We start from the raw sequence: 57,671 nt of genomic DNA on the forward strand, positions 1-57,671 counted from the left end.
CCAACTCCAGGTAAAATACAAGTGGTTCCAACCAAAAAATATGCTACACAAAGAGATTTGTCATTGGCTTATTCGCCGGGTGTTGCCGAGCCTTGTTTGGAAATTGCTAAAGATGTAAACAATGTTTATAAATATACTTCCAAAGGGAATTTGGTGGCTGTAATCAGTAACGGAACTGCAGTTTTAGGACTTGGTGATATTGGTCCCGAAGCTTCAAAACCCGTGATGGAAGGCAAAGCATTGCTCTTTAAAATCTTTGCAGATATTGATGTTTTTGATATTGAAGTGGATACTAAAGATGTGGAAGCTTTTATACAAACAGTAAAAAATATTGCGCCAACTTTTGGCGGAATCAATCTGGAAGATATCAAAGCTCCTGAATCTTTTGAAATCGAAAGACGTTTGGTTGAAGAATTGAATATTCCGGTGATGCATGATGACCAACACGGAACCGCTATCATTTCTGCTGCAGCTTTACTGAATGCAGTTGAATTGGCTGAAAAGAAAATGGGTGAAGTAAAAATGGTTATTTCTGGTGCAGGTTCAGCAGCTATAGCTTGTGCAAATTTGTATGTTTCCTTTGGTGTAAAGCAAGAAAACATAGTTATGTTTAATAGCAAAGGCGCACTTAGAATAGATGATCCAAAAATTTCTGAAGACCAAAGAAAATATGCCACAGATAAAAATTTCCCTTCGCTTCTTGAAGCTATGGCTGGCGTTGACGTTTTTGTCGGATTATCAACTGGAGATATAGTTGTGCCTGAAATGCTGCTGGCGATGGCAAAAAATCCAATTGTTTTTGCCATGGCAAATCCTAATCCGGAAATAAATTATGATTTGGCGATTAAAACCAGAAGAGATATTATCATGGCAACCGGTCGTTCTGACCATCCTAATCAGGTGAATAATGTTCTTGGGTTTCCTTATATTTTCCGTGGCGCACTTGATGTTAGAGCGACTAAGATTAATGAAGAAATGAAAAAAGCAGCCGTTGTTGCTTTAGCAGAATTAGCCAAAGAATCGGTTCCTGAGCAAGTAAATATTGCTTATGGTGAAACCAAACTGAATTTTGGTAAAGAGTATATTATTCCGAAACCTTTCGATCCCCGTTTGATTGCCAGAGTTCCTTTAGCGGTAGCAAGAGCAGCAATGGAATCAGGAGTAGCTTTAAATCCTATAACGGATTGGGAAAAATATGAAGAGGAATTATTAGAACGTTTAGGTTCTGATAATAAGATGGTTCGTTTACTTACCAACAGAGCGAAAACAGATCCAAAAAGAGTCGTTTTTGCCGAAGCAGATCATTTAGATGTTTTAAAAGCAGCGCAAATTGTTTACGAAGAAGGTATTGCTCATCCTATTCTTTTAGGAAATAAAGAATTGATTTTAGAACTTAAAGAAGAAATTGGTTTTGACGCTGATGTGCCAATTTTTGATCCTAAAACTAAAGAAGAAGACAAACGAAGATTGAATTATGCCAACCATTATTGGAAGTCAAGACAACGAAGAGGAATTTCGTTACTCGATGCTCAAAAGTGGATGCGCGAACGTAATTATTTTGCCGCAATGATGGTCAATGAAGGTGACGCTGATGCTATGGTTTCAGGCTATTCCAGAAGTTATCCCTCAACTGTAAAACCATTGATGCAGTTGATTGGAAAAGCTCCCGGAATTACTTTAATTGCAACGGCCAATATGATGATGACCAATCGCGGACCGATGTTTTTATCAGACACCGCAATTAATCCAAATCCAACAGCAGATGATTTGGCAAAAATTGCTTTGATGACAGCCAAAATGACCCGAATGTTCGGAATGGAACCAGTTATTGCCATGGTCTCTTTTTCAAATTTTGGTTCTTCATCACATGAAAGCGCCAATAAAGTGAGAGAAGCGGTAGCTTATTTGCATAAGTACTATCCAGATTTAGTGGTCGATGGCGAAATACAATCTGATTTTGCTTTAAACCCTGAGCTATTGAAAGCTAAATTTCCTTTTTCAAAATTGGCAGGAAAAAAGGTCAATACTTTGATTTTTCCAAATTTAGAAGCTGCAAATATCACCTATAAACTTTTAAAAGAATTGTACAAAGTAGATTCGGTTGGACCAATAATGTTGGGAATGGAAAAAGCAGTTCATATTTTCCAACTTGGCGCAAGCGTAGAAGAAATGGTAAATATGGTTTCCGTTGCGGTGGTTGATGCACAAGAAAAAGAGAAGAGAAAAAAGATGTCTGCCAAATAGTTTTTGTATTATTGTAGAGATATTGCAATGACATTCTTTCAATTAAAGAATTTTGCTATATTTGAAATTAGATTTAGTAAATAATGATTGCACATATCCAAGGAAAATTAATTGAAAAATCGCCTACAGAAGTCGTAATTGACTGCAATGGTGTGGGTTATCATATTAATATTTCGTTGCATACTTTCTCTTTACTTCCCAATGCCGATTTTATTAAATTGTTTACGTTTCTTCAAATTAAGGAAGATGCGCATTCTTTGTTTGGTTTTGTAGAAAAATCAGAAAGAGAATTGTTCAAATTATTATTGTCAGTATCCGGAATTGGAGCCAGCATTGCAAGAACAATGTTGTCATCATTAGACCCAAAACAAATAATTCATGCTATCGCCAGTGCTGATGTAGTCACCATTCAATCCATAAAAGGAATTGGAAGTAAAACAGCGCAACGTGTAATCTTGGATTTGAAAGAAAAAGTGTTAAAAATCTATGATTTAAGCGAAATTTCTATCTCGCAACACAATATTAGCAGAGAAGAATCGTTATCTGCTTTGGAGGTTTTGGGTTACATCAGAAAAAATGCCGAAAAGGTGGTGGATAAAATCATCAAAGAAAATCCTGAAGCCGGAGTGGAAACAATAATCAAACAAGCGTTAAAAAATTTATAATTCTTGGAAACAATATACCATACAAAAACATTTTTAAACTTGAAAATACTATACATCGGATTAGTTTTGTTACTAAGCACTTCGGTTTTTGCCCAAGTAACCCCAACTGAACCAAAACCAACCGAACCGGAGCCAACAGGGTATTCAACCGGGAAAGTTGAAATAAAAAACCCTAATAGTATTGTCAATGCTTATACCTATGACCCAGCTTCAAATAGGTATATATATACTAGTACAATGGATGGGTTTAATATCAATTACCCCATTATATTAACGCCAAAAGAATACGAAGAATTAGTACTTCGTGAATCAATGCGTGAGTATTTTAAAGAGAAATCGGATGCTATTGATGGTAAAAAAGAGGGTAGCGAAGCAAAGAAAAAAGATTTATTACCAAGATATTATGTAAACTCCAGTTTCTTTGAAACCATTTTTGGTTCCAATACAATTGATGTTAAACCAACTGGTTCTGTCGAAATGGATCTTGGAGTTCGTTATACAAAGCAAGACAATCCAGCTTTTTCACCAAGAAACAGATCGCAAACTTCATTCGAATTTGACCAAAGGATAAGTATGAGTTTGAATGGGAAAGTCGGAACCCGATTAAGTGTGAACGCCAATTACGATACACAATCAACTTTTTCATTCCAAAATCTTATCAAGTTAGAATATGCACCAACCGAAGATGATATCATTCAAAAAATAGAAGTTGGAAATGTAAGCATGCCGCTTTCCAATTCTTTGATTCGTGGCGCTCAAAGTTTGTTTGGAGTAAAGGCGCAACTACAATTTGGAAAAACTACTGTAACCGGAATCTTCTCGGAACAAAAATCACAAACCAAATCAGTTACGGCTCAAGGCGGCGGAACCATTCAGGATTTCGAATTGTTCGCCCTTGATTATGATGCCGACAGACACTTTTTCTTATCCCAATATTTTAGGAATAAATACGATGATGCCCTAAAGAATTATCCGGTAATTAGAAGCAGAGTTCAAATTACAAGGGTTGAAGTTTGGGTAACCAACAGACAAAACCGAGTAAGTACGACGAGCAATAACTTAAGAAATATTATTGCGCTTCAGGATTTGGGAGAATCAAGATTAACAGGTCTTACAGACCCACAAGTTGTCGCTATTCCAACAGGACCATATCCAAATTTCTTCCTAACAACTCCAACAGATTCGCCAACGGATAATAATAACAATCAATATGATCCAGAATTAATCACCACAGGTGGTGGATTATTAAACTCAAATATTAGAGATATTGTTACTTCAAGTGTTGGTTTTAATAATCCGGTTGATGAAGGAACAGATTATTCCAAATTAGAAAATGCCAGAAAGTTAGCGCCGAACGAATATACGCTTAATCCTCAATTAGGTTATATTTCGTTGCAACAACGTTTAGCCAATGACGAAGTGTTAGCAGTTGCTTATCAATATACTATTGGTGACGATGTTTATCAGGTTGGAGAGTTTGGTACTGATGGTGTTGATGCTACAGTAGTTTCAGATACTGGTACTCCAGCTGCCACAGTATCATCTCAAAGTTTGATTCTGAAAATGTTAAAGAGTAATTTAACTAATGTTCAGAAACCTATTTGGAATTTGATGATGAAAAATATTTATCAAATTCAAGGAGCGTATCAATTGCAACAAGAAGATTTCAGATTTAATATTTTATACTCTGATCCATCACCAATTAATTATATTAGTCCTGTTGCAGGAACACCTTTTCCAACAAGTCCGACAACGCCACCAGGGAATGAAGTTTCGGAAACGCCATTGTTAAAAGTTTTCAATGTTGATAAATTAAATTACAACAATGATCCACAAGTTGGTGGCGATGGTTTTTTCGACTTTTTACCAGGATTAACAGTTGACCAACAAAATGGTCGTTTAATATTTACTACAGTTGAGCCATTTGGTAAGTTGATTTTTGATAAACTAAAATTAGGCGTTGAAGATTACTATAATGAAAGTACTTATAATGGCAATCAGGCTAAATACGTTTTCAGAAGTATGTATACCAGCACTCAAGCCGCAGCTTTGCAAGATGCTGAAAAGAATAAATTTCAATTAAAAGGAAGATACAAATCATCTGGCGGTGACGGAATTCCGATTGGTGCTTACAATGTTCCAAGAGGTTCTGTAGTAGTTACTGCAGGAGGAAGAGTTTTGCAGGAAGGAATAGACTATAGTGTGAATTATCAGGCGGGGAGAGTACAAATTCTTGACCCTTCGCTGCAAGCATCCAATACGCCAATTCAGGTTTCTGTGGAAAACAACTCTACTTTTGGACAACAGACCAGAAGGTTTATGGGAATTAATGTAGAACACAAATTCTCAGATAAATTATTAGTTGGTGCTACATTCATAAAAATGACAGAAAGACCACTTACGAGTAAATCAAATTATGGTCAGGAATCTGTTAATAATACTATTTTTGGTTTCAACGCAAACTACTCTACAGAAGTACCTTTTTTAACTCGAATGGTTAATAAATTACCAAATATAGATACAGATGTGCCTTCTAATTTCTCTTTGCGAGGTGAAATGGCTTTCTTGAAGCCAGATGCTTCAAAAGCGGATTCTTTTCAAGGAGAATCTACCGTTTATGTAGATGATTTTGAAGGCTCACAAACTACAATCGATATGCGTTCGGCTCAGTCATGGAGTTTGTCTTCTACTCCAAAACGACCTGCTATAGCTGATTATAATGATTTCGGTTCGAGTGCAGTTGACTTGAGTTATGGCTATAAAAGAGCTAAATTAAACTGGTACAGTATTGATCCAACGTTGTATGTTCAAACGCCAAGTGATATTGGTCAAGACGGAATTTCTGCCAACAACACCAGAAGAATTTTCAGCCGGGAATTATATCCTAATACTGACATTCAGATTGGTCAATCCACAGTAATTAATACTTTAGATTTAACTTATTACCCACAAGAAAGAGGTCCATATAACTACAACCCTCAAGCCCTCAGTCCCGCTGGATTTTCACAACCAAAGGACAATTTTGGTGGGATAATGCGAGCTATAAATTCTACAAACTTTGAACAAAGCAATGTAGAATATATTCAGTTTTGGGTTTTAGACCCTTATGTTGACACTGCAAATCCTACGGCAGTAGCCAACCCTCTAAACACAGGGCAAATTTATTTTAACCTTGGAGAAATTTCAGAAGATGTTTTAAAAGATGAGCGGAAGCAATACGAAAACGGATTACCTTCTAACAGTGCTTCGCAAGCATTAACGAATCCTACCGTTTGGGGTAAAGTACCTTCTTCACAGTCCCTTATTTATGCTTTTGATGTTGATGGCGCCAATAGAGCCGCACAAGATGTTGGTTTTGACGGTGTAGGTAATACTGATGAACAAAGCCTTTCGGGAATTGGTGGTTATGCTGGTCTTGCTGACCCAGCCGCGGATGATTACCAATATTTTTTAAGTGCATCAGGGTCGACTATTTTTGATCGTTATAAAAAATATAATGGAGTTGACGGCAATTCACCAGTTGGAGTTTCAGATAATAATAGAGGTTCAACATCATTGCCTGATGTAGAAGATATTAATCGTGACAACACGATGAATACAGCAAATGCCTATTATGAGTATAAAATTGATATAAAACCGGACATGGTTGTTGGATCCAATTTTATTACAGATATAGTTCCAACTACGCTTCAAAATTCAGATATTCCAAACGGACGTGGAACTGAAGCAAGATGGATTCAGTTTAAAATTCCAGTTTCACAACCGACTAATGTTGTAGGTAGTATTTCTGATTTCCGTTCTATTCGTTTTATGAGAATGTTCATGACCGGATTTACAACACCAATTACAGTTCGTTTTGGAGCATTGGATTTAGTTCGTGGCGAATGGAGACGTTATGATAACTCATTCCAAACAACAGATACTGATCCAACGGATGACAATACCAATTTTGATGTATTAGCAGTTAACATTCAAGAAAACTCACAAAGAGTTCCGATTCCTTATGTAACACCTCCAGGAGTTGTTAGAGAGAAACTTTCCACAGGAAATCAGGTAATCAACCAAAATGAGCAATCTCTTTCGTTAAGAGTAAATGGTACACCAGCAGGAACAGGAGGATTAGAAGTTGGTGATTCAAGAGCGGTGTTTAAAAACATAGATGTAGATATGCGTCAGTACAGCAAATTAAAAATGTTTTTACATGCTGAAGCATTGCCATCAGATGCATCACCATTGCTAGATAATCAAATGAAAGCATTTCTTCGTTTTGGAAATGATTTTACCAATAACTATTATCAAATAGAAATCCCACTTAAGGTAACTCCTCCAGGTGTTCCAACTGGAGATACCGAATCAGTAGCAGAAACTGTTTGGCCGTCAGTTAATGAGATTAGTCTTAATTTATCATTGTTAACCAAGATGAAAGTTAGATCTCTTGGTGTTGACTTTACAACGTTGCCTGATGGCGTTTATTATCCTGATGACGATGTAACACTTCCTGATGGCGATGGGGATCCTAACCTTCGTATAGGAATAAAAGGAACACCAAATTTTGGTTTGGTAAGAACACTAATGGTTGGTATCAAAAATAATCATACCGATAGAGTTCGAGGTGAGGTTTGGTTCAACGAATTGCGTCTTGCCGGTTTGGATAACAAAGGCGGAATGGCAGCCGTTTTAAACATGGATACGAATTTAGCCGATTTTGCTACCCTTTCTGCCACCGGAAGAATGAGTACGATTGGCTTTGGAGCCTTAGAACAAGGGCCACAAGAAAGAAGCAGAGAAGCAACACAACAGTATAACATTGTTACTAACCTTAGTTTGGGGAAATTATTGCCAAAAAAATGGGGAATTAATTTACCATTCAATTATGCCGTGGGTGAAGAAACTATTACTCCAGAGTATGATCCATTCAATCAAGATATCCGTTTGCAACAATTGATTGATAATACAAGCAGTGCTGCTGAAAGAGAAAATATTAGAAACAGAGCCATCGATTTCACCAAAAGAAAGAGCATCAACTTTATTGGGGTAAAGAAAGATAGAGCAGCAGAACAAAAGCAACATATTTACGACCCTGAAAATTTAACGCTTTCATATTCTTACAATCAAGTTGAAAAACACAATTACGAAATAGAAAATTATATAGACCAACAAGTTAATACAACGGTTGATTATACCTATTCTTTCAAAAACAAAGAAATAGAACCGTTTAAGAAAAATAAATTCTTCAAGAAAAGTTCGTATTGGAAACTGTTGAGTGATTTTAACTTTAATTACCTTCCAGCCAGTATTTCATTCAGTAGTAATATTATCAGACAATATAATAAACAACAGTTCAGACAAGTTGATGTTGCCGGAATCGCTTTAGATCCATTGTATAGAAGAAATTATATGTTTAATTATCAATATGGATTTAATTATAACATAACTAAAGCTTTAAAAGTAAATTTTACAGCTTCATCTAACAATATCGTTCGTACCTATTTGGATGAAAACAATGTGCCGGATAATAGTAACACCATTTGGACAGATTTCTGGAATATTGGAACGCCTAACCAACACAACCAGCAGCTTGTTGTTAATTATGAATTACCAATAAGCAAAATTCCATTCTTGGCTTTTGTAAAATCTACCTATTCATACACCGGAGATTATAGTTGGCAAAGAGCTTCATTAGCTATGAATTCAGTTGATGGATATGATTTAGGAAACACGATTCAAAATGCAGGTTCACATCGTTTAAATACGGCTTTAAACATGGAAACTTTTTATAAATATATTGGATTAGGTAAAAAACCAACTGCACCTGCTCAGAAACCGGCAGCATTGCCAAAACCTGGTGAGAAAATAACCGCTGTCAAAGCGCAGCCTGCTAAAACATCTAATGTGTTTTTAGATGGATTGAAAGGCGTTTTGACAAGTGTAAAAAATATTCAAGTTAACTATACTCAAAATGAAGGAACAGTGCTTCCGGGATTTTTACCCGGACTAGGTTTCTTTGGTTCAACAAAACCATCTTTAGGTTTCGTCTTTGGAGCACAGGATGATGTTCGTTTTGAAGCGGCCAAAAGAGGTTGGTTGACAACTTATCAAGATTTCAATCAGAATTATACTCAGGTAGTTACCAAAACGCTTGACATGACCGCAAATGTTGACTTGTTCCCCGATTTCAAAATTGATTTAACAGCTAACAGAACTTTTGCCGACAACTATTCTGAACAATATGATGTGAATGAAACTACAGGTTTGTATAACCCTCGTTCTCCTTATAATTTTGGGAACTTCTCTATTTCAACAGTATTGATTAAAACATCATTTAGTAAAAGTGATGAAAACGGATCAGCTGCTTTTGATGATTTCAGAAACAACAGATTAATTGTTGCCGATAGATTGGCGGCTAATTATTATGGTGCAAGTATTCCACGATACAATGAAGGATCAAATATTGTTACTGATCCACTTGACCCGAGATATTCTTTTTATTCTTCTAATGCCGGTTATCCAATTGGTTTCGGGAAAAACAATCAGGCAGTTTTAATTCCAGCGTTCCTTTCTGCTTATACAGGAAGTGATGCAGGTGGGGTTTCCTTGAGCGCTTTCCGTAATATTCCAATTCCGAACTGGACCATCAAGTATAGTGGATTGATGCGTTATAAATTCTTTAAAGAAAGATTCAAACGTTTCTCTATTCAACACGCTTACAGAGCTTCATATACTATAAACTCTTTCCGTTCCAATCTAGATTATAATCCTAACGTTGACAATCAAGACAATAGTGGTTATGGTAATTTCTATAACAAAACAATTATTGCCAATATCAACTTAGTAGAGCAATTTAATCCGCTTATACGTATTGATTTTGAAATGAAAAATGCTTTCAAAATTTTGGCAGAAATTAAAAAAGACAGAAGTTTATCGATGAGTTTTGACAATAATTTATTGACAGAAGTACAAGGAAAAGAATATATTATTGGTTTTGGATATCGTTTTAAAGATGTTATCTTCTCTTCACAATTGGCAGATAATCCAACCGGAATTATCAAAAGCGATATCAATTTGAAAATAGATTTCTCCTATAGAAATAACAAAACTATTGTACGTTATTTAGATTATGATAACAACCAATTAGGTGGAGGACAAAATATTTGGTCAGCAAAATTAACAGCCGATTATTCGCTAAGTAAGAACCTGACCGCTATTTTCTTCTATGACCATTCCTTCTCAAAACCAGTGATTTCTACCTCATTCCCTTTAACCAATATCCGAGCTGGTTTTACTATGAGATATAATTTCGGAAACTAACATTTTATACAATATCTAATCTTATCTTTGCGCTTTAAAATATAATATCAAATGAATATACCAAGCAATTTAAAATATACTAAAGACCACGAATGGGTTTTAATTGATGGCGATACCGCCACTGTTGGCATCACCGATTTTGCACAAAAAGAATTGGGCGACATTGTTTATGTTGAAGTAGAAACTTTAGATCAAACTTTAGACAAAGATGAAGTTTTTGGAACCGTTGAAGCGGTGAAAACAGTATCTGATTTATTCCTTCCATTATCAGGAGAAATAATTGAATTTAATGATGAATTAGAATCAAATCCGGAAGCTGTCAATTCAGATCCTTATGGAAAAGGCTGGATGGTCAAAGTCAAAATTGCTAACGCTGACGAGATAGAAGAATTACTTTCGAGTGATGCTTACAAACAACTCATCGGTGCTTAAAAAAGCAATACTAAGTTTAGCCATAGGCTGGACTATTTTAATTGCTATTTTGTGTCTTGTAAAGTTTAATGACTTGCCTTCTTTTGGCGTTTCTGATGCAGATAAATACGTTCACTTTACCTTTCATTTTGTTTTCACAACGCTCTGGGGATTTTATTTATGGGGCAATGAAAGAGCGTTATCAAAAATAGTGCGGCTTGTCATTATATCACTTTGTTACGGAATACTGATTGAGTTTTTGCAGGAAACAGTAACCACAACCCGACATGCCGATATATTTGATGTGTTGGCAAATTTAACAGGAGCACTGTTTGCATTAGGGCTATTTGTTTTATTTAAAAAACTACAAACAACCAGATAATAAAGATTGTCCCGTCTCGTTATCCTACGAGACGGGATTTTTTTTACTTTTATCCCATGAATAAAAAATAATATCTTTAATCGATATATTAAAAAAATGAAAAAATCACTACCGTTTTTAGTGCTGCTTTTTTTAACGAGCACAATTAATGCTCAAGTTACTAAAAAAGCAACCGAGAGATTTCCTGTTTTTCCATCGTGCGAAAATTTACAGTTTCAAGCCTTGGAAACTTGTTTTTATAATCAGGTACAGGATTTTGTGTACAATAATTTCAAAGTGCCCGAAAAGCTGAAACAAAGTAATTACAAAGGAACCGTCATTGTTCTTTTTGAAGTGGATGATTCCGGAAATTTCAAAGTACAGTATGTTGATGCCATAGATGAATCGCTGGTAGCAGAAAGCAAAAGAGTCTTTGCTCAAATGCCAAAGATTGATCCGGCAACCTATAACGGAAATCCAACGTATGCTAAATACACTATTAAAATTGCCATCCCTTTACAAAGTGCCGCCGAGTTGCAAGCGCAAAAAGATGCCGATGCTTTAGCCGAAAAAAATTCAAAATTATTTAAACCCAACGACAAACAACTTTCAGAATTAGACAGCATCAAGTATAAAAAATTTGATAATCCACAGTTTGAAAGCCATATCAATATTCCGTTTTCACACAGTTATTACTCGCAATTTGATGATGAATTGAATCAAGTTGGCGCTAATAATCATACCGGTTCAAAACCTTTTTCTTATGCGGAAGTTTCCAAATATTATAACCTGAAAGAAGAGAATCAGAAGTTATTGAAAGGCAAAAAAGAATGGTTCGGAAGAAAACTTTGGGATGAAAGTCTAGTCCAGGTTCAAGGCGAAGATTATTGGTTTACCCTAAATCCTATTTTTGATATTCAAATGGGAAAAAGTGACCCAAGTGTAGCTTCATATACTTATGTAAATACCAGAGGAATTCAGTTTAATGGCGGTTTAGGTAAGGAATTAAATTTTACGACAACTATCTATGAAAGTCAAGGTCGATTTGCGGATTATTTCAATCGCTATGCCGAATCGATAAAACCTTCAGGAGGTGACCCAGCCATTATTCCCGGTATCGGAATTGCAAAACCGTTCAAATCGGATGCTTATGATTTTCCTTTGGCAGAAGCCAATTTGTCTTATACGCCAAGTAAATTTATCAATTTGAATTTGGGTTACGGCAAGAATTTTATTGGCGATGGGTATCGTTCTTTATTGTTAGGCGATGGCGCAAGTCCGTATCCTTATTTTAAACTAAACACTACGTTCTGGAAAATAAAATACACCAATATCTACACTTGGCTAAAAGATGTTCGTCCGGATGTGACGGTTGATAGAACCTATGCAACCAAGTTCGCCGCCAGTCATTATTTGAGTTTGAATGTTACAAACAAATGGAATATTGGACTTTTCGAATCGGTGGTGTGGACCAATACAAACAACCGTGGTTTTGATATGAGTTTTGTAAACCCAATTATATTTTACCGTACGGTTGAGTTTACTTCATCGGCACGAAGCGGAAATGCGTTGTTAGGTTTGACAACGAAAGTAAAATGGAACAATCAAATCAATTTTTACGGACAGTTTTTGTTAGATGAATTTTCGTTGAAGGAAATAAAAGCTGGAAATAAAAGCTGGAAAAACAAATATGGTTACCAACTCGGAGCCAAGTATTACAATGCGTTCAACATCAAAAATTTATTATTGCAAGTCGAATACAACCATGTGCGTCCTTATGTATACTCACATAGTGAAGCCATTACCAACTATGGACACAACAACCAAAGTTTAGGGCACCAATGGGGTGGAAACTTCAAGGAATTTATTGCCATTGCCCGTTACCATAAAGGAAGATACTTTGCTGATGCTAAAGTTACTTTTGGTGAAAGGGGATTGGATTTTAACAATGCTACTGACAATTATAATTACGGAAGCAATATCTACTTGAGTTATAATGATAACCGACCAAACGATACAGGCGTAAACATTGGACAAGGAAACAAAACCAGTATTTTCATAACCGATTTGCAAGCGGGTTATTTGATAAATCCAGCGACGAATATGAAACTGTTTGGTAGTTTTATCTACAGAAACTTTAACCCGGCGACCGAAACAGCAACAGCTATTAAAGAAAGCACTACTTGGTTTTCTGTTGGTTTAAGATGTGATATTTTCAATTGGTATTTTGATTATTAGGATAACTTAAATAATTCATACGCATCAATCATTTAATTCATACGTATGAATCAATCAGTTCATGCTTATGAATTAATCAGTTCATGCGTATGAATTAATCAGTTTGTGCGCATCAATTTAAAAACTATTGATAAGCGGTAAAAATCCCGATAGTGCGGATTTGTAATCCGTGCCAGCAAAGAATATCAAAACTACGTGAGCATTTTGTGGTTTTTTATGGCTGATAAATAAAACATTAGTGATTTATAGCCCCGATAGGAGCTAGCTACCATGTAGCGCGGATAGCGGGAGCAGAAGTGTAAATAAAGACAAAAGTGCCGCTCCTGAAACCAATAAATAGCTCCAAAAATATATGCTTAATTTTTTTGTCAAATCGTTTGCTATAAAGTACCTTTGCGGCAGTTTAAAACTTTGATGAACGCTACCGTTAACACATTTTCCTTCAAACAAATTGCGATTGATTTTAAAGAAATCACGAAAGCAGGTTTAGCTGTTAGTGTGGTGTTTTCTTCTATTGCGGGTTATTTGCTTGGTGTGCTTGACTTTCATGATTTAAAAGTCACGACTTTATTAATGTTGGCCGTTGGTGGTTACTGTATGGTTGGTGCCTCGAACGCCTTTAACCAAGTTATAGAAAAAGACCTTGATGCTTTGATGGACCGAACTAAAAATCGTCCGGTAGCATCGGGAAGAATGTCGCCTAATCATGCTTTGTTTGTTGCGAGTTTACTTACTATTGTTGGTTTGATACTGCTATACCTTATCAATCCGAAGTCGGCTATGTTTGGCGCGATATCTATATTTTTATATACCAGCGTTTACACACCGTTAAAACAATACACACCGCTTTCGGTTTTTGTGGGCGCCTTTCCGGGTGCTATTCCGTTTATGTTGGGTTGGGTTGCAGCAACGAATAATTTTGGTATTGAAGCGGGAACGCTTTTTCTGATACAGTTTTTTTGGCAGTTTCCTCATTTTTGGGCTATTGGCTGGCTTTTATTTGATGACTATCAAAAGGCAGGGTTTTTTATGCTGCCAACGGGAAAAAGGGATACTTCTACCGCTTTGCAAACGATATTGTATTGCGTGTGGTTGTTAATCGCATCAATGTTGCCGTGTTTGGGTTATACCGGAAGATTATTTCTTTCGCCTATTGCAGCGGGAATCGTATTTTTGCTTGGCGTTTGGATGATTATTTATGCGGTAAAATTATACCAAGAAAGAACTACAAAAGCAGCCCGAACATTAATGCTGGTAAGCGTTTCTTACATATCTTTGCTGCAATTGGTTTATATTATAGATAAATTTTTAAGATAATGGATATGACAATGACTGCCCAGGAAGAAAAAGAAAGAAAAGCAAGATCAGCAAAACTATTGTTGTTGTTTGCTATGGGAAGCATGACGATGATGTTTGCCGGAATAGTGAGTGCTGTTGTAGTAAGTAAATCAAGGGAAGATTGGATGAAGGATTTCCAGTTGCCAACCGCTTTTTACTTTAGCACACTGATAATTCTTTTATGTAGCCTAACGTTTCATATGGCCAAAAAAGCCATTCAAAAAGACAATAGACTATTGACAACTAATTATCTTTTGCTGACTTTAGCCTTGGGAATTTCCTTTGTGTTTTGTCAATTTAAAGGCTTTGGACAATTGATGGATAGTGGGTATTTTTTTGCCGGTCCGGAGAGTAATATTGCTACAACTTTTCTATACGTAATTGCTACGGTTCACCTTGTGCATCTTGCAGGAGGATTAATTTCGCTTTTATACATAATTTATAATCATTTTAAACAAAAATACAATTCAAGTCAAACACTTGGAATTGAGCTAGGTGCGATGTATTGGCACTTTCTTGATTTCTTATGGATTTGTTTGTTTTTCTTTTTATATTTCTTTAAATAAGAAAAAAAATCTAAATTTGGGAACTTTTTAACTTATAACTTTTATGGGAGCTACAGTTACTACTGGAAATAATACTGAAAATACTTGGGGTGGCGGAAATGAGCCAATGGGAGCAAGTTATGGCAAATTGATGATGTGGTTTTTCATCATCTCAGATGCTTTAACCTTCTCTGGTTTTCTTGCTGCGTATGGTTTTTCAAGATTTAAATTTATCGATAATTGGCCTATTGCCGACGAAGTGTTTACGCACTTTCCGTTTATGCATGGTGTAGAAGCACCGATGTATTATGTGGCATTGATGACTTTTATCTTGATTTTCTCTTCTGTAACGATGGTGTTGGCGGTTGATGCCGGACATCATATGAAACAGAAAAAGGTAGCGTTCTACATGCTATTAACGATTCTTGGAGGTTTAATTTTCGTGGGATCACAAGCATGGGAATGGAAAAACTTCATTAAGGGAGAATATGGTGCTGTAGAAACCAAAGGTGGAAGTATTATTCAATTTGTAAACAAAGAAGGCGAAAGAGTTAAGCTCGAAGAATTTGCTATTCATTTACCGGGACAAAGAGAACCATTGACAAGAGATAAAGGGAAATGGTTTATGAAAGATGAAGATGCGATAGCAACGTATTCTGTTGCAGAAGTACAAGCCGGTTTCAAAGCACATCCGGAATTGCTAATCAGAACTGAAAAAATTTACAGAGATACGGCTGAAGATAAAGCCAATAAAAAATTGCAACCGGGTTTAAATCATAACAAGCACCGAGAAATATTAACCAGAGCTGAATCAGAAATAATGGTAGGTAATGGGGCATCAGTTGTTGAAGGTGCTAACTTAAAACACAACGAATACGGAAGTAAATTGTTCGCTGATTTCTTTTTCTTTATTACAGGTTTCCACGGTTTCCACGTATTCTCGGGAGTTATTATCAACTTCATTATTTTCTTAAACGTTGTTTTAGGAACCTATGAGAAAAGAAGAACCTATGAAATGGTAGAAAAAGTCGGACTTTATTGGCACTTTGTCGATTTAGTTTGGGTATTCGTATTTACATTCTTCTACTTAGTTTAATTTTTTTATAAAATTTATATTATGTCACACGAACAAGCACACGACGGATCAAATATTAAAAGAATTTGGATGGTTTTCGCACTTTTATCTGTAGTAACTACAGTTGAGGTGTATTTGGGAATTACCAGACCAGGTTTTTTATTCATGAACAATTTCCTTAGCATGAACCTGTTAAACTGGGTATTCATCTTATTAACGTTATACAAAGCATATTATATTGTTTGGGCTTTCATGCACATGGAAGGCGAAAAAAGCAGTTTACGTTGGGCAGTTGTTGGAACTGTTATTTTCCTTGTATTATATTTACTATTTATACTTCTTGTTGAAGCAGATTACATTTTCGAGGTTTTTAAAAATGCTACTATCAAGTGGAATTTTTAACACTATATTAATTCAAAAAATGTCCCGTCGAGTTATTAAACCAGACGGGATTTTTTTATTTTTGTACATTCATTTTTCACAATCCAAATGAAAAAAAACATTGTCCTTTTTATCTTGTTTGTTTTACCGATTGTTGCCTATCTTTTCTTTGCTTCCGGTATAAATAGTTTTATTTCTTTGCCCATCATTACTAAAGAAGTTCCCGAAGTCAATACCTGGAAAACGCTGGACAATAAACAAGTCGCTTTAACTAATAAGATAACCATCCTGGGCTTTATTGGAACTGATGTGATGAAACACAAAGGCAATTTCTTTAACCTTTACGAAATCATCTATAATAAGTATAAAGATTTCAAAGATTTTCAAGTAGTGATGGTGCTTCCCGATGGAACCCAAGGTCAAGTTGAGGAGTTACTAAATATAGATATAAAAAAATTAGGCACACGCAAAGGATGGAATTTTGTTTTTGCTTCGCCAAATGAAATAACGGGTTTCTATAATCAACTTCATTTAGTTGGTAAACTAGATACTACATTAGCAACGCCAAATGTTTTTATTATCGACAAGAAAAGAAACCTAAGAGGCAGAAAAGGCGAAGATCAAAAAGGAACGCCTGAATATAAAGAAGGATACAGTACTGTTTTGGTTTCTGAGCTTTATAATAAGATGATGGACGATATGAAAATCATCATTTATGAATACCGCGCTGCCCTTAAAAAAAATCATAATGCCACAAAAGAACTTTAGCTTATTATTAAATGAAAAATAAATCATACATCGGATTATCATTTATTGTTTTAGTTTTCGGAATCATCTTTATTCCGAGAATTATAAGCAGAATAAAAAGTGATACAGTAGTGCAAGGCGACAGATTAGATGCTATTTCCAATCATAAAGATGGCGAAACAGGTTTGGTTAAAATTGGTCCGGCGCCAAAGTTTGAATTAACAGATCAAAACGAAACGAAGGTTAACAATAACACCTATTTGGGTAAAGTGTATCTCGTTGAATTTTTCTTCACCACTTGTCCTTCTATTTGTCCGGTCATGAACAAAAATATGGTTGGTATTCAAAATGAATTTTTCGGAAATCCGAATTTTGGAATCGCTTCCATATCTATTGATCCTGAACATGATTCATCAAAAGTATTGAAAGAACATGCCAAAACACTTGGCGTGAAGTCTTCGAATTGGCATTTGTTAACGGGCGACAAAGACTATATTTTTAACATTGCCAACAAAGGATTTAATCTGTATGCCGGCGAAAATAAAAACGTCAAAGGCGGATTTGAGCATTCCGGATTATTTGCATTGATAGACAAAAAGGGAAACATACGTTGCAGAAGAGATGATTTTGGAAACCCAATTTTATATTACGACGGATTAGATAAAAAAGGAGTAAAAGCCATTACACAAGACATAAAAAAACTTTTAAATGAATAAGTTAGATAATAAAACCTTAGAACAAAGATTTAAATTTCCAATAATTTTGGTTTCGATACTAATACCAGTAGTTGTAGCCGTTTTGTTTACGGTGAAGCTAAAAGATTTTGGAATTGAAGTGGAACCACTTACGTTCTTACCGCCCATTTATGCTGCCATAAACGGACTTACTGCCTTATTTTTAGTAATGGGAGTAATGGCAATTAAAAACGGAAATCAAAAAGTGCATGAAAGATTTATGACTACGGCTATTGCTTGTTCTGTAATTTTTTTGGTGATGTATGTCGCGTATCACATGACGGCAGATTCAACAGTTTATGGCGATATTGATGGCAATAAAATTTTAGATGCAAAAGAAAAAGAATATGCAGGCACAATGAGATCTGTGTATTTGTTCATTTTGCTTACCCATATCGCGTTGTCAGTAGCAATCATTCCATTGGTTTTGATTACTTATGTTAGAGCCTTAGCAGCACGATTTGACAAACATAAGAAAATTGCAAAAATCACTTTCCCGCTTTGGTTATATGTTGCTGTTACTGGTGTTGTGGTGTACTTAATGATTTCACCATACTATGCAAACTAAAGAACAAAGAAGAAAGAGACAAGAGCCAAGACGATTTAGTTTGAAAAGTATTTTTTTCTTGCTTCTTGCTTCTTGCTTCTTTTCTCTTTCTGCGACAGCTCAATGCGCCATGTGTCGCGCTTCTTTAGAAAGCGAAGGCAATAAAACCAAAGTAGAAGCCGTAAACGATGGTATTGTTTTCCTGATGGCTGTTCCCTATATAATTGTAGCGGTAATTGGCTTTGCGATTTACAGGATGTATTTCAAAAAAGGTAAAAACATAAATCCTAATTCCTAAATCCTAATTCCTTAATCAGACTCAATCCATTCCGTCAATTTTCACATTCATTTTTCCGGTAGCGGTTATAAATGCGATGATGGCTTTGTCGGTTACTTCTACTTTTTCAAAATCAAAATCATTCATTGTTCCGTTGACGAAAACACCTTTCATGGGTGAATAGTTATTCAAATATGGTAGTAAACTTTTCTTGCCTTCATCTAAATTTTCTTTAATTGAATAGCGACAATTTTCTTGAATTTTTTTCAAAATAACACCTTGAAGTAACCAATTGGCAGTTCTGGTTAATAATCCTTTGGTATTTAATACATAATCCATTTGATCAAAATATATCTCTTTGGTAACCGTATTGTAATTTGGAATTCCTGATAAATATATCGTTCCATTGATACTTCCTGTCATATCAAGAGCAATAATAATTTTTCCGTCTTTTTGCCAAAGTGCCACATTTTGAACTACGATTTTTCTACTACCAGCAGTAAATTCTTTGCCTTGAAAATTACTAGAAATAATCCTGGATGCACTTTCATATGTAGAAATCGCAGCAATATTTGCAGTTAGTTTTTCAGGAATTTTTGTGACTGCTTTAAACTGAACAGCATCTCTGTCAAAGCTATTTTTTGGTTTTAAACCAACCATGGTTTGCATATTGCATTTCAATCCCAAATCCATTTTGATTTCTTTTTTTCCTAAAACGGCATCGGTGGTATAAACCTCTATCGGAATAAGTTTAAACCAAGATTGATATTGTTCGCTAGTTATGAATGGTGTGCTCATTTTTTCTAAAACATCAAGTACGTAAGGTTTAAAATCACAAGATTTTTCAATAGCTTCGTCAATCTTTTTAGCAATTTTTGATTTGAAAATAGAAAGCGTTGGAGTAATGATGTAGGTAATCGGGACATTTTTTCCTGCTACTAGAATAGACGGACTTTCGGACCATTCAAAATCATCAATTTTAGAGGTTGTCGACATTTTCCAATTCGATAATTTCACATCGCTAATCAGCGTAATGGTTCCATTCAAATTAATTTCCCTAGTGTCGTTTAAACCCATGAAGTCGGTTCCATATTTGAAGCGTGACCAAATTTTTAAGGGCAATATTGTTTGTATTTTACCATTTTTCTCAATCAAACGAATGGGTGCCGTTTTTGTAATTTTCATCTCTGTTTTATCATCTTCTAAATTAGAATCGTTAAAAATTTCACCATTCAACGTTTTGTTTAATTGGTTTTCTATTTCTTTTAAAGAGATTTCCAGCGGCATGTTGACAAACGATGTCTTGTTGTTGTAAACCATCGGAGTATCATCCGAAGGAAGTGGTTTTAACGCTTCAATTTTTTGAGTGGTAGAACAACTGTTTAAGACTAATGAAAGAAATAGGATAGAAAGAGTTATTTTTATTGTTGACATGACTGCAATTGATTTTTGGCAAAAATAAAAGTAAAAAACGTAAAACATTGTAACATTATTAAAAAAGGTATGTCTAAAGTTGTATGTCTTAAAATAGTTAATCAAAAGACAAAAATTATATCTTTGTTTACCAGAAAAACTAAGGGTTTTAAACCCGTTTTTACTATGAAAAACAGTACACAAGCATTTTTATTACTTTTTATTTTCCTTTTAGGATTTACTTCATTCGGGCAACAAAAAAAATGGACTATTCAAGAATGCGTTGAGTACGCCTTGAAAAACAACATATCTATAAAGCAATCAGAATTGGATATAAAATCAGCCAACATTGATAAATCATCAGCGATTGGAAAATTTTTACCAAATCTAAACACCAGCATTTCTCATTCTTGGAGTATAGGTGCCAATACTAATCCGGTTACCAATGTTAGAGAAAATCAAACTACACAATATACACAAGTTGGTTTGAGTTCGAGCGTAACTATTTATAATGGTTTACAAAATGTAAATCGTCTTCGCAATGCCAAAATGGTGCAACTAGCCAAACAATATCAATTGACTAAAATGCAGGATGATATTTCTTTATATGTTGCCAATGCATATTTGGATATACTTTTTAATAAAGAAAATCTAAAAGTGCAACAAGGTCAGTTAGCAAATGATGAAAAGCAATTGAAACGTACTCAAGAATTGGTTAATTCTGGCTCCACACCAAGAGGTGATTTGTTAGATATGAAAGCTACAATTGCTGCCGATAATCAAAAAGTGGTTGTTGCCGAAAATAGTTTACTGATTTCAAGATTGAGTCTGGCGCAATTACTTCAATTAGAAGAGTTTCAAAATTTTGACATTGCGGATGTTGACTTAGAAGCAAAGCAAAGTTCTATAATGGCTGAAACTCCCGAAGCGATTCTTGAAAAAGCAAAGCAGGTCAGAGTCGAAATTAAAATTGCACAAACTAATTTGGAGCTTGCGCAAAGAGATATTAAAATAGCAAGAGGCGCATTGCAACCTAGTTTAACTTTTGGTTATAATTTTGGAACAAATGCCAGTTATTCAGATAGAATTGTTGGAGTTGATGGAAGCGGAACACCAATAATTGCAAGTCCTTTACCTGTTTTCGAACAATTTAGCAATAATAAAGGGCACAACTTTGGACTACAGTTAAATGTTCCAATATTCAACGGTTTCTCTGCTAGAAATAATGTTGAACGTTCAAAAGTAGATTATGAAAGAACCAAAAATGCTTTCAACCAAGCGAATTTGGATTTAGAAACCAATGTTTATAAAGCAATTACCGATGCTAAAGGTGCTTTAAAAACTTATGAATCAGCAATTTCCACTATGGAAGCAAGGCAAGAAGCTTTTAATTATGCCCAAGAAAAATATACAGTTGGTTTGATGAATGCGTTTGATTTTAATCAATCACTAACCGTATTTGCAGCTTCGCAATCGGATGTTATTCGTGCGAAATACGATTATATTTTTAAAATGAAAGTAGTAGAATTATACTTCGGAATCCCAATCATTCAAAAACAATAAATCATGTCAAAAAAGAAAATTTATATACTTGTTGGAGTTGTTATCGCATTAATTATAGTGCTTGTTACCTTAAAGTCAAAAGGAATTATTGGCGGTAATGATGATTCAAAACAAGTAGAAACTGCCAAAGTGGATGAAATAACTATTGTGGAAACAGTATCAGCAACCGGAAAAATCCAACCCGAAATTGAAGTAAAAATATCTTCAGAAGTATCTGGAGAAATTATAGCATTGCCTGTAAAAGAAGGGCAAGTGGTAAAGAAAGGCGATTTATTGGTTAAAATAAATCCTGATTTATATACTTCAGGTTACAACAGAACTATTTCTAATTTATCTGGAACCAAAGCTGGTTTAAGCCAAGCAGATGCTGCTTTTAAAGAAGCAAAAGCAAGTTATGACAGAAGCAAAACCTTATACGATAAAGGCATTATTTCAAAATCGGATTGGGAGAAAGCAGTTTCGGCATTTGAAAGCGCGGAAGCCAACAAAAAGTCTGCATACTATAATGTGCAAAGTGCCAATGCAACCGTAAAAGAAGCAAAAGACAACCTTGGAAGAACAACTATTTATGCTCCGGCTGACGGAACTATTTCTTCACTTGGTGTTGAATTAGGGGAACGTGTTTTAGGAACACAACAAATGACAGGGACAGAACTTTTGAGAGTAGCCAATTTGAATAATATGGAAGTAGAAGTTGATGTGAATGAAAATGACATTGTCAAAATAAACATTGGCGATAGTACCAATATTCAGGTTGATGCTTATTTAAAAAAGGAATTTAAAGGAATTGTGACCAGTATTTCTAATTCTGCCAGCACAGCAATAACAGCTGACCAAGTGACAAATTTTAAAGTTAAAGTTAGAATTTTAAAGGAATCGTATCAGGAATTATTAGAAGGTAAACCGGTAAGCTATTCGCCATTCAGACCCGGAATGACTGCTACTGTTGATATTATCACGAAACGAAAAGAGAAAGTTATTGGTGTGCCAATTAGCTCAGTTGTTATAAAATCGGATACGGCTGCAGTTAAAAGTTATGAAATAAAAGAGGACAGTGAAGACAAAAAAGTAAAAGCCAAAAGGGATAAAAAATTTGAATGTGTTTTTGTGAAAGTTGGCAATAAAGCCAAAATCAGAGTTGTAAAAACCGGAATTCAGGACGATACTAATATTGAGATTTCTTCTGGTCTAAAGAAAGGCGATGAAGTAATTGTTGGTCCATATACAACTGTTACGAAAGATCTTAATTCTGGAGATAAAGTTACTTCAGGAAAAGAATCTAATAAAAAAGATAAAAAGGAAACTACTATTACTGTTTCCACTAATTAATATTATTTAATTTCAAAACTTGAATTACATTCTAAATATAGAAACAGCAACTAAAAACTGTTCGGTTTCTTTGGCAAAAAATGGAGAAACTGTTTTGTGCAAAGAAATCGCTGAACAAGGGTTTTCCCATGCAGAGAAACTACATGTTTTTATTGAAGATATTTTAAAAGAAACGGGTGTTTCCGTTAAAGATTTGAAAGCCATTGCGGTGAGCAAAGGTCCGGGTTCTTATACGGGTTTGCGCATTGGGGTTTCTGCCGCAAAAGGTTTGTGCTATGCACTCGGTGTTCCGTTGATTTCTGTTGATACTTTGCAGGTTTTAACTAGGCAAGTTGCTGTTGGGAAAGGTTTGATTATTCCAATGTTAGATGCAAGAAGAATGGAAGTTTATAGTGCCGTTTTTGATGCAAATCATACTAAAATAAAAGATGTGCAAGCCGAAATTTTGACTGAAGAAAGTTATGCTGAAATAACTGCACCTGTATATTTCATTGGTGATTGTCAGGAAAAATGTAAAACGGTTTTAATGGCGGCCAATTTTCACTTTCTTTCGGAGATAATTTTCCCTTCTGCAAATGAAATGAGTTCTTTAAGCTATGAAAAATTTGTAAAAAATGAATTTGAAGATGTGGCGTATTTTGAGCCTTTTTATCTCAAGGATTTTTTGATTTCAAAACCAAAGTAAATTATTTCTTCGAAGCTTCTTTAACATAAGGCTGAATAATAATTCCGGCTTTGTCGAAAGCTTCTTTACATTCCTCTAAAACATCGGAACACATAGAACCAAAATCGGCGTTTTTTGACCATGGTTGTATCGCTAATTGTATGGCTGAATCTGTCAAAAGATTGACAACCACTGCAGGAGCAGGGTTTTTCAATACTTTGGAATTATTTTCCAAAACATGCATTACTATTTCTTTAGCTGTTTTAATATTGGTATCATAAGAAATGTTGAAAAGCAAGTTGGCTCTTCTGTTTTTTCCCAACGAAAAATTAGTGATAACACCATTAGATAGAATTCCGTTAGGCACAAAAATAGTTTGATTGTTTCCAGTAACTAATTTGGTTACAAAAATCTGAATTTCACTCACTGTTCCCGAAACACCTTGTGCTTCTATAGCATCGCTAACTTTAAAAGGTTTGAATAAAATAATCAGCACACCACCAGCAAAATTTGATAATGAACCTTGTAAAGACAGACCAACAGCTAAACCTATTGCACCAAGAATAGCAACAAAGGAAGAAGTTTCAATTCCGAGTTTGGAAATAAAAGTTATAAAAAGCAAAAAGCGCATTGCCCAAAGCAAACTATCGCCCAAAAAGGTTGATAAAGTCGGGTCTATTTCGCGCTTAACCATTATTCTTCTCACCAAGCGATTGACAAATCTAATGGTATATAATCCAACAAAAAGAATTAATAAAGCTGAAATTAATTTTGGTGAATAGTCAATCAACATAGTAGTAAATTGATCAGCATAGTCAGCAAAGGAATGAATATAGTGCAGTTCTTTCTTTTCCATAAATTGATAAAAAAATCCCGAAAAATCGGGATAAATTATTTTAGCAAAAATAGTGATTTTAAAAATTAATCAGCGTTTTCATCAGCTGGTTTTACAATATCTTCTGCTTTTGTTTTTATTTCTTGTGCCTCTTCTGAAGCATCATTGGCAAAAGCATTTTTCACACTTGCTACGGCTTTTTCAGCCATTTCTTCGGCTTTTTCAGCATATTCAGTAGCCTTTTCTTTTACTGTTTCAACAGCATTTTCAAGGGTTTCTTTTGCGGCTGGCACATGTTCGTTTACTTTCTCTCTTGCGGTATCCACAAGCTCTTCTACTTTGTCAACTAATGGTGCTGCCGCTACTTTTGCTTTTTCTAATGTTTCTTCAGCAAAAGTTTCTGCTTTATCTGCTACTTCTTTTGGTGACGAACCAAATAATTTTTTAAAAAAATCTCCTAATGCCATGACTCTGAATTTTAAAGATTAATAATAACAATATTACGATTTTTATACGATTAAAGTCCAAATTCTGTACTGATTTCTTCAAATTTAGCCGTTGGTTTTTGACAGCTTTTATTTTGGCACAAATAAAATAAAGTTTGATTTAAGGCAAAGCGGTTTTCTAAAAACGGAAGCTTCGAAAGTCCTGTACTTCCCGCAATGACAATGTTTGGCAGATAGTTTTGATTTACTTTTTTTACATATTCTAAAGCTTGATTTCCGCAAATGGCTAATTCTTTATTTTGCTCTGAAAAGTGTAATTGAACATTCATCCAATTTGAAAAAGCTGACGGATAATCAATTGTTGGAACAATGTTCTGAATCATTTGCTGGCAAATTTTCTCGTAATAACTATTCTCAAAATAAATGCTTAATTTGAATAAAGCATCCGCCATAACTGAGTTGGAAGCTGGAATCACATTGTCTTCCACTTCAAAATGAGAAGTAATTAAAGGATCATCCTGACGTGAAGTAAATGAGAAAAATTGTTGTTTTTCTTCATAAAAATTGTCAAATGCATAATCGGTTAATTGCTTGGCATTTTGAAGCCATTTTTCATCAAACGTGACTTCATATAAAGAAATAAAAGCCTGAATTACATGAACATAATCTTCGAGAAACCCATTTATTGTTGCTTTACCATCTTTGTAACTGTGTTTCAAATTCCCTTCAGCTGTCCAAATTTTATTGATTATAAAATATGCATTTTGCAAAGCGATGTCTAAATAGTTTTGGTTGCCCAATGCTTTATAAGCTTCTACAAAACCTTTGAGCATAATGGCATTCCATGATGTCAGGCATTTATCATCCAATCTTGGTTTGCTTCGTTTTTCTCTTTCCAGATAAAGAAGTTGTTCCCAAGTTTTCTTCTTTTGTTCCAATGTTTCCTTAGTAATGTTTTGCTGTTTTGCGATTTCGTCAAGCGATTGATTTTGGATTAAAACATAATTTTCATGTTCCCAATAGCCGAATTCATTGATATTAAAAACAATTGAAAATAATTCGAAATCGTTTTGAAGTAATTGTTGTAATTCTGTTATGGTCCAGACATAAAAGGCGCCTTCTTCTAGATGATTTTGAGCATTCAAACTGTCAGCGTCAAGCGCAGCATAAAAACTTCCTTCTTTTGTCAGCCATTCTTTTTCAACAAAAGCCAAGGTTTTTTCTATGACGTCTTTGTAAAGTTTGTTTTTAGTTAATTTATAAGCATTGGCATAGAGCGAAACCAATTGTCCATTGTCGTAGAGCATTTTTTCAAAGTGAGGAACATGCCATTTGATATCAACAGAATAGCGTGAAAAACCTCCGTCAATGGTGTCGAATAATCCGCCATGAGCCATTTTGGTTAAAGTTAGATTTACAAAATCTAGAAGCGTTTGATTTTTGGTTTGATAACCAAATCGCAATAAGAGTTCATAATTGGTTGGCATCATAAATTTGGGTGCACGAGCCATTCCTCCGAAATCCCAATCGAAACTTTTCTGCCATTTGAAAACTAAAGATTCAAGAATTTCAATATTGAAATCTGTTGAATTGTTTTTTGAAATGATACTTAACGATTGCAAACCATCGTTTAGTTTTTCGGCATAATCTAAAATGGTTTGTGGTTGTTCGGTATAAATTTCCTGAAGCCTTTCTAGCGAATTTATCCAGTCGTTTTTTCTGAAATAGGTTCCGCCCCAAATTGGTCTTCCGTCTGGCAGAGCTACTACATTCATTGGCCAGCCGCCTTGACCAGTCATGATTTGAACGGCTTTCATGTATACTGCATCAATATCAGGTCGTTCTTCGCGGTCGATTTTTATAGATATAAAATGCCTATTCATTGTTGATGCTACTTCAGTGTCTTCGAAACTTTCGTGTTCCATGACGTGGCACCAATGGCAAGCCGAATACCCTATACTGATGATTATGAGTTTGTTTTCTCTTTTGGCTAAAGCTAAAGAATTTTCATTCCAGCCTTTCCAATGCACTGGATTATTGGCATGTTGTAATAAGTAGGGACTCGTTTCGAGATGTAGTTCGTTCATGGTAGGTTTTTTTAGCCCAGATTGCAGCGAGCTACCATGTAGCGCGGAAAGCGGGATTAGCTCCTAAAATTAAATAAAAAAAGCGTCTCAAATGAAACGCTTAGTAAATTATCCGTTAACTGCTTCGACAATAATGTCTTTATCGTTGAGCATGTCTTTAAGCATGTTTTCGATGCCACTTTTTAGTGTAAATGTAGACGAAGGACAGCCGTTGCAGGCACCTTGAAGCACAACTTTTACTCGCTTTTCGGTTTCATCATACGAATCGAAAAGAATATTTCCGCCATCGGCAGCAACGGCCGGTTTTACATATTCCTCCAAAATATTGATAATTTGTTGTGATGTAGTATCGAGATTATCAAAGTTTTTTATTTGTTGTTTTTCCTGTTTTACGTTGTTTTCAATTTGACTTTCGTCGATGACAGTGCCGCCATTTTCAATAAATTGTTTGATGAATGTACGCAATTCCAAAGTGATTTCATCCCAAGAAAGACTGTCGTATTTGGTAACTGAAATATAATTTTCGGCAATAAAAATTTCTTTTACATAGTGAAATTTGAATAATTCCTGTGCTAATGGAGATGCTTTTGCTTCGTCAATATTTTTGAATTCGGCTGCTGTTTTTGTTAACGCTTTATTGATGACAAATTTTAGTGAAGCCGGATTTGGTGTGGTTTCACCATAAACTGATATGGGTTGTTTTTTGGTCGGATTTGCATTTGGCAAAATTATTATGCCGCCATCAGCCATAAAATTTTCAATTTGTTCAGCAACATCACTCTGAACGTCGGTCCATTCTATAATATTGTAACGTTCGATGGCAACGAAATTTCCGGAAATATAAACCGTTTTAACAAAAGGAAGATAAAACAGTTGTTGCGCTAAAGGAGAATTTTTGGCTTCGTCAATATTTTTGAATTCAAAGCTTTCGTTTTGAGTTATAAAATCGGGAAATTCAAATTTAATTATGGTCGGATTTTGCGTTTCTTTTATCGATATTTTCATGACAAAGGTTTATTTTTCTGCAAATTTAACAAAGTTATTTTCTGTGAATACCTATATTTGGACATTTAAATAATAAATTAACATATTGGTTGATTTTAGTAATTAAGATCAGTGATATAATTTCATATTAATGAAGAGAATACTATTCTTATTTATTGCTACGCTTACAGGAGTAAGTGCTTTTTCTCAAGCCATAACAGTAGACAACACCACTTATACAGTACCACAACTTGTTCAGGATGTTTTATTTGCCTCTGGAAGTACAAGCTCATCTTGTGTTGGAACTATTTCTAATATTACTTGGAGCACAGGAAGTGATGCAAGTGATGGAACAAGTTTTGGATCAACAAATGGGATTGGTTATTTTCAAAATACAAACCCTGATTTTCCATTAAGTTCAGGAATTGTTTTAAGTTCAGGAGATGCCCTAGATGCTCCCGGACCAAACAATACAATACAGGAAGCTGGTGATTGGCCTGGTGATTCTGATTTATTTAATTATATAGACGGATTGGGAATAGATCCAGGTCTAATAGATTATAACAACGCAACGGTATTAGAGTTTGATTTTACACCCTTGACCACAATGATGAGTTTTGATTTCCTATTTGCTTCAGAAGAGTATGGAGAATATCAATGCTTATATTCAGACTCTTTTGCTTTTTTCCTAACGAATGTTACTACAGGTTCAGCACCCACAAATTTAGCATTAGTTCCGGGTACGCCGACTCCAATATCTGTTGTGACAATACGTGATGGCGCCAATTTTACAGGTTTTGGCACAAATTGCGGATCAACTAATGCTTCTTATTTTGGTAATTTTAATGACTCAACACCAGCTGTTAGAGCAGCAGCTGCAACAAATTTTAATGGAGAGACGGTTTTAATGACAGCTACATCAGCTGTAATACCTAATAATTTATATCACATTAAGCTTGTTGTTGCAGATAGAAATGATGATTTATATGATTCAGCTGTTTTTTTAGGAGGAGGCAGCTTTGATATTGGAACTGCTGACTTAGTTGGAACAGGTGAATTTAATGGAATTCCTGATTTTACTGTAGCTAATAATACTGCTGTTTGTTCTTCAAAACCGATTGTAGTTCAAGCGGGTAGTGTTGTAATTCCGGGTGCAACCTATGAATGGACATGGAATGGTAATCCTGTAGGAACAAATACAAATGTTTATACAATTACTCAAGCCGGTACTTATGGTATTACAATTACTTATCCGGGCGGATGTCGACAGAATGATAGTATGGTTGTTGAATATATCCCTTCACTTACATTAGGAACTCCAAGCGATTTAACGCAATGTACTGCTCCTTTTAATTTAACAGATAATTCGTCAGCCATTTTAAATGGAATAACTAATCCTATTACATATCATCATTCTTTAATACAAGCACAAGGATTAGCTTCTCCAATTTTAAACCCTAGTACCTATAACGGTACTGATGGAGAAATAATTTATGCAGCAGTTGAAGATGATGTTACAGGTTGTATTGTCACAACACAATTTGTTTTACATACAAACCCTAGTTTATGTTTAGTTTCTGGAATTCCACCAGATTTGTTTCAATATGAAACAACACCCGGTTCAGGAGTTTCTGTATTTAATTTTACTCCACAAACTACAATTATTTATGGGACAAATACACCTGCTGATTATACAGTTATTTATTATCCTACTTTAGCTGATGCTAATGCCAGAACTAATCCAATAGCGGTTACAAATTCTTTCCAAAACACATCAAGTCCGCAAAGAATTTATGCTGTTTTATCTCAAAATGTCGCTCCTACAAATTTTGTGGTAACTAGTTTTCAATTGGTTACTGTTGCATTACCTGTAGTGTCGATATCTGCATCACTGACTTATGTTTGTATAGGGAATTCGGCAACTATAACCTTTTCAGGTACTCCAAATGCAATTGTCGATTATACTGTTGATGGAAATCCAAGGCAAATTACTTTAAATGGTTTTGGGACTAATTTTGATATTACACCTCCATTAAACAGTAGCACTACATTCAATTTAGTAAGTGCTACCATTACAACTCCTGCAGGAACCACAACACAACCTGAAGTAGGTACAGTTACTATAACTATAGCTTCTAGGCCAACAATTAATACCCCAACTCCTTTTGTTGTTTGCGACGACAGTTTAGATGGCCTTTATTGTTTTGATTTAACTACCAAGATAAATGAAATTACAGGAGGAGATCCCACTGTTGTAGTTGATTTTTACGAAACCACAACCAGTGGTGTTTCGCAATCAAGCCCTTATTGTACTATATCTCCGGGAATTCAAACCCTTGATGTTCGAGCTCATTTCATTGGATCTTCAGCGTGTTATTCGACTACTTCATTAAATTTAGTAGTTAACCCAATTCCCCTTCCCAATCCAATAATCACTGATTATGAACTGTGTGATTACAACAATCCTGGTGATGGAGTAGAAGTATTTAATTTAGGAACAAAAACTACTGAAATCGCCAATGGACAAACAGGCGTGACGGTACGTTATTATGCTACTTTAGCGAATGCCCAAAGCCAAACGAATCCGTTACCTAATTTGTATTCAAATACTAGTAATCCTCAGCAGATTTGGATAAATATCAGGGACAATGCTACAGGATGTAATACTACAGGTTCTTTTAATTTAGTTGTCAATCCATTGCCGTCAGTTACTACAGCTCCTACATTATTCGAATGCAGCAACGGTTCTTCACCTACAGCTGAGTTTGATTTAACCATCAATGAAGGCACCGTTACCAATGGAGTTACAGGGTTAATCGTTACCTATTATAATACGTTGTCAGCGGCACAAGCAGGTTCGCCTTCAATTGGTTCCCCATCTACTTACATTGGGACAGATAACGAAGTAGTGTACATCCGAGTAGAGAATAGCGTCACAGGCTGTTATTCTACTACAACACAACTATTGCGCGTAACCCAAGGACCAGTGGCAATAACTCCATTACCATTGCACTATTGTGACCCAAACAATGATGGCTATGGCGTATTTGATTTAGACAGTACTAGTAATGAAATAACAGGAACACCATCAGGGGCACCGCTACCGCTTGGCGTTTCAGTCACCTTCCACGAAACCCCAACAGATGCGCTACTGGGCGCCAATCCAAAGCCAAGTCCTTATCCTAATATTTTCAAAGACACGCAAACCATTTATGTAAGGGTGTTTTATACCTTGACAGGATGTGCTAATTATGTCCAGCTTCAATTAATCGTTGATCCCACTCCAGTAGCCACCGAGCCGGATGCTTATGAGTTGTGTGATTACACTGGAGCTGTAGGCTATGAGACTTTTGATTTGACTACAAGAATTCAGGAGGTATTAGGTTCATTGAATCCGTTGACCCATTCAGTAACATTTTACACTTCTCAGGCTTCCGCCGAATTAGGAACAGGTAATATTACCAACACTATGAGTTACACCAATGGTATTATTGACACCGAAACGATTTATGTTCGTGTAGAAATTATCGCTACGGGTTGTTATGATATAGTACCGTTGCAATTGATTGTTAACCCATTACCACAAACTACCCAGCCGAACTACCCACAATACTCATTGTGTGATACCAAAGGTCTAACAGGATTTGAGACTTTTGATTTAGCTTCGCAAATAGCTCCGATATTATTAGGACAAACAGGCATGGATGTTACGTTTTATCCAAGTTTATTGGATGCGCAGAATGATACGAATGTGATTATTAATTTGCAGTATACCAATGTTCCGGTTTATGTTCAGACTTTAGGGATTCGGGTTACAAACCGACTGACAGGTTGTTATGTTATCTCTACAATGGACATCCGGGTAGAGCCCTTACCAACACTAATTCCGCCAACACAGCCTTATACTGTTTGTGATGAAGATCAGGATGGTTATGCCAATTTTGATTTGGCGAGTTTATTACCGGGATTGTTAAACGGCATCGCCACGTATACCCTGACTATCCATGAGACGTTACCCGATGCTAATTCAGGAGCCAACCCTATTAATACAACAGTACCTTACTTTAGTATTGACCCGTTTGTACAAATTTTATTCGTACGGGCACAGGATAATGCTACAGGTTGCTATAGCATCCTACCAATAGAGTTGAATGCCGACCCAAGTCCGATTGCACCAATAAATCTGAACACTATCACCGTATGTGATCAGGACAGCAATCCTCAGGATGCGCGTACGGCAATAGATTTAACCCAACAAACAGCCGCTGTTTTAGCACAGCAAACGTTAGCTGCAACCAACTATACCGTTACCTATTACACCACACAATTATTAGCACAAGGCGGAGCATTCCCAATTATTCCTGCCGCTAACTATATTGGTACTAATTTAGATGTAATATGGGTTAGGGTAGAAAACAATACGACCCATTGTTACAATATCGGTTCATTCCAATTAGCCATTAATACGCCATTGTTACTCACTACACCGGCACCGCTTAGTTTGTGTGATGATGATGCTAATCCAAATGACCAGCACCATGCGTTTAATTTAACAGTTAGAGACACCCAAATCAACCAGGGAACAGGCTATGCGGTAACGTATTATCCAAGTTTATTGGATGCACAAAATAATACCAATGCTATCTCCGCTGCAAACGCTTTGGCGTATATTAATGTTCCTCCAGCAGTACAAACTTTAGGCGTAGTAGTTACCACAACGGTAGGCTGTAAAAGCATTACCACTTTGGATATTAGAGTATTGCCAATCCCAACACCTAATACTAATCCAAGACCTTTGGCACCTAAATGTGATGATACCAATCCGGGGGATATGTTAGAGCTATTTGATTTGACCACCAACGCAGCATATATTGCCAATGGAGACCCGAATGTAACATTACATTATTTCCTTACACAAGCGGATGCGGCAGTACCACAGAATGAAATACTCACCCCTACAGCAGCATTAGTGGGTACTAACGTTTGGATTAGAGTAGAGAACAATAGAGTAGACTACCTGGGTAATAACTGTTACGTACTGGTAGAACAACCATTAACAGTAAATCCATTGCCAATCGTAGTGCAACCACTGGCTCCTTACAGAGCCTGTGATGACAATGCTGATGGTATCTCCGTATTTGATTTGACAAATCCATTACTGGCACAGGCTGTACTTGGCCCTACCCAAGCACCAGCAAATTATACGATAAGCTATTACTTAACGGCAGCAGGTGCTAATCCATTAACCAATACGGGAGAGACTCCACTACCAAGTAGCTACACCAATGTAACGCCAAACGCACAAAACATCTACATAAGAGTGGTTAACAATGCCACAGGTTGTGTGAATACAGGAACCTTACCATTGGCAGTAGAGGCGTATGCGACAGCTATAGGACCACAACTATTTAATCAGTGTGATAGTTATGCTGACCCTTACGACGGCGTTGAACTTATTGATTTAACTACATACGCTACCGCGATACTAAACGGACAAAATCCGGCTGTATTTATATTGAGTTATTATACTACTCAGGCCGATGCCATAGCCGGAACCAATGCCTTTACACTGGCAGAAGCACAAGCGTATGAAACCGACCCAGATGCAGATACGATATGGGTTAAGGTAGAGAACAGCAGTAATTTGATTACACCTTTATGTTATGCTATAACCACGATAGACATCAAAGTAGAGCGTTACCCGAATCCGGTAATCAATACGGATAATGGAGTGAATACTATTTGTGTAGACTTTAATACGAATATAGTGGAAAGGTCACTGCTATTAGATAGCGGAATGGCGATACCTGGTAATTATACCTTTGAATGGTTTGAGGCAGGCGCTCCAACTACCGTTATTGGAACAGGAGCAACGTATACAGTAGACACTGCAGCGGCAGCAGGAGCCACAAGAGATTACACAGTTCATGTGACGAGTAACAGTCTATTAGCTTGTGATACAACCTCGGCTAGCTTTCAGGTGATACAATCAGGGCAGGCTGTTATACCGGTTGGTACTATAGGATATACGGTGACTAATGCTTTTAGTGCTTCTCAAATTATTACCGTGTTAATTGACGGTTATGGCACGTATGAGTACAGTTTGGATGATGGACCAAGACAGGCGAGCAATGTGTTTGAGAATGTTAGTTTAGGCACACACATTATCCATGTTTGGGATACCGAAGGCGGTGTGGCTTATAGTTGTGAAGAGCTTATCATAAATGATGTTCAAATTATAGATTACCCCCATTATTTCACTCCAAATGGCGATGGTATACACGATACATGGAATATTGTTGGATTGGGTGGACAACCTAACGCAAAAATTTATATATTTGACCGCTATGGTAAACTATTGAAACAAATCAGTTCGACTGGCAATGGTTGGGATGGAACATATAACGGACATCTCTTACCGTCAGATGATTATTGGTTTACGGTTGATTTTATAGAAGGAGCCACAGTCAAACAATTTAAAGCCCATTTCTCATTAAAAAGATAGTTAAAATGAATTTTAGAAAGATTTATTTATTAGCACTACTAATAGCTGCACAGTTTTCTTATTCTCAAGAAGGATTACCGGTTTATTCAGATTATTTATCTGATAATTATTATTTACTTCATCCTTCAATGGCTGGAGCTGCAAATTGCTCAAAATTAAGACTAACCGCAAGGCAACAATGGCTAGGTCAAAAAGATGCACCAGCTTTACAAACATTAAGTTTCAATGGAGCTTTGGGTGAGAGATCTGGTGGAGGAATTATCGTTTTTAACGATAAAAATGGGTACCACTCACAAACAGGGATGAAGTTGACTTATGCTCATCACATCATGTTTTCACGAGATAATGTTGATTTAAACCAACTTTCATTTGGTATGAGCGCTGGTTTTATTCAAAGCAATTTGGATGAAAGTACGTTTTATGATAATAATCCTGGCTTTGATCCTGTAATTTTTGGTTCAATTCAAAAATCGACTTATTTTAATGTTGATATTGGAGCTTCTTATAATTTTTTAGATTTTTATGTTCATGCTACAGTTAAAAATGCATTGGCAAGCGACAGGAAATTATATACCGATAGTGAGCCGGTAAATTTGAGAAGATTTATTTTAAATGCTGGATATACTTTTGGTGATGCTGAACAAATTCTATGGGAGCCCTCTTTTATGTTTCAATTGGTTACTTTAACTCAAGAAAAAACAGTCGATTTTAATATTAAAGCCTACAAAGATTTAGATTTTGGAAGACTGTGGGGAGGAATATCTTATAGAAGAAGTTTAGATGGCGCACAGTATGTTCAAGGGAATGGTGTTGCTGACCAAAAGCTGCAATACATAACCCCAATACTTGGAGTTAATTTTAAAAACTACGTATTTTCATATACTTATTCACATATATTGGGAACAGTTAAATTTGATTCAGGTGGATTTCATCAAATAACCTTGGGAATCAATTTGTTTTGTAAACCAGAGAAATATCACTGTAATTGTCCTGCTATTAATTAATTCAAATAACTGTCCCGATTTATCGGGACAATTTTTTTAACTATGGTTATAAAAACTGTAAACGGTAAAAGTCCACAAATTCCAGAAGATTGTTTCGTTGCTGAAAATGCTACAATTGTTGGTGACGTTGTGTTGGGAAAATCTTGCAGCGTATGGTTTAATGCGGTTATTCGTGGCGATGTTCATTATATCAAAATAGGTGATAAGGTTAATATTCAAGACGGAGCAATTATACATTGCACGTATCAAAAGCATCCAACCGAAATTGGCAATAATGTTTCTATTGGACATAATGCGATTGTACATGGATGTAAAATTCATGATAATGTATTAATTGGAATGGGAGCTATTGTGATGGATAATTGTGTTGTAGAAAGTAATTCTATTATTGCTGCAGGTGCCGTTATTACTCAAAATACGGTAGTTGAATCGGGGGCGATTTATGCTGGAATTCCAGCCAGAAAAGTAAAAGATATTGATCAATCTGATTTTGCCGGAGAGATTGAACGAATTTCGAATAATTACGTCATGTATTCAGGTTGGTTTAAAGAAGAGTAAAGGATGCCTTTGGTTTAGTCTAGCCCTGATGGGAGCGAGCTACCATGTAGCGCGGACAGCAGGAACATGGTTAAAAAGAAATCCAAAAGTTGTGCTCCTAAAAATCTTTAGTAATTACGTCATACTTATTATTTAAAATATCTTTCAATACTTTTGGATTCGAGTTTGTATAAAAAATAGTTTTTGCTTTATTGGTTTCATCATTTAAGCCATTTCGTTCCAATAAAATAGTTTTTGTTTGACGGGCAACTGCTTCGCCGGAATCGATGATTTTAATTTCTTTTGGTACTATTTTTTTTATTTGTGGAATCAAATAAGGATAATGACTGCAACCTAATACCAAATAGTCTATGTTAGCAGCAATCATAGGTTCTAAGTACTTGTGAAGAAGTGTATTCATTTCTTTGGAATTTATTTCGCCATTTTCAATAAGCGGAACTAATCCATGTCCGATTTGTTCAATGATTTTGGTATCATGAAATTTTTCAGCTGTTTCAAGAAATAATTCGCTGTTCAATGTTCCTTGAGTAGCTAAAATTCCAATTGTATGACTTTGAGAATTTAAGGCAGCTGGTTTTATAGCTGGCTCAATTCCTATGAACGGTACTTCGTATTTTGCTCTTAACACTTTAATAGCATTTGTTGTTGCAGTATTACAGGCTACAACAATTATTTTAGCATTTTGATTCAAAAGAAACTCCGTATTTTTTATACTTAGTGCAATGATTTCCTCTTTTGATTTTTGACCATAGGGAGCATTTTTGCTATCGGCAAGGTAAATGGTATTTTCATTTGGCATCAAATCGTTAATTTTTCTCCAAATAGATGTTCCGCCAACTCCCGAATCAAAAAGTCCTATAGGATTATTCTTTTCCATAGAAACAAAAGTAAAAAAAAACTGCTCAACTAATTGAGCAGTTTTTGATAGTATTATGAATTTATATTAAAATCCTAAATCTTTTTTTACATCAGCGGTTAAATCTGGACCATCAGCCAAAAGTAAATCAGCAATGTTTAATACGTATTGGTATCCTTTAGCTTTACCAACTTTTGAAATAGAAGCTTTGATTTTGTCCATCAATGGTTTCACCATGTCAGCTTCTTTCTTTTGTAATTCTTTTTGAGCGTTGTCTCTGTAATCAGTAATACGTTTTACTAAGTCTTGAACTTCTGTTTGACGTGTCGCGTTTACAGCATCTCCAACAGTAGAAGCTTCTTGATCGTATTTTTTTATTTTATTTTGATATTCTTCAGCCATTGTTTTGTATTCTGCATCATATGTTCCGCTCAATTTTTCTAATTGTTTTTGAGCATCAATCATCGCTGGCATCTTAGAAATTAGTTCATTCACATCTACGTGTGCAGTTTTAGCTTGTGCATTAATTGTATAGCTTGTTCCTAAACACAACACTGTAGCTAGTAGTAATGATTTCAATCGTTTCATTTTAAAAAGTATTAATTAATTATTTGTTTATTATTCTTATTCTGTTTTTGGTTTATTCTTTGCGTCTTCTTTTGCTTTTTTAGCTGCTTCTCTATCTTCTAGTATTTTTTTCTTTTTTTCTTCTAAAGCTTTTTTTCTGTCTTCTAAAAGTTTTGCTCTTGCTGCAGCCTTTTCTGCTTTTGGATCTACTGCTGTTGAATCAGATGTTTTGTTAGCTTCAGTCGGAGATGTTGTTTTATCATCGTTGGTTTTCTCCTTAACAGGAACCGTGCCAGTTTTTTTTGCGTTTTTGGCATCTAATAATTCAGCTCTCTTTGCTGCTTGTTCAGCTTTTTTAGTTTCGGCGGCTGCTTTTCTATCAGCTACTAATTGTTCTCTTGCTTTCTTTTTGTCTTCTAATGCTTTTTTACGAGCTTCTAAGGTTGGATTAGTATCACTGGCGGCATCTTCTAGCGCATCTTTAGCTTCTTGTGCTTTAACTTGTTTGGCAGTCATTTGCTCTCTTTTCTCAGCTCTGGTAATAACTCTGATAACTTGGTCACTTATGTCATATCTCTTAGCAGAAAAAAGCATGGTTAAATCAGAAGCTTTGTCAAAAACAAAGTCATATTTTTTCGCTTCAGCAATATCTTGAACGGCAGTAAAAACCTGATCCTGAATTGGTTTTACTAAAACTGCCTTTTGTGTAATTAAATCTCCATTTGGACCGAACTTCTTTTGTTGAAAGTCTAAAAGTTCATCTTCTTGAAACTTAATTTCTTCTTCACGTTCATCGATCAACTCTTTTGTTAATAATGCTTTTTCAGTTTTTAACGCGTCTTTTAATTTTGCAATTTCAATTTTTTTAGCTTCAATATCTTGTTTCCATTTTTGTGCTTTTTGCTCCAATTGACTTTTAGCCTCACTGTAATCAGGCACGTTTTGGAGAATATATTCCATGTCTATATAGCCAATTTTCACTCCTTTTGATTGTGCATTTGTCTGAAAAACAGTGCATAAAATCAGAATTGCTATTAAAAAATATTTTTTCATTCTTTATTTGATTTAGAAATATTGTACCAAATATAATTAAAATTGTTGACCAATTATAAAATGTGTTTCCCAACCATTAGGATTTGTATATCCAGGAACAGCATCGAAGCCATGAGCAAAGTCAATTCCTAATAATCCAAAGGCTGGCATGAATATTCTCAAACCAAATCCGGCAGAACGTTGCAATACAAATGGGTTGTAATCTTTGAAAGTATCAAAAGATGACCCAGCTTCAAGAAATGTCAATGCATATATTGATGCGGCAGCTTTTAATGTCAATGGATAGCGTAATTCTAATGAGAATTTATTATATACTGTCGCGCCATCTTGTGATGATAATGATTGGTTTGGATAACCTCTTAATTGAACAACTTCTCTTCCGTCTAATGAAAAGTTAGCAAGACCGTCTCCACCAACAAAAAATCTCTCAAAAGGAACTAATCCTCTACCACTATTGTATGCGCCTAAATAACCAAATTCACCCAAGGCTCTTAATACTAATGCTTTTGATTGTGACCCAGCTAATCTTGTAAACCAATCTGCTTTAAATTTTACTTTATAGTATTCGAGCCAGTTGAATTTTTGTTGGTCAACTTTTGCTCTGTCTGCTGTAGCTAGTGTGTAATCGCTACCAACAGTTTGATAAATACCTGAACCAGCTGTCGTTTCTTGTAAATAATCCCCATATGCTGCGATTTGTCCAGAAGAAGTTGGTACAGGTGTTATAGTTGAATTTGCTGTGTATTGAAGTTTATATTCTTTTTGATTTTCTAAATCGCCATAATTTATTCCATTAAATAAGGAGTAAGGTAACGTGAATTTTGCTGAAACACTAAATTCAGAACCAGATGTAGGGTAAATAGGATTTACCCCTTTATTATTTCTGCTTAAACCAAGCGTATATGCCAAGTTTCTTGATGAACCGTCTCCAAAAGTAAACAATCCGGTATTATAGTTGTTCAAATCATAATATTGAAAACTCACAGAACTTGAAAACACAAAGAAATCATCAGGAATAGTCAATCTTTTTGCAATACCAATAGATAATGAAGTGATGTTAAAACTCTTATCTTTATCTACGTTAGTTGATCTTCCTGAATAAAGAAATTGTTTACTATGCGACAACGAACTTGAAAATTGTATTGGTTTTTTCCCACCTAGCCATGGCTCAGAAAACGATAGACTATAGGTTTGGAAAAACGAACTTGCCTGTAAACGTAAGGCGACTTTTTGTCCATCACCCATTGGAAGCGGTTTGTAAGCTTCTTTTTTAAACATATTTCTTGCTGAGAAATTATTGAAAGATAATCCTAAAGTCCCAATAAATCCACCACCACCATAACCGCCTTGAAGTTCAATTTGGCTTGAACCTTTTTCAACAACATTATACTCAATATCAACTGTCCCTGCAGCTGGATCAACATTTTTGAATTTGGGGTCAATTGCTTCTGGGTCAAAGAAACCTAATTGTCCAATTTCTCTAATAGTTCTTACCAAATCTTCTTTGCTGTATTTTTGACCTGGTTGTGTTCTTAACTCTCTATAAATTACTCTATCATTGGTTTTATCATTTCCAACAACAGTAATATTATTGAAATAAGCTACTGGACCTTCGGTTACTCTAATTTCAAAATCAATGGTGTCGTTCGCTGTTTTTACTTCTACAGCATTAATGTTTGAAAACAAATAACCGTTATTTTGATACAAGTTGGTTAAATCTTCTCCATCAGGTTTTGACTTGTCGGCAATTCTTTTTTCCAATAAAACACCGTTATAAGTTTCACCCTTTTTAATTCCTAAAACTCTACCTAACAACTGGTCAGAATAAACAGAATTCCCTAAGAATTTAATGTTTCCAAAATGATATTTTCTACCTTCTTCAACTTTTACATTGATGGCAATCTTCGATTTTTTCGAATTTAAAAATACGGAGTCACTAATAACACGTGCATCTCTGTATCCTTTTTCTTTGTACTTATCAAGTATAGAGACTAAGTCTTCTTTATATTTATCTTTTATAAATTTTGAAGCTTTAAAAATGCGAATTGGATTTATTTGCTTGGTGTTTTTCATGGCTTTTCTCAACTTAGCGTCAGAGAATTTTTCATTGCCATCAAAAGTTATTCTGGAAATTTTCAATTTATCACCTTTGTCAATATTGACAAGCATCTTAACATTATTTCCTTCGGTTGTATCAGGAATGGTTTTTATAAAAACTTTGGTATTAAAATAACCGTCCTTTTTATATTTGTTTTCGATGTAATTTTTGGTTGTCGTAATCAAATTTTCATTCACAATTTTTCCTTTTGTCAATGAATTCTCTTTGATAAGCGCTTCAACTTTAGATTTTTTTATCCCTTGAATTTTTGCTTCGCTAAGTTTTGGAAGTTCTACTATATCCAAATCAAGCCAAATGCTATCCGCTTCAACTTTATTTACATAAAAATCAATGTCACTAAAAAGGCCAAGTTTTCCGAGTTTTTTGATAGCATTACTCAATTCTTCTCCGGGAACTGTAATTTGCTGTCCTTTTTCTAAACCGGCAAATGTGACAACAGTTTGTTCGTTGTAACTGATTTTACCGTTTACTTTTACATTAGCTAAAATATATTTTTTGCCTTGATCGAAAGGGATTTTTTCTTGGGCTTGTAATTGAAAAATAGTTCCAAATAATAAAATAAATAGGAATATTTTTGAAGGGTTAATCTGCACTGAAATTTTATTTAATTTGTTCACTTGTTTTTCCAAATCTTCTTTCTCTTTTTTGATAACTAATAATGGCTGCATATAAATCATCTTCTTTAAAATCGGGCCATAAAACCTCGGTAAAATAAAATTCAGCATAGGCTATTTGCCATAACAAAAAATTACTAATACGGTGTTCACCACTGGTTCTAATAACTAAATCTACATCAGGTAAATTTCGCGTGTAAAGATGCTCATTTATAATTGATTCATCAATAGTGTCTATAGAAATTATATTATTTTTAACTTTCTCACTTATTATTTTAACAACATTTAACAATTCCTCTCTTGAACCATAGCTCAATGCTAAAGTTAGTGTCATTCTTGTGTTGTTTTTCGTTTTTTCGATAACCGCTAAAAGTTCTTTTTTTGCTTTTGTTGGAAGCAAATCAATGTTTCCAATACAGTTTAATCGAATGTTATTTTTTTCTAGAGTTGCCAGTTCCTTTTTTAAGGAATTGACCAATAATTTCATTAAAGTATCAACTTCTAACTTTGGTCTGTTCCAGTTTTCGGTAGAAAAGGCATATAATGTTAGATTTTCTATTCCAAGTTTTGCACAGGTTTCAACAGTAACTCTAACTGATTTTGTTCCTTTTTCGTGACCAAATGCTCTTAGTAACCCTTGTTGTTTTGCCCAACGACCATTCCCATCCATAATTATGGCCAGATGTTTTGGTAAGTTGTCTTTATTTATGGTTTCTAATAAGCTCATTTTTTATTCTTTGCAATAACATGGTTTTTCTCCAAAAGTGTAGGTAATCGTAAATCCACTGAATACATACCAATCCTTGCTATTTATATTGCCAAACTTTAATGATTCTAAATTTTTATTTTTTGGTAAACTTCCATCTAAATTATCGGTGAAAGTATACCGTGCGCCAACTTCAAGTCCTAAAATTATATTTTCGAAAATATTACTTTTAATACCAACAACCATTGGTATGGCAAACGTACTTGAACTGTAATCCTTTTTTGTTTCACCATTAAGCACAAACAATTCATCATAAGCAAAATAGGTAATTCCTGAATATACGTATGGCGTTACCATTTTATTCAACTTTTCATGTAGATTAAAATCAAAAAAATTAAATTCTAATCCAGCTGAAATTTCTTTTATTTCATTCTTAAAATTATAACCTCTTTCTACTCTGCCGTGCACTTCTGAATCTAAATCATTTCCAGAAATAGTTGACTGTGTATAAGAAAATCTGTAAGAATGTCTCGGGCTTTTGTTCCATTTGTACAAAATTCCGAAGGCCAATTTGTTCGGAGAAACATAAGTAGTTTTACCTACATCTCCAATGAAATTGCTTCCGCCTAAGAAAACACCAATTTCATGAATTTGTGCAGTCAAAACATTCTGGAAAATCAAACAAAAAAATAATACTAAAATCCTTTTCATCAAATTGAAAATAGCGTGCAAATATAACAATTCTCAGTACTTATCTAACATGTATTTTATATTTCTGTTAAATTAAATAAAGTGCTGATTATTATTAGTCTTACAATGGTTTCTATTCTAAAACGAGTTTTTTAGAATTGTAGTATAAACAAAGGAGTTTTTTTTCTAATTTCTCTTGTCTTCACCCCAAAGTAATTTGGTTCGAAGTGTTTTAAGAAATGTTTCTTCCGGGATTTCAACCATATTAATTTTGAATGGCGTTTTCTTAATTAGTAATTCAGAATTATTACTGATTGAAGTTATTCTGGAGTCTAATGAAACCAAATATTGCTCTTCTCTTCCCGAAACCTTGAGTTTGATTTCAGTTTCATCCGGAATTACAAGTGGTCTTGCGTTAAGATTATGTGGTGCAATTGGTGTAATAACTAAAGCATTAACTTCGGGGGTTAAAATTGGTCCTCCACAACTCAAGGAATAGCCCGTAGAGCCTGTTGGTGTTGCAATGATTAAACCATCTGCCCAATAAGAATTTAAATATTCACCATTCAAATAAGTTTCTATAGTAATCATTGATGTAGTATCTTTTCTGCTTACAGAAACTTCATTCATAGCAAAGTTAATATCAATATCAGCGCAATTAGGTGAACAGTCAATTGTTAACAAAGTTCTTTCTGAAATGGTATATTTTTTTTCTAAAACTATCTGAAGGAAAGATTCTATATTCTCTTTCTGAACTTTAGCCAAAAAACCTAGCCTACCAGCATTGACTCCAAGGATTGGGATTCCGGAATCACGAACAAAAGTAGCTGCTCTTAAAATAGTTCCATCACCACCAATACTAATAAGAATATCGAAACTGCTATCTAAATCATGATGAGAAGCGAAAGTGTTGTATTTTTTACCTACAATTTCTTCTTTGTACAATATTTGCAGAAACTTTTCCTCAATAACCAATTCAACATTGTTTCTGTTGAAAAAAACAAAAATATCTTTAATGATTGGCCGTGTATCGTTTTGATAATATTGTCCGAAGATAGCAACTTTCATGTTGGGTTGTATTTAAGGTTTCAGATTTTAAAGTTTTTTACTTCTAACTTCGTTCTTCCAACTTCTAACTTTGATTTACATATTTAAATATTTATCCAAATATTCAGAACGTTCTTTCAGTGTATTTAAATAGTTGTCCTCATGATGTTCAGATACAATTTCATAATTATACCTACGAAACGATTGAATAATTTCATTCATTGCACCGAGAGTCGTTTTTATAGTTACCTGAATTTTATCCCCATTGGCTTCCGAAACAAAAACACCAAGCAGTTTGCCATTATTGCTTTCTACAATTTGGGTAATCTGGCTCATCGAATAATCTGCAGTTGGTTTTTCAACCACTATGATTCCGCCGGTTTCTTTAAGGAATGGTGTTTCGTTTAAAAACTTAATGACATCGGTAATTTCGTAATAGCCAATATAGTTGTTGGTTTCATCTAAAATAGGAACAATATTCGAATTGTTTCTGGCGAAAACTTCTAATACATCCAACCAAATCATAGATTCACGCACAAAAAAACCTTCAAATGAATATCTGAAATCAATGATTCTTTTACCGGTTTCAAAAGTTTCCACATCAACAGCTGAAACGCAACCTATATAAATTCCACTATCCATAACAGGAAAATGAGAATAGGTACTATCGGCAAAGAAATCCTGAATTTCTGCCACAGTTTCCGTACTCGAAAAAGGCTTAAAATCGTTATTGATATATTCAGAAAGTTGTCTCATCTAGGCTGTATCTTTTAGCGACTGCAAAATAATCAAATTTTGGGACATGATGACTTAGTTTTACTTTGTATTTTTGTAATCAAATTTTTATCTCAAAAGAGTCTCATGACAAAATTAAGCGTAAACATCAATAAAATAGCGACATTACGAAATGCTCGCGGCGGAAATGTCCCCGATTTGTTGCAAGTTGCCAAAGACATTCAGAAATTTGGTGCCCAAGGAATAACCATTCATCCCAGACCGGATGAAAGACATATTAGATATCAAGATGCAAGAGATTTGAAGCCAATTGTGTACACCGAATTCAATATCGAAGGAAACCCGCAGCATAATTTTATTGATTTGGTTCTGGAATGTAAGCCCGAGCAAGTGACTTTAGTTCCAGATGCTATTGGAGCTATAACTTCTTCTGCAGGTTGGGATACAATCAAAAATCAATCTTATTTGACAGAAGTAATTCAGGAATTTCAACGCAATGGAATAAGGACTTCTATTTTTGTTGATCCAATTCTGGAAATGATTGAAGGCGCCAAAAAAACCGGAACAGACCGAATCGAATTATACACCGAAGCATTCGCACATCAATTCGGTTTAGGCAATCAAAAGGCAATTGAACCTTATACCAAATCAGCAATTTTAGCCAATGAATTAGGACTTGGAATCAATGCCGGGCACGATTTGAGTTTGGATAATATCAAATTCTTTAAAGATAATATCCCGGGATTATTAGAAGTTTCTATTGGTCATGCCTTGATTTGCGAAGCCTTATATCTTGGTTTAGACAATGTCGTTAATATGTATTTGCAAAAATTAAAATGATTTTACACTCCAGAATAGAAGGCGAAGGCAAGCCACTTTTAATCATCCATGGTTTTCTCGGAATGTCCGATAATTGGAAATCCTTAGGGTCACTTTATGTTTCGGAAGGTTTTCAAGTACACATGCTCGATTTAAGAAACCACGGCAAAAGTTTTCATTCTGATGAATTCAATTATACTGTGATGTCAAATGATGTTTTGGAATATTGCCAACAGTATAACTTATCAAATGTTTCTATTATAGGACATTCAATGGGTGGAAAAATAGCCATGCTTTTTGCTACAACTTATCCAGAAATGGTCGAGAAATTAATTGTTGCCGATATTGGTCCGAAATATTACGCACCGCATCATCAAGATATTTTAGCCGGATTGAATGCAGTAGATTTTTCTGCAAAACCAGACAGAACTTCAGTTGAAGAAATACTATATCCATTTATTCCTGATTTTGGCACACGCCAGTTTTTAATGAAGAACTTATATTGGGTTGAACCCGGACAATTGGCTTTTAGATTTAATTTACCTGTTTTTAATGATAAAATAGAAACAATTGGCGAAACCTTGCCAGCAGAAAATCATTTCGACAAGCCAACACTTTTTATCCGTGGCGGAAACTCTAAATATATTTTAGACACTGATTTGCCCGAAATTAAAAAGCACTTTCCTAACTTTGAATTAGCAACAATTTCAAACGTGGGCCATTGGCTTCATGCCGAAAACCCAAAATTGTTTTTTGAAGAAACGGCAAGGTTTTTGAGAAACTGAAAAATTTAAAATTAAAAAGCACATGAAACTATTATTTAGAATACTTATCACCGCCATTTTAGTATTGGTTATAGCTAAAGTAATGAAAGGCGTAATTGTAGACGAATTCACAACAGCATTAACCGTAGCCATTGTTTTAGGATTGCTTAACTTTTTTGTAAAACCTATTTTAGTCTTATTCACTTTACCGGTAACAATTTTCACATTAGGATTGTTTTTATTAGTGATTAATGCCGCAATAATATTACTCTGTGATCATTTTGTAGACGGATTTAATGTCAGTTCCTTTTGGACGGCAATGTTGTTCAGCATTATTTTGTCACTTTCGCAATCGCTGGTTTATCAAATCACTGGCGATGCTAAAAAATAGGGTGTAAATCAATAAAATAAAAACTTGGTTGGGTTGTATAAATGTTATAATTTTGCAACCCAATTTTAGTATGTATAAAAATGAATATTACAAGAAATAACATAGATGCATTAAATGCAGTTGTTACTGTAGAAGTAGCAAAAAATGATTATGCTGAAAAAGTAAATAAAGTATTGGCTGATTACCGTAAAAACGCGGCTATTTCAGGTTTCAGAAAAGGAACGGTGCCAATGAGCTTAATCCAAAAACAATACGGAAAAGCTATTTTATTAGAAGAAGTAAACAAATTGTTGCAAGACAATCTGAACAAATATTTAGTTGCCGAAAAATTAGATATTCTTGGAAATCCACTTCCAAAAGTAACCGAAGACTTCAATTGGGACTTAGAAGATTATAAATTCGAATTCGAATTAGGTTTAGCACCGGAATTCAAAGTTGATTTAGCAGCAAAAAATGACGTAGTTCAATACAAAATCGTTGCTGATGATAAAATGTTGAACGACCAAATAGCACGTATTCAAAAACAATACGGAAAACTAATCGCTAAAGATACTGTTGAAGAAGGAAATGATGTTTCCGGATTTTTCACTAACGAAGAAAAAAACATCAATAACAGAACGACTTTATCATTAGATACTTTCGCTGACAAGAAAACAGCAAAAAGTTTCATCGGTAAAAAAGTTGGCGATGTGGTGACTTTAAAAACAAAAGGATTATTTGATGACGATCACAAACTAATGGACGTTTTGGCTATTGGTCATGATGACGTTCACGGTTTAGATATCGAAGTAACATTCACAATTGACGAAGTTGTTGGTCATGAATTGGCAACTTTAGATCAGGAATTATTTGATAAATTATTCGGACCAAAAGTAATCACATCCGTAGCTGAACTAAAAGCAAAAATCAAAGAAGACGCCGAACAACAGTTCAAACAACAAGCGGATCAAAAATTCTTAAACGATGTTACCGAGTCTTTAATCGCAACCACTAAATTCGATTTGCCAGCTTCTTTCCTAAAAAAATGGATACAAACTGCGGGTGAAAACCCAATGACTCCAGAGCAAGCGGAAGAAGAATACAACAAATCGGAAAACGGTTTACGTTACCAACTAATCGAAGGAAAAGTAATGGCAGATAACAATTTGCAAATCACTTTCGAAGATTTAAAAACGTACACCACTGATGTTATCAAAAAACAAATGGCACAGTTCGGGCAAATGAATCCAACTGATGAAGATGTACAAGGAATCGTAGCTCGTGTGATGTCAAACCAAGACGAAGTAAAACGCTTGTCAGAGCAGGTTATGAGCGAAAAAATGCTAAACTTATTTAAAGATAAAGTAAAAGCAAAAACAAAAGAAGTAAGCTACGACGAATTCATCAAAGCAATGTATGGTGAATTAAATCACTAATAAGATATTTTACTATATTTGAGCGTCAAAGTAATTTGGCGCTTTTTTATTTTTAGGAGCTAATCCGGCTATCCGTTGCAATCTTTTTATTGTTTGTCACCCTGAGGAGTTTATGCTGAGCGTAGACGAAGTACAGTCGAAGGGCTTTTCTTTAAACAATAAAAAGGATTTCCTCTACTATCCGGGCTAGGGTTTCGGCTTACCGACACTATGTCACTTTAAATAACAAGGCACGAACTTTGACTAAAACACAATTCATAATTTATAACTCATAATTCATAACTAAATGGACTACGGAAAAGAATTTAAAAAATTTGCTACCAAAAAACAGGGCGTAAACAGTTTATATTACGATAAAATCGTAGGTAGCATGACGCCTTATATTATTGAAGAACGCCAAATGAATGTGTCTCAACTAGACGTTTTCTCTCGTTTGATGATGGACAGAATCATCTTCATGGGAACCGGAGTTGACGATTATATGGCCAACATTATCCAAGCGCAATTGTTGTTTTTGGAAAGTGTTGATGCTTCAAAAGACATTCAAATCTATATCAACTCTCCAGGCGGAAGTGTATATGCTGGTTTAGGAATTTACGACACGATGCAATACATCAAACCAGACGTAGCAACAATCTGTACCGGAATGGCAGCTTCAATGGGTGCTGTTTTACTTTGTGCCGGTGCCGCAGGAAAACGTTCGGCTTTACCGCATTCAAGAGTAATGATTCACCAACCATCAGGCGGCGCTTCAGGAGTAGCAACCGATATGGAAATCAACTTGAGAGAAATGTTGAAACTAAAAGAGGAGTTATACCAAATCATTGCGCACCATTCAGGACAAACATTTGATAAAGTACACAAAGATTCTGAACGCGATTACTGGATGATTGCAGATGAAGCCAAAGAATACGGAATGATTGATGAAGTTTTAAGAAGATAAATAAATTCAAAGTTTGAGGTTATTCAACTTGAAACTTGAAACAAAAAAATAATGGCAAAACAAGTTTTAGAATGTTCTTTTTGCGGAAGGAAAAAACCGGAAACCAATTTATTGATTGCCGGAATTAATGCGCACGTTTGCGACAGATGTATTGAACAGGCTCACGGAATAGTTTTAGAAGAATTAAAATCAGGCGGAGCTGCATCAAAGGCGGCTACCGATTTGATTTTGAAAAAGCCTAAAGAAATTCGTGCGTTCCTGGACCAATACGTTATTGGACAAGAGCAAACCAAAAAAGTAATGTCGGTTGCAGTATACAATCACTACAAAAGATTGATGCAATTGCAACACGAAGAAGATGTTGAAATCGAAAAATCAAACATCATTATGGTGGGTCAAACCGGAACCGGAAAAACATTGGTGGCAAAAACAATTGCACGAATGCTCGAAGTTCCGTTGGCTATTGTTGACGCTACTGTTTTAACCGAAGCCGGTTATGTTGGAGAAGATGTAGAAAGCATCTTAACCCGCCTATTGCAAGCAGCCGATTATGATTTGGCGAAAGCCGAAAGAGGAATCGTTTTCATTGACGAAATTGATAAAATTGCCCGTAAAAGTGACAATCCATCAATAACCCGAGATGTTTCCGGCGAAGGTGTACAACAAGCTTTATTGAAATTATTAGAAGGAACTGTGGTAAATGTTCCGCCAAAAGGAGGAAGAAAACATCCGGACCAAAAATTCATCGAAGTCAATACCAAAGATATTTTGTTTATTGCTGGAGGTGCTTTTGATGGTATCGAAAGAATTATTTCTAAGCGATTGAATCGAACTGCGGTTGGTTATACTACCTCTAAAAATGTTGACAATATTGACAAAGACAATTTGCTTCAATACATAATCCCAAAAGACATCAAAGATTTTGGATTGATTCCCGAAATCATTGGCCGACTTCCGGTATTAACGCACATGGATCCTTTGGATAGAGAAACGCTTCGCGCTATTTTAACCGAACCAAAGAATGCCTTAATCAAGCAATATCAAAAATTGTTTGCGATGGATGATGTAAAATTCACGATTGATAATAATGCATTAGATTATATTGTTGACAAAGCTTTGGAATACAAATTAGGAGCAAGAGGTTTGCGTTCGCTATGTGAAGCTATTCTAACCGATGCTATGTATGATTTACCGAGTTCGGACGAAAAGCAATTGCATGTAGATGTTGATTATACAAGAGATGCGTTAACCAAAAATTTATTAAAACGATTGGAAATAGCATCTTAAGTAAGAAACTAATAAATATAAAGGGAGTATAATGTAATTCATTATACTCCCTTTTTTAATTTATACGCATCAGTTTTTTAATTCATACGTACTAAGTATTCAAAAGATGTACATCTTTTACTAAAAAGATGTACATCTTTTTAAAGACTCCTACTGAACAATTGAAAATAGTTTCAGTATAATTTTAAAAACGCTTACTGACATTATAAAAAAAATCCCCGAAGCAGCGGGGATTTTAAATACTAATTATAACCTTTTTTTATTTTAGGAAGCCTCCACCTGAGTTGGTTTTATCAACATCGATATCGGTATTGTCTTTTTTCAGGCTTAAGTTACCAAAGTTATAAGTTAACGAAATTCTGAAAGTTCTCGAGTCTTCTTTTTTATAAAATTTGCTTTGTAAATTGGTCGAAGAAACGGTTGCGTTTATCTCATTTGTATTGAAAACATCAAAACAATGTAGTCCTATTTTAAGGTTTTTATTTAAGAAATCCCGGTTAAACGAGATGTCAAATTGCTGTATAGTTTTAGTCAGATTATAAATTTCCCAAGTGCCTGGTGGAGTATAGTTATAAGACATCGTGTTTTTTATCTCCCATGGTAAAATAAACTGCGCTTGAGCCGCATAACTCCAAATGGGTTTGGTGTCAAACGAAAAGTTATAGCCTTGCGTGTCAAATTTAATATAATTGATGTTAAAGAAGATGTAATTCATCTTATCCATATTATTCATTCGTTTGTTAAACTCTTCTTTTCCTTTCAAAAAATAATCTAAAGGAATCGGAAACGAAGCATACAAACTAAGCGTATTTATTTCGTCAAATTGCTTAAAAGTTTGATTGCTGACCAACTCTCCAGGATTAGCATCAAAAATAAAACGGTTACTGTCTTTAGCAATAGAATAATTTCCGCCTATACTGACAAATTGGAATGCCGTAAGCTTTAACTCAAAGTTATCAAAGAATGTTGGGTCAAGAAACGGATTTCCATTCGAAGAATTGTACTGGTCAAAGTTGGCAAAATTGTTTGGATCTAATGTATTATAATTGGCTTGTTGAATTTTCTTTGAATAGGAAGCTGAAAGATTTATATTATCATTAAATTCATATAAGGCACTAACATTTGGGAAAAAGTTTGTGTTTTTAAAGTTAACTTTTGTTTCTGCCGAATTTTGAATGGCCTTTCTGTCAACTTTATAATCTTCAAAACGGATTCCAGCTGTAAAATTGAATTTCTTAATTTTCTTTCTGGCTTCTACATAAAATGCCAGGTTATCTTCGGTATAATCAAAATTGGTAACCGAATTTGTTGCTGAATTAAAGTTGTAAATTCCCTTATCAGTTACTTTTATGGTATTGTATTTTCCTCCGGTATTCAAAGAAAAATTGATTTTATTAAAAGGAATAGCAAAATCATATTTCAAATAATAATTGGTAAGCTTAAAATCAACATCTCCATTAAAATAACTTGGTGAACCATTGTCAAATCCGATAGATTTTGTGATTGGTTTTTTATCGAAGAAATTGCTGAAAGTTGTAATGTCAAGAGTTCTTCCGATAGTGTCTAGTTTGGTTTTGTATTGTAAACTCAACTCGTGATTGTTGTTTTTGTTTTTTGCCAAACTAGTATTTGCATAATCAATTCCGGTTCCAACTGTACTTGAATTATTGGTAAATCGATCATTACCCAAATTCAAATTGTAGTTGAATAGTAAATTAGACTTCTCACTCAATTTGTAATTGGTACCTGTTCTGAAATAAAAATTTCTATTAGTCGTCAATAACAAATTCTTTTGAATAAGATGTTCATTTGGATTAAATGAAGTGAAAACTTGATCGTTTTTGGTTTTAATTTCTCCATCAATATAATTGTATCCAACCATGGTTTGCCAACTCAAATTTTTTACTTTCCCGTTCAACAAAATTTGCGGGCTAGGCTTTTGGTATTTGTTAAAGTTGTAATTGATATTAAAGCTGGCATTGATTCCTTTTTTTCTTTTGGTGCTTGTGATGATGTTAATTATTGAACCGCTTGAACTTGCATCATAAGATGCGCCTGGATTGTAAATTAATTCTACTTTTTCGATTGCGTTTGCCGGAAGCGTAGCCAAATAATTTTGCAAGTCAGTTCCGCTTAAAGAACTTGGAGCTCCATCAATATAAATGCTTACTCCTTTACTATTGAGTGTAATACTTCCTGATGGCGATGTTATAACACCCGGAATTTTTTTTACCGCTTCCATACTGCTTCCGCTATTAAGCATTGCATTGTCTCTGACGTTAATTGTAGTTTTGTCCGATTCTACTTTTATGTATTGTTTTTTGTTGCCATACACCGTAACCTCGGAGAGTTCATTGGTTTTTTCTGTAGTGTTGGTCTTTGGGGTTTCCTGACTTTTCGTCGGAGCTTCTTGCGCGAATATAAAACTCGTGGCAAGTAAGCATAGGGTAATGCTTAGTGATTTCATTTGTGATTGATTTTGATGATTGATGATTTTCTCCGCTGCGCTCCAAACAATTCGGCTTCACCTCGGATGTTCATATGACTTTACCAATCATCAATTGTTACAATACAAATAAATTTATTTTGCTTTTTTATAATTAACAATAACTACACCGCTTATAATCAGTATAGTTGCGATGATAATTCGACTTGTAATTATTTCATCCAGAATTAACCAACCTAAAAATAACGCCACTACTAAGTTGACATAAGACAACACTACAACTTTTGTTGAAGGCAATTGTGTAATCAAATAACTAAACGCAACATAGCCCACGACTGAACCAAACAAAGCCAAGTAAATCATCGCGAAAATACTTTGTGTGCTCCAAGTTAAAGGCGAAATATCGGGCGTAACATAGAATTGAATAGAAGTCAAAACCACACCGGCAATAAGCATTTGAATACAAACATTCATCAACATTGTCAACGAATTTTCGCTTGCCCTTTTCATAAATATCGTTCCGATTGACCAAGCTAAAATTGCCAACAACAAGGCAAAAATTCCTTGTCTGTATTCTGGAATTAGCAAATCCGACAAACTGCTTTGATAGATTAAGAAAATGCCTGACATTCCAAATAGAATTCCAACAATCGTCTTAACAGATAACTTTTCGTAAGCAAATATCAAATTCAAAATCAAGACACAAAAAGGGGTGAATGTTGAAATTAAGGATGCTAATCCGCTAGTGATGAACTTTTCAGCATAAGTCGTCAAACCATTTGCCAAAACAATCATCAATATAGACAATATAAAAGCACGCAAAAACTGTCTCGGATTGATGCGCTCTAATTTCTTTTGAGACAATAAGTAAAGGAATATAATAAAACCTGATATCAGATTCCGAATACCAGCCAAAATAAAAGGCGGTATGGTTTCAACGCCAATCCGAATAGCTAAGAAAGTTGTTCCCCAAAAGAAGGCAACACAGAATAAGGCGAGATAAAGTTTTGCTTTCAAGAAATAGAATTATTTATAATCATTTTTTCTTTTGGAGAATCAACTAAGCATCGTCTTCCCGGACCACATCTCATTCGGTGCGGACCGCAAGAAGTTAGAAAACCTAGAATAAGTAGTATGAAGACAATTTTTTTCATGCTTATTTATTTACACTAACCTGCATTCCTTTCAATTGTTCCAAATAATGTCTTTCATTCGAAAGTCTCGGAATTTTGTGTTGCCCGCCCAACTTGTCGTTTTCTTTTAGCCAATCATAAAATAAATTTTCTCTTGCGATATTAATTTTAAGTTGATTTAACGTCATGTTATTATAGCGTTTGGCTTCATAATCTGAGTTCAACGATTGTAAATTTTCATCTAATGTCTTTTGGAAAAGATGAATATCTTCTGGTTTTTTCATAAATTCAATAATCCATTCATGTGCACCTTTTTCCTTGCCTTTCATGAATATGGGTGCAACCGTATAATCTTTCACTTCGCAATTTAGAGCTGAACATGTTTTGGCTAAAGCCATATCGGTATTTTCAACCATTAATTCTTCTCCAAAAACATTGATAAAATGTTTGGTTCTACCCGAAACGCGTATTCTGTATGGTGACAAAGAAGTGAATCGAACAGTATCTCCAATTAAATAGCGCCAAAGGCCCGCATTGGTAGTAATCACAACCGCATAATTCTTGAACAATTCCACATCCGAAAGCCGAATTACTTTTTGGTTTTCGGTGCCAAAAGTATCCATTGGAATGAATTCATAGAAAATCCCATAATCCAACATTAACAATAAATCATTCGAATAATTCAAATCCTGTATGGCAAAAAATCCTTCTGAAGCGTTGTAAATTTCGTAATACTTAAAATTATTTTGAGGTAGTATTTTTTTGTATTGCTCGCGATAAGGCTCAAAACTTACACCACCGTGAAAATACACTTCTAGATTAGGCCACAATTCCATTAGATTGTCTTTCCCAGTTTCAGTCATAATTCGGTTGAGTAAAACCAACATCCACGAAGGAACTCCGGCAAAACTGGTTACGTTTTCATTTTTGGTTTCGTTGATAATGGCGGCAAGTTTTGTTTCCCATTCGCTCATCAAAGAAATTTTACTACTCGGTGTACTGCTAAATTCTGCCCAAATTGGCATATTTTCAATCAGAATTGCGGATAAATCACCAAAATAAGTATTGTTGTTTTCGTAAATCTGTGAACTTCCGCCTAAACGCAAACTTTTACCCAAAAACATCTCAGAGTTTTCGTTATTATTCAAATACATACACAGCAAATCCTTGCTGCCTTTGTAATGACAATCTTCTAAAGCTTCATTACTTACCGGAATAAATTTGCTTTTGGCATTGGTTGTTCCACTCGATTTGGCAAACCATTTTATAGGCGTGTTCCAAAAAACATTTTGGGCACCTTTTCGGGTAAGTTCAAACATTGGTTCTAAATCCTCATAGGTAGAAACCGGAACTCTTTCTGCAAAAGTTTGGTAAGATTTGATACTATGAAAATCATACTTTTGTCCAATCACCGTTTCTTCCGAAGAACGAATTAAGTTCATCATTAGTTCTTCCTGTACTTCGTGTGGGTATTTTAGAAACAACTCAATCTGATGAATCCGCTGTTTTAGAACCCAGGAAGCAATAGAATTTATTAATGGTATTGGCATGTTTCGAATTTAGGAATTGCGAATTATGATTTAGGATTTGTAACTTTACGCTAAAATAAGCAATTAATTCCTAAATCCTTATTCCTAAATCCCAAATAAAGATATGACTTACGAAGGCGTACTTACTAAAATGCAAACCGAATTCTCAAATCCGATTCAGTATTATTTGGTCTTTGAGAATAGTTTTTTGAGTTTAAATCAGTTGCTGGGTAAATCGATAGAGATAAATTTCGTTGGTTACCAATGTTTGAATTGTGGTAAAAAGAAAAAAATTTTCCGCCAAGGATTTTGTTATGATTGTTTTATGAGCTCAGCATCTGCAGGCGATTGGATTATGAAACCCGAATTAAGCACAGCACATTTAGATATTGAAGACCGCGATTTAGAATACGAAAGGAAAGTGCAATTGCAACCGCATATTGTGTATTTGGCATTGTCGAGCGAAGTAAAAGTGGGTGTTACCAGATATACTCAGGTGCCAACCCGTTGGATTGATCAAGGTGCAGTGCAAGCGATTCCAATTGTTGAGGTTCCGAATAGGTATTTAGCCGGAATAACCGAAGTGGCGTTGAAGAATCATTATGCAGATAAAACCAATTGGCAAAAAATGTTAAAAAATGATGTGCCTAAAGTTGATTTACTTAAAGAAAAAGCTTCTCTACAATATTTAATTCCAAAGGAAGTGCAGGCTTTTTATTATCCTGAAAAGGAGGATTTATTTGAATTGCATTATCCGGTCTTACAATTTCCAACCAAAGTCAATAGCCTAAATTTAGACAAATCACCCAATTTCTTAGGAAAATTGACAGGCATCAAAGGACAATATTTAATGTTTGAAGACGGCACAGTTTTTAACGTTCGAACTTTTGAAGGTTATGTCGTTAAAATAAACATTTAAATAAAAACCCTTTCAATCGAAAGGGTTTCTTTATTATTTTGTGGTCGTTGGCGTTGTTGCCGGTTTTGGTTCTTCTTTTTTCTTCTTCTTGTTGAATAAGCCGTTGATTAAATCTGTGGCTTGAGTTTTTACATCTGTCTTCACATTTGTTTTTGTGGTGTCTGTTTTTGGTTTCGTTGCGTTTGAAATAATGTTATTCAACGCATCTTTTGTGCCAGAAACTAACTTGTCTTTTTGTTGTTTTACCAAATTCGTAACCAAATTGGTTGTAGCTTGTTTCACATCAGTGCTGATTTGTGGTTTGCTAAAATTACCACTAAGTATAGCATTTACTGGAACAGTTTCAAATTTTTTGGCATCAGCCGGCGTTAATTTCCCGATTAAATTATTGATTTCTGTACCTAAATATTTAGCAGGAACATCCAACTTCACATTGTAGTTCATCAATTGGTCGAAGCCATGACTTCCGCCGATTGTTGCTTTAATATCCTGATATTTGATGTCGAATGGTTTTACGTTTACTTTCCCGTCTTTAAAAGTTAAAGCTGCTTTTAAATCATTCAGATTCAGTTTTTTCAAATCTACAAAACCCAGCTTATCATCCAATGCAGTTAATAAAGGCGAATTGCTTGAATTCACTGTGGTCGAAAGCAATTGACCTAGTAAATCTCCGGTCAGACTTTTCAAATCGGGTGTCATTTCTTTGTCCTTCAGATTCCCTGAAACTTTGATTTTGGAGTTTAGTTTTCCATTAATAACGCCGGCAATCGGGGCGATCTTTTTCATCATTTCCAATTGTGTAAAAGTTTGAGCAATGTCAACGCCATTCAACCCTAAATCCATATTGAATTTAGATACTTTTTCTTTGGTCGAAACATCACCGTTGAACGTAATCAGACCACCAAAAATATCTGTTTTACCATTTTCTAAAGTTGCCTTTTGGTCTTTGATAATTATTTTCCCGGAAACATTTTTCAAAACTAAATCATCATACAAAACAGTATTGGCTTTTGCGGTCAAAGAACAATTCAAAAACGCCGGAATTTTCATTGCTTCGTTAGCTTTAGTTTGCTTTTTAGCATCGGCTTCCGAAGTCATAAAATCGCTGACCGCCAATTGATTCGAGTTCAAATTAAAGTTCCCTTTCAATTCCTGGTTTTTAAATATAAAGCCGTAAAAATTTTCCAAAACTCCAGTTACCGCCAAATCCGTTTTTCCTGTAGTGGCATTAAATTGTTTCAAATTCACCCGGCTTGGGTCAAATGAGACTAAAGCTCTGCTGATTTTCATGGTTTTTCCATCTTCATCTGTATAATTGAAACCGGTCAAGTCCATGGTTCCCGCGTTTCGGATTCGAGCATAATCACTTTTCTCAACAG

General features: G+C 35.0%; 45 protein-coding genes (2 of these 45 cut by a window edge). 27 read left to right on the top strand and 18 right to left on the bottom strand.

Going from position 1 to position 57,671, the window contains the following annotated elements; translation table 11 throughout:
* From QWY90_RS02130 to QWY90_RS02195, 14 genes are all read left to right on the top strand, one after another.
* Positions 1 to 2,244: the 3' portion of an NADP-dependent malic enzyme gene (locus QWY90_RS02130; protein WP_290284174.1), read on the top strand. The gene continues 48 nt to the left of window position 1, outside the view; the window shows 2,244 of its 2,292 coding nt (coding positions 49–2,292); its start codon lies off the left edge, out of view; its stop codon occupies positions 2,242 to 2,244.
* An 83-nt stretch (positions 2,245 to 2,327) separates the two neighbouring features.
* Positions 2,328 to 2,909, top strand: a complete 582-nt coding sequence (gene ruvA / locus QWY90_RS02135) for a Holliday junction branch migration protein RuvA (protein ID WP_290284175.1) — start codon at positions 2,328 to 2,330, stop codon at positions 2,907 to 2,909.
* Positions 2,910 to 2,948: 39 nt separating this feature from the next.
* The gene (gene sov / locus QWY90_RS02140; RefSeq protein WP_290284176.1) at positions 2,949 to 10,217 is read left to right on the top strand and encodes a T9SS outer membrane translocon Sov/SprA; all 7,269 of its coding nucleotides are present in this window, start codon (positions 2,949 to 2,951) and stop codon (positions 10,215 to 10,217) included.
* A 51-nt stretch (positions 10,218 to 10,268) separates the two neighbouring features.
* Entirely contained in the window at positions 10,269 to 10,649 is a 381-nt protein-coding gene (gene gcvH / locus QWY90_RS02145; RefSeq protein WP_290284177.1) for a glycine cleavage system protein GcvH, read from the top strand.
* The gene (locus tag QWY90_RS02150) at positions 10,642 to 11,010 is read left to right on the top strand and encodes a VanZ family protein (RefSeq protein ID WP_290284178.1); all 369 of its coding nucleotides are present in this window, start codon (positions 10,642 to 10,644) and stop codon (positions 11,008 to 11,010) included. Before gcvH ends, QWY90_RS02150 begins: the two co-directional genes overlap by 8 nt.
* A 96-nt stretch (positions 11,011 to 11,106) precedes the next feature.
* Positions 11,107 to 13,227 carry a gliding motility outer membrane protein RemB gene (locus QWY90_RS02155; protein WP_290284179.1) on the top strand — a complete coding sequence of 707 codons (2,121 nt, stop codon included), beginning with the start codon at positions 11,107 to 11,109 and terminating at the stop codon, positions 13,225 to 13,227.
* 414 nt (positions 13,228 to 13,641) lie between these two features.
* On the top strand, positions 13,642 to 14,544 hold the full coding sequence (gene cyoE / locus QWY90_RS02160) for a heme o synthase (protein ID WP_290284180.1): 903 nt from the start codon (positions 13,642 to 13,644) through the stop codon (positions 14,542 to 14,544).
* Positions 14,544 to 15,131 (top strand): cytochrome c oxidase subunit 3, encoded by a 588-nt coding sequence (locus QWY90_RS02165; protein WP_290284181.1) that lies wholly within the window; start codon positions 14,544 to 14,546, stop codon positions 15,129 to 15,131. The genes cyoE and QWY90_RS02165 overlap by 1 nt, the downstream gene beginning before the upstream one ends.
* 43 nt (positions 15,132 to 15,174) lie before the next feature.
* Positions 15,175 to 16,206, top strand: coding sequence for a cytochrome c oxidase subunit 3 (locus QWY90_RS02170; RefSeq protein ID WP_290284182.1), 1,032 nt, complete (start codon positions 15,175 to 15,177; stop codon positions 16,204 to 16,206).
* Between the two features lie 21 nt (positions 16,207 to 16,227).
* Positions 16,228 to 16,587 carry a cytochrome C oxidase subunit IV family protein gene (locus QWY90_RS02175; RefSeq protein ID WP_290284183.1) on the top strand — a complete coding sequence of 120 codons (360 nt, stop codon included), beginning with the start codon at positions 16,228 to 16,230 and terminating at the stop codon, positions 16,585 to 16,587.
* Positions 16,588 to 16,674: 87 nt separating this feature from the next.
* Positions 16,675 to 17,334, top strand: a complete 660-nt coding sequence (locus QWY90_RS02180) for a hypothetical protein (RefSeq protein WP_290284184.1) — start codon at positions 16,675 to 16,677, stop codon at positions 17,332 to 17,334.
* 11 nt (positions 17,335 to 17,345) lie between these two features.
* Positions 17,346 to 18,029 carry an SCO family protein gene (locus tag QWY90_RS02185; RefSeq protein ID WP_290284185.1) on the top strand — a complete coding sequence of 228 codons (684 nt, stop codon included), beginning with the start codon at positions 17,346 to 17,348 and terminating at the stop codon, positions 18,027 to 18,029.
* Complete coding sequence (locus QWY90_RS02190) at positions 18,022 to 18,615, top strand: DUF420 domain-containing protein (protein WP_290284186.1); 594 nt, start codon at positions 18,022 to 18,024, stop codon at positions 18,613 to 18,615. The genes QWY90_RS02185 and QWY90_RS02190 overlap by 8 nt, the downstream gene beginning before the upstream one ends.
* Positions 18,605 to 18,892 carry a hypothetical protein gene (locus tag QWY90_RS02195; RefSeq protein WP_290284187.1) on the top strand — a complete coding sequence of 96 codons (288 nt, stop codon included), beginning with the start codon at positions 18,605 to 18,607 and terminating at the stop codon, positions 18,890 to 18,892. Before QWY90_RS02190 ends, QWY90_RS02195 begins: the two co-directional genes overlap by 11 nt.
* A 21-nt stretch (positions 18,893 to 18,913) precedes the next feature.
* Here QWY90_RS02195 and QWY90_RS02200 read toward each other — a convergent pair whose 3' ends face one another.
* The gene (locus QWY90_RS02200; RefSeq protein WP_290284188.1) at positions 18,914 to 20,305 is read right to left on the bottom strand and encodes a DUF4403 family protein; all 1,392 of its coding nucleotides are present in this window, start codon (positions 20,303 to 20,305) and stop codon (positions 18,914 to 18,916) included.
* Between the two features lie 165 nt (positions 20,306 to 20,470).
* Here QWY90_RS02200 and QWY90_RS02205 point away from each other — a divergent pair, with 165 nt between their 5' ends.
* Genes QWY90_RS02205 through tsaB form a run of 3 tightly spaced genes read left to right on the top strand, consistent with a single transcriptional unit; the run spans position 20,471 to position 23,861 of the window.
* Entirely contained in the window at positions 20,471 to 21,847 is a 1,377-nt protein-coding gene (locus QWY90_RS02205) for a TolC family protein (RefSeq protein WP_290284189.1), read from the top strand.
* Between the two features lie 3 nt (positions 21,848 to 21,850).
* The gene (locus tag QWY90_RS02210; protein WP_290284190.1) at positions 21,851 to 23,176 is read left to right on the top strand and encodes an efflux RND transporter periplasmic adaptor subunit; all 1,326 of its coding nucleotides are present in this window, start codon (positions 21,851 to 21,853) and stop codon (positions 23,174 to 23,176) included.
* 19 nt (positions 23,177 to 23,195) lie between these two features.
* On the top strand, positions 23,196 to 23,861 hold the full coding sequence (gene tsaB / locus QWY90_RS02215; protein ID WP_290284191.1) for a tRNA (adenosine(37)-N6)-threonylcarbamoyltransferase complex dimerization subunit type 1 TsaB: 666 nt from the start codon (positions 23,196 to 23,198) through the stop codon (positions 23,859 to 23,861).
* A 1-nt stretch (position 23,862) separates the two neighbouring features.
* On the opposite strand, the gene QWY90_RS02220 is transcribed toward tsaB, so the two are convergent.
* The 4 genes from QWY90_RS02220 to QWY90_RS02235 form a co-directional block, all read right to left on the bottom strand.
* Positions 23,863 to 24,696, bottom strand: a complete 834-nt coding sequence (locus QWY90_RS02220) for a mechanosensitive ion channel family protein (RefSeq protein ID WP_290284193.1) — start codon at positions 24,694 to 24,696, stop codon at positions 23,863 to 23,865.
* Positions 24,697 to 24,761: 65 nt separating this feature from the next.
* Positions 24,762 to 25,142: a hypothetical protein gene (locus QWY90_RS02225; RefSeq protein WP_290284194.1), complete on the bottom strand. Its 381-nt coding sequence runs from the start codon at positions 25,140 to 25,142 to the stop codon at positions 24,762 to 24,764.
* Between the two features lie 50 nt (positions 25,143 to 25,192).
* Positions 25,193 to 27,208 (bottom strand): thioredoxin domain-containing protein, encoded by a 2,016-nt coding sequence (locus QWY90_RS02230; protein WP_290284196.1) that lies wholly within the window; start codon positions 27,206 to 27,208, stop codon positions 25,193 to 25,195.
* Positions 27,209 to 27,316: 108 nt separating this feature from the next.
* Entirely contained in the window at positions 27,317 to 28,213 is an 897-nt protein-coding gene (locus QWY90_RS02235) for a NifU family protein (protein ID WP_290284197.1), read from the bottom strand.
* Between the two features lie 130 nt (positions 28,214 to 28,343).
* Between QWY90_RS02235 and QWY90_RS02240 the strand changes: the two genes are divergently transcribed.
* The 3 genes from QWY90_RS02240 to QWY90_RS02250 are packed head-to-tail and all read left to right on the top strand — an operon-like array spanning position 28,344 to position 36,259.
* Entirely contained in the window at positions 28,344 to 34,697 is a 6,354-nt protein-coding gene (locus QWY90_RS02240) for a T9SS type B sorting domain-containing protein (protein WP_290284199.1), read from the top strand.
* Positions 34,698 to 34,702: 5 nt separating this feature from the next.
* Positions 34,703 to 35,701, top strand: coding sequence for a PorP/SprF family type IX secretion system membrane protein (locus tag QWY90_RS02245; protein WP_290284200.1), 999 nt, complete (start codon positions 34,703 to 34,705; stop codon positions 35,699 to 35,701).
* Positions 35,702 to 35,743: 42 nt separating this feature from the next.
* Positions 35,744 to 36,259 carry a gamma carbonic anhydrase family protein gene (locus tag QWY90_RS02250; RefSeq protein ID WP_290284202.1) on the top strand — a complete coding sequence of 172 codons (516 nt, stop codon included), beginning with the start codon at positions 35,744 to 35,746 and terminating at the stop codon, positions 36,257 to 36,259.
* Positions 36,260 to 36,356: 97 nt separating this feature from the next.
* On the opposite strand, the gene murI is transcribed toward QWY90_RS02250, so the two are convergent.
* The 8 genes from murI to QWY90_RS02290 all read right to left on the bottom strand — a co-directional run bounded on the left by murI (position 36,357) and on the right by QWY90_RS02290 (position 44,667).
* Entirely contained in the window at positions 36,357 to 37,136 is a 780-nt protein-coding gene (gene murI, locus QWY90_RS02255) for a glutamate racemase (protein WP_290284203.1), read from the bottom strand.
* A gap of 66 nt (positions 37,137 to 37,202) precedes the next feature.
* Positions 37,203 to 37,703, bottom strand: a complete 501-nt coding sequence (locus tag QWY90_RS02260) for an OmpH/Skp family outer membrane protein (RefSeq protein WP_290284204.1) — start codon at positions 37,701 to 37,703, stop codon at positions 37,203 to 37,205.
* Positions 37,704 to 37,739: 36 nt separating this feature from the next.
* Positions 37,740 to 38,735, bottom strand: a complete 996-nt coding sequence (locus tag QWY90_RS02265; RefSeq protein WP_290284205.1) for an OmpH/Skp family outer membrane protein — start codon at positions 38,733 to 38,735, stop codon at positions 37,740 to 37,742.
* Positions 38,736 to 38,771: 36 nt separating this feature from the next.
* On the bottom strand, positions 38,772 to 41,522 hold the full coding sequence (bamA, locus tag QWY90_RS02270) for an outer membrane protein assembly factor BamA (RefSeq protein WP_290284206.1): 2,751 nt from the start codon (positions 41,520 to 41,522) through the stop codon (positions 38,772 to 38,774).
* Complete coding sequence (gene uppS / locus QWY90_RS02275; RefSeq protein WP_290284207.1) at positions 41,455 to 42,195, bottom strand: undecaprenyl pyrophosphate synthase; 741 nt, start codon at positions 42,193 to 42,195, stop codon at positions 41,455 to 41,457. The genes bamA and uppS overlap by 68 nt, the downstream gene beginning before the upstream one ends.
* 3 nt (positions 42,196 to 42,198) lie before the next feature.
* Positions 42,199 to 42,885, bottom strand: a complete 687-nt coding sequence (porG, locus tag QWY90_RS02280) for a type IX secretion system protein PorG (RefSeq protein ID WP_290284208.1) — start codon at positions 42,883 to 42,885, stop codon at positions 42,199 to 42,201.
* Between the two features lie 165 nt (positions 42,886 to 43,050).
* Positions 43,051 to 43,932, bottom strand: coding sequence for an NAD kinase (locus tag QWY90_RS02285; RefSeq protein WP_290284209.1), 882 nt, complete (start codon positions 43,930 to 43,932; stop codon positions 43,051 to 43,053).
* A gap of 75 nt (positions 43,933 to 44,007) precedes the next feature.
* The gene (locus QWY90_RS02290) at positions 44,008 to 44,667 is read right to left on the bottom strand and encodes a CBS domain-containing protein (protein WP_290284211.1); all 660 of its coding nucleotides are present in this window, start codon (positions 44,665 to 44,667) and stop codon (positions 44,008 to 44,010) included.
* A 105-nt stretch (positions 44,668 to 44,772) separates the two neighbouring features.
* On the opposite strand from QWY90_RS02290, the gene QWY90_RS02295 reads away from it, so the two are divergent.
* The 6 genes from QWY90_RS02295 to clpX all read left to right on the top strand — a co-directional run bounded on the left by QWY90_RS02295 (position 44,773) and on the right by clpX (position 50,265).
* Positions 44,773 to 45,486 carry a pyridoxine 5'-phosphate synthase gene (locus QWY90_RS02295; protein WP_290284213.1) on the top strand — a complete coding sequence of 238 codons (714 nt, stop codon included), beginning with the start codon at positions 44,773 to 44,775 and terminating at the stop codon, positions 45,484 to 45,486.
* Positions 45,486 to 46,250 (top strand): alpha/beta fold hydrolase, encoded by a 765-nt coding sequence (locus tag QWY90_RS02300; RefSeq protein ID WP_290286918.1) that lies wholly within the window; start codon positions 45,486 to 45,488, stop codon positions 46,248 to 46,250. The genes QWY90_RS02295 and QWY90_RS02300 overlap by 1 nt, the downstream gene beginning before the upstream one ends.
* Before the next feature lie 22 nt (positions 46,251 to 46,272).
* Positions 46,273 to 46,620 carry a phage holin family protein gene (locus QWY90_RS02305; protein ID WP_290284214.1) on the top strand — a complete coding sequence of 116 codons (348 nt, stop codon included), beginning with the start codon at positions 46,273 to 46,275 and terminating at the stop codon, positions 46,618 to 46,620.
* Positions 46,621 to 46,700: 80 nt separating this feature from the next.
* Positions 46,701 to 48,035: a trigger factor gene (tig, locus tag QWY90_RS02310; protein ID WP_290284216.1), complete on the top strand. Its 1,335-nt coding sequence runs from the start codon at positions 46,701 to 46,703 to the stop codon at positions 48,033 to 48,035.
* 286 nt (positions 48,036 to 48,321) lie between these two features.
* Positions 48,322 to 48,978 (top strand): ATP-dependent Clp endopeptidase proteolytic subunit ClpP, encoded by a 657-nt coding sequence (clpP, locus tag QWY90_RS02315; protein ID WP_290284217.1) that lies wholly within the window; start codon positions 48,322 to 48,324, stop codon positions 48,976 to 48,978.
* Between the two features lie 51 nt (positions 48,979 to 49,029).
* The gene (clpX, locus tag QWY90_RS02320; protein ID WP_290284218.1) at positions 49,030 to 50,265 is read left to right on the top strand and encodes an ATP-dependent Clp protease ATP-binding subunit ClpX; all 1,236 of its coding nucleotides are present in this window, start codon (positions 49,030 to 49,032) and stop codon (positions 50,263 to 50,265) included.
* Between the two features lie 259 nt (positions 50,266 to 50,524).
* Here the strand turns inward: clpX and QWY90_RS02325 are convergent, their stop codons facing one another.
* From QWY90_RS02325 to QWY90_RS02340, 4 genes are all read right to left on the bottom strand, one after another.
* Positions 50,525 to 52,732 (bottom strand): outer membrane beta-barrel family protein, encoded by a 2,208-nt coding sequence (locus QWY90_RS02325; protein ID WP_290284219.1) that lies wholly within the window; start codon positions 52,730 to 52,732, stop codon positions 50,525 to 50,527.
* Positions 52,733 to 52,846: 114 nt separating this feature from the next.
* The gene (locus tag QWY90_RS02330; protein WP_290284220.1) at positions 52,847 to 53,728 is read right to left on the bottom strand and encodes a DMT family transporter; all 882 of its coding nucleotides are present in this window, start codon (positions 53,726 to 53,728) and stop codon (positions 52,847 to 52,849) included.
* Positions 53,725 to 53,865 (bottom strand): hypothetical protein, encoded by a 141-nt coding sequence (locus tag QWY90_RS02335; RefSeq protein ID WP_290284221.1) that lies wholly within the window; start codon positions 53,863 to 53,865, stop codon positions 53,725 to 53,727. Before QWY90_RS02335 ends, QWY90_RS02330 begins: the two co-directional genes overlap by 4 nt.
* 2 nt (positions 53,866 to 53,867) lie before the next feature.
* Entirely contained in the window at positions 53,868 to 55,394 is a 1,527-nt protein-coding gene (locus QWY90_RS02340) for a GH3 auxin-responsive promoter family protein (RefSeq protein ID WP_290284222.1), read from the bottom strand.
* A 103-nt stretch (positions 55,395 to 55,497) separates the two neighbouring features.
* On the opposite strand from QWY90_RS02340, the gene QWY90_RS02345 reads away from it, so the two are divergent.
* Positions 55,498 to 56,292: a DUF2797 domain-containing protein gene (locus tag QWY90_RS02345; RefSeq protein WP_290284224.1), complete on the top strand. Its 795-nt coding sequence runs from the start codon at positions 55,498 to 55,500 to the stop codon at positions 56,290 to 56,292.
* Positions 56,293 to 56,325: 33 nt separating this feature from the next.
* Here the strand turns inward: QWY90_RS02345 and QWY90_RS02350 are convergent, their stop codons facing one another.
* A protein-coding gene (locus QWY90_RS02350) for an AsmA-like C-terminal region-containing protein (protein WP_290284226.1) crosses the window boundary here: on the bottom strand, positions 56,326 to 57,671 show its 3' portion. 1,270 nt of this gene lie beyond the right edge of the window; the window shows 1,346 of its 2,616 coding nt (coding positions 1,271–2,616); the start codon falls outside the window, past its right edge; it ends in the stop codon at positions 56,326 to 56,328.

Origin of the sequence: Flavobacterium paronense (assembly GCF_030409795.1) — a bacterium.
Lineage (GTDB): Bacteria > Bacteroidota > Bacteroidia > Flavobacteriales > Flavobacteriaceae > Flavobacterium > Flavobacterium paronense.

Excerpts from the sequence above, each read along its gene's own strand:
- ruvA (WP_290284175.1), top strand. The coding sequence starts at position 2,328 with ATGATTGCACATATCCAAGGAAAATTAATTGAAAAATCGCCTACAGAA.
- gcvH (WP_290284177.1), top strand. The coding sequence starts at position 10,269 with ATGAATATACCAAGCAATTTAAAATATACTAAAGACCACGAATGGGTT.
- QWY90_RS02155 (WP_290284179.1), top strand. The coding sequence starts at position 11,107 with ATGAAAAAATCACTACCGTTTTTAGTGCTGCTTTTTTTAACGAGCACA.
- cyoE (WP_290284180.1), top strand. The coding sequence starts at position 13,642 with ATGAACGCTACCGTTAACACATTTTCCTTCAAACAAATTGCGATTGAT.
- QWY90_RS02165 (WP_290284181.1), top strand. The coding sequence starts at position 14,544 with ATGGATATGACAATGACTGCCCAGGAAGAAAAAGAAAGAAAAGCAAGA.
- QWY90_RS02170 (WP_290284182.1), top strand. The coding sequence starts at position 15,175 with ATGGGAGCTACAGTTACTACTGGAAATAATACTGAAAATACTTGGGGT.
- QWY90_RS02175 (WP_290284183.1), top strand. The coding sequence starts at position 16,228 with ATGTCACACGAACAAGCACACGACGGATCAAATATTAAAAGAATTTGG.
- QWY90_RS02180 (WP_290284184.1), top strand. The coding sequence starts at position 16,675 with ATGAAAAAAAACATTGTCCTTTTTATCTTGTTTGTTTTACCGATTGTT.
- QWY90_RS02185 (WP_290284185.1), top strand. The coding sequence starts at position 17,346 with ATGAAAAATAAATCATACATCGGATTATCATTTATTGTTTTAGTTTTC.
- QWY90_RS02190 (WP_290284186.1), top strand. The coding sequence starts at position 18,022 with ATGAATAAGTTAGATAATAAAACCTTAGAACAAAGATTTAAATTTCCA.
- QWY90_RS02195 (WP_290284187.1), top strand. The coding sequence starts at position 18,605 with ATGCAAACTAAAGAACAAAGAAGAAAGAGACAAGAGCCAAGACGATTT.
- QWY90_RS02200 (WP_290284188.1), bottom strand. The coding sequence starts at position 20,305 with ATGTCAACAATAAAAATAACTCTTTCTATCCTATTTCTTTCATTAGTC.
- QWY90_RS02205 (WP_290284189.1), top strand. The coding sequence starts at position 20,471 with ATGAAAAACAGTACACAAGCATTTTTATTACTTTTTATTTTCCTTTTA.
- QWY90_RS02210 (WP_290284190.1), top strand. The coding sequence starts at position 21,851 with ATGTCAAAAAAGAAAATTTATATACTTGTTGGAGTTGTTATCGCATTA.
- QWY90_RS02220 (WP_290284193.1), bottom strand. The coding sequence starts at position 24,696 with ATGGAAAAGAAAGAACTGCACTATATTCATTCCTTTGCTGACTATGCT.
- QWY90_RS02225 (WP_290284194.1), bottom strand. The coding sequence starts at position 25,142 with ATGGCATTAGGAGATTTTTTTAAAAAATTATTTGGTTCGTCACCAAAA.
- QWY90_RS02230 (WP_290284196.1), bottom strand. The coding sequence starts at position 27,208 with ATGAACGAACTACATCTCGAAACGAGTCCCTACTTATTACAACATGCC.
- QWY90_RS02235 (WP_290284197.1), bottom strand. The coding sequence starts at position 28,213 with ATGAAAATATCGATAAAAGAAACGCAAAATCCGACCATAATTAAATTT.
- QWY90_RS02240 (WP_290284199.1), top strand. The coding sequence starts at position 28,344 with ATGAAGAGAATACTATTCTTATTTATTGCTACGCTTACAGGAGTAAGT.
- QWY90_RS02245 (WP_290284200.1), top strand. The coding sequence starts at position 34,703 with ATGAATTTTAGAAAGATTTATTTATTAGCACTACTAATAGCTGCACAG.
- QWY90_RS02250 (WP_290284202.1), top strand. The coding sequence starts at position 35,744 with ATGGTTATAAAAACTGTAAACGGTAAAAGTCCACAAATTCCAGAAGAT.
- murI (WP_290284203.1), bottom strand. The coding sequence starts at position 37,136 with ATGGAAAAGAATAATCCTATAGGACTTTTTGATTCGGGAGTTGGCGGA.
- QWY90_RS02260 (WP_290284204.1), bottom strand. The coding sequence starts at position 37,703 with ATGAAACGATTGAAATCATTACTACTAGCTACAGTGTTGTGTTTAGGA.
- QWY90_RS02265 (WP_290284205.1), bottom strand. The coding sequence starts at position 38,735 with ATGAAAAAATATTTTTTAATAGCAATTCTGATTTTATGCACTGTTTTT.
- bamA (WP_290284206.1), bottom strand. The coding sequence starts at position 41,522 with ATGCAGCCATTATTAGTTATCAAAAAAGAGAAAGAAGATTTGGAAAAA.
- uppS (WP_290284207.1), bottom strand. The coding sequence starts at position 42,195 with ATGAGCTTATTAGAAACCATAAATAAAGACAACTTACCAAAACATCTG.
- porG (WP_290284208.1), bottom strand. The coding sequence starts at position 42,885 with ATGAAAAGGATTTTAGTATTATTTTTTTGTTTGATTTTCCAGAATGTT.
- QWY90_RS02285 (WP_290284209.1), bottom strand. The coding sequence starts at position 43,932 with ATGAAAGTTGCTATCTTCGGACAATATTATCAAAACGATACACGGCCA.
- QWY90_RS02290 (WP_290284211.1), bottom strand. The coding sequence starts at position 44,667 with ATGAGACAACTTTCTGAATATATCAATAACGATTTTAAGCCTTTTTCG.
- QWY90_RS02295 (WP_290284213.1), top strand. The coding sequence starts at position 44,773 with ATGACAAAATTAAGCGTAAACATCAATAAAATAGCGACATTACGAAAT.
- QWY90_RS02305 (WP_290284214.1), top strand. The coding sequence starts at position 46,273 with ATGAAACTATTATTTAGAATACTTATCACCGCCATTTTAGTATTGGTT.
- tig (WP_290284216.1), top strand. The coding sequence starts at position 46,701 with ATGAATATTACAAGAAATAACATAGATGCATTAAATGCAGTTGTTACT.
- clpP (WP_290284217.1), top strand. The coding sequence starts at position 48,322 with ATGGACTACGGAAAAGAATTTAAAAAATTTGCTACCAAAAAACAGGGC.
- clpX (WP_290284218.1), top strand. The coding sequence starts at position 49,030 with ATGGCAAAACAAGTTTTAGAATGTTCTTTTTGCGGAAGGAAAAAACCG.
- QWY90_RS02325 (WP_290284219.1), bottom strand. The coding sequence starts at position 52,732 with ATGAAATCACTAAGCATTACCCTATGCTTACTTGCCACGAGTTTTATA.
- QWY90_RS02335 (WP_290284221.1), bottom strand. The coding sequence starts at position 53,865 with ATGAAAAAAATTGTCTTCATACTACTTATTCTAGGTTTTCTAACTTCT.
- QWY90_RS02340 (WP_290284222.1), bottom strand. The coding sequence starts at position 55,394 with ATGCCAATACCATTAATAAATTCTATTGCTTCCTGGGTTCTAAAACAG.
- QWY90_RS02345 (WP_290284224.1), top strand. The coding sequence starts at position 55,498 with ATGACTTACGAAGGCGTACTTACTAAAATGCAAACCGAATTCTCAAAT.